A 56,079-nucleotide genomic window follows, 5' to 3' on the forward strand; every position below is an offset into this window, starting at 1 on the left:
AAAGTTCTTTTAGGAATTGTACGTTGGTGAAGTATTCTTTCTTAAAACGTCGCAATTGAAATAAATGCACCAAAATTGGAATCACCAATAAAAAAAGAAAATATAGAATTTCCGGGTGTTTGAATTGCATTCATCTAAAGTTTGTCAAAAATAGTAATCAATTGTCAATTATCAATTACCATTAAGGAATTATTTCTTCTTTCTCTTCGCAGCTCTGTTCTTCAAAATATTTCTATTCACCGAAGTGCCGGTTTTCTTCTTCGTTTTCGATGGTCCGCCAAGATTGACTTTGGTGTTTTTCTTGGCTTTTTCGTGAAAAGATGCGCCGCCTTCCAGTTTGTTTGTTTTCAAAATCACTTTCATTTTCTTTCTGTCTTTCTCAAACTCAAGCAAGCGTTCCGCAATGACAACTTCTTTTGGTAAAGCCAAAAACTTCAGTTCTTTTTCCATCAGCATTTCGGCCTCAATCATGATTTCTTCTTCTCTCGGACTAATCAAACTAATCGCAATACCCGATTTATCGGCACGACCGGTTCTACCGATACGGTGAATGTATTGTTCTTGAATTTCGGGAAACTCCACGTTGATTACATGGGTGATGTCTGAAATATCCAAACCTCTCGCCATTACGTCGGTAGTAACAATTCCGCGGATTTCTCCGGCTTGGAATGTGGCCATAGTTTGTAAACGGTAGTTCTGTGACTTGTTAGAGTGAATGGTTCCAAATTGCTCCGGGTAAACTTCTTCTAATTTATCGGCTAATAAATCTGCTGTTTTTTTATTATTGACAAAAAGCAATACACGTTCGTATGCGTCGTCTTTTAGTAATTCGATTATCAAATTGACTTTCGTCAAAAAATTAGGTGTTTTGTAACCCAATTGTTCAATTTGTTCCAATGGCGTTCCGCTTGGTGCCAAAGAAACTTCTTCCGGAAAATCAAAATATTCGTCCAACATGCCATCAACCTCATCGGTCATAGTAGCTGAAAACAAGATATTCTGACGTTTGGTTTTAATCATTGTTAAAATAGAAGTCACTTGGGTTCGGAAACCTAAATTCAGGATTTGGTCAAATTCATCAATCACTAGTTTTTGCAAACTATCAAAACGAATAACGTTGTCCAATGCCAAATCCATAATTCTTCCCGGCGTACCAACCAAGACGTCGATTCCTTGATAAACAGCTTTCTTTTGCGTATTGATGTTTACACCACCGTAAACGCCTATAGTTCGCACTGACATGAATTGGGTAAGCTTTTCAACTTCGGCCGCAATTTGAACTACTAATTCACGCGTGGGAACCAATATGACAACTCTTGGCGTATCAGTCGCAACAAATTTCCATTGTTTTAAAATGGGTAAAAGGTAAGCGAATGTTTTTCCGGTACCGGTTTGGGCAATTCCCATCATATCACGACCGGACATAATCACCGAAAAGGATTTTTCTTGAATAGGTGTTGGCGTGGTCAAACCTAATTCATCGACGGCTTTTTGTAGTGATTTTGGAAGATTGAATTGCTCAAAAGTGCTCATGTTATCTGTAATTTGCCGCAAAGGTAAGGAATTCTATTTTGGGAATATTTTACTAGATTGCTTTTTGCTAATTGACAAATAATCAATAGAATTTGGTTTTAATTAATACTGAGTTTCTTACTATTCAATTATTTTACTATATTTATAAATTAAAATTTCATTTAGTTTTCCATTGCCACCTCAAATACGCCTATAGTTTTAACCTGCAAAACTAATCTAGTAACCAACTTAAACCCTAGTTGATGAGTACAATGCAATCTGTATTGATAGTTGAGGACGAAATGATTATAGCGGCAAATATATCCATGCAACTAAATCATCTGGGATACCAAGTAAACGGTATCATCCCAAGAGCCGAAGAAGTATTGCCACACATTAAGCAACAAGTTCCCGATATTCTTTTGATGGATATTAATTTAAAAGGTGAAATGGATGGTATTGAATTGGCCGGTTTAATTCTGAACGAATATAAAATTCCTATAATTTACTTAACGGCAAATTCAGATGAAGCTCATTTTAACCGAGCAAAATCAACGAATCCTTATGCTTTTATTTCCAAGCCCTTTAAGAAAATCGATTTACAACGAGCGATTGAATTAACCATTATTCGGGTTGCAGAAGAGAAAAGTAATAAGTCTAACGAAGAAATTACGAACGAGCCTTTTTTGCTTAGCGATTCTATTTTTGTACGCCATCATGATAAAATGGTGAAAATTAATATCAATGATATCCTTTACATTGAAGCCGAACGCAATTACTGTAAAATACATTGCAAAGACAAAGAACACTTGATTGTTTCTACATTAAAAGATTTAGAAGAAAAATTGACGGTTAATCATCTGATGCGAATTCACCGTTCGTTTATTGTAAATTTATTTCACATCGATGAAATAGCTAATAATCATGTAGTTATTGCCAGAAAAGCCATTCCGCTGAGTGCTGAGTTAAAAAAGCAATTGTTACTTCACATCCAAAAGATTTAAATAATGAAGACCTTTATTTTAGTCTTATTCCTAATCATTTCTCAAGTATTATTTTCTCAATCAAAACAGCAATTATCTTCAAAAGAAGCTTTGCGCTTGAGTGATAAATACAAAGAAAAGGCAAGTTGGTTCACCGATATGCCTCAATATAATCCTGACAGTACTGCTTTTTATGTGGCTAAAGCCATTAAAGTTTTAAATCCAAACGAGCCAACACATCGCAATAAATTGTCACAATTGCAATTTGACAGCAATAAAGATATGATTAGCGGACTTCCAAATGCTGAAAAGGATTCGATATTGAAAGTCCAATGGTCCGATTATGAAGAATTAGATATAGAAGTAACCGAAAACCGAATTTTACAATATGAATATTTGGTTTTTTGGGCGAATGTCAAACTTCAAAAAGGGGATTCAAAAGCTTCTTTAGATTTGTTTGAAAAGGCTTTGGCTTTAATCCATAAAAATGATAAACCAGATGTGAAGGCAAGAATGACTTTGGATAAAGGGTTATATTACGGTTTTTATGGTTTGGAGGCAGAAAAAAAACTGTCACTTAAGTATTTAAAGGAAAGCTTAGTTTTTTATAAAAAGAATTACAAAAAGTATCCTTCAGAATATTATATGATTAACGCCGAATTGCAATATTATTACACCAGTAAAAATATAGATTCTGCGTACTATTATCTTAATGAGGTTAAAGCAATACTAAAGAATTTCAAAAAACCTTTGTGCCATATTTGGTATTATTCCTCATTAGGAAGTTATCTCATAGGAAAAAAGCACAATTATGAGGAAGGAAGGACCAATATTAACAAAACCATTGAATTAATAGAAGCCTACCATTTTGAGGATTACTATGGTTATTGCCTTGAGCGATTAGCTGATATTGATTACTATACTAAAAATTATGATCAAGCGATTGATAACTACACTAAAGCGCGTGATGTTTATCTTAAAAACAATGACCATTATAGTGCTATTAATGCCTTAAATAATATAGCCGATACTTATGAAGCCAAAGGAGATTTAGCCAATGCCTTAAAGTTTAAAAAACAATATTATACAGAATCATTAGCTTCTCAAAAGGAATTGAACGACCGAAGTTTACGCGAAAGTGAATTAAAAGTAAATGTCATAAACCAAGAAAAAGAGCTGACACAAAAAAGTAACCTTCAAATTTTCTTTATAGTGGCTTTAGGTTTGTGTTCAATTTTATTACTATTAATCTATCGAAATGTTCGACTCAAACAAAAAAGCAATTTAAAATTAGCGGCTGTTAATCATGAACTCGAAGATAAAAACAACTTGTTGGACAAGCGCAATGCTGAAAATGAACTTTTACTCAAAGAAATCCACCATCGGGTGAAGAACAATCTTGAAGTCGTTTCCAGTTTATTGGCACTACAATCCGCACAAATTGATGATCAAAATACCAAAGATACCATGGCAGAAAGCCAGAATCGTGTGAATTCAATAGGTATCGTTCATCAAAAATTGTATCAAGGAACCAATCTTGGCGCGGTAGAAATGAAAGATTATTTCTTAAATCTCAGCGAAAGCATACTCGAAAGTTTTGGAGCCGAAAAACGCATTGATTTAAAATTGGCGATGGATAATCTCGATTTAGACATTGACACCGCAGTTCCGTTAGGTTTAATAGTGAACGAATTGTTGACAAACACCATCAAATACGCTTTTCCAAAAGGCGAAAACGGAACCATTACTATCAAGCTTCACAAACAAGACAACAATATTCTCCGATTGGAAGTTGCCGACAATGGCGTTGGAAAATCGGGTATCACCCACGGAACAGGCTTTGGCGGTCAATTGATATCATTGTTAACACATCAATTAAATGGTACCATGACAGAAGAAAATCTAAAAGGCACAACCGTTATTTTTGATTTCAAATTGAAAAAAGCCGGTTAATCATTTCCCTAGATAAATAAAACCTATACTTCGGACAGTTTTTTAACGGTTTCGTCCTAAATCTCATTTTTTTATATTTGATTATCAGTTATTTAGAGGTAGAATTAATAGTTAATTCTGTCAAACCAATAAAAACTAATAATCATGAAAAACAATTTTAACTCCGTGATGAAGATTCTTCTTCTCACGATGCTTATCCCTTTCTTAGGTATAAGCCAAAACAAAAATGTGATTTCCACCACTCGTTTATTTCCAAAAGTTGACAAACAACTGGAATTTGAAAAAGCATTAGCCACTCATGCTCAAAAGTACCACACCGGAGATGTAAAATGGCGTGTATTTGAAATTGCATCCGGACCCGATGCCGGAGGATTTCATATAGTGGAAGGACCAAAAACTTGGGAATCAGAAGACGTTAGAGGTGATATCAATGTGGCACACAACAATGATTGGCATAAAGGCGTAACCATCTATTTAACTGATAAATATTCTAGTGGTTATTCTGTTTACATCGATTCGTTAAGTACAGTTGCAATTGGCGATTACTCTGATAAAGTACAAGTTTCACATGTTTATCCTAAAATAGGTTGTTCTTATAAAGTAGCTACAATGATAAAACAATTAAAAGCTGCTTGGGAAGCACAAGGTGTAACGGTTGCGGTATATGAAACAAATGCTTCCGGAACTGCACAATTTGCAATTGCAAGACGATACAAACAAGGTCTAAAAGAAAAAGAAGTGGGTTTTAGAAAATCATTTGTGGATGCTTTCGAAAAAATACATGGTAAAGGTTCGTGGGGAATTTACAATGATAATGTTAAAGAATATATCGATGAACAATGGAGCGAATTAATTTTTTACCGAGCTGATTTGAGTTCGAAATAACAATACTAATTAGTGTGTTACCCAAAACCTACAGGATTTCAAGCGTCTTGTAGGTTTTATTTAAAACCAAACATTATGAAAAAATTTATATTACTAGGACTTGCGATAGTATTCTTCGCATCGTGCAACGAAAAACAACGTTACACCCAACAATCATCGGAAATCGATACTTATAAAAAAGTAATGGATGATTATAGAAAAAAGGATTGGACAAATACAGCAAGTTTTTATGCCGATACTGCAAAAATTGCCAACAATGTGGTTAAAGAAAAGGCATTAACGGTTGCACAAGCCCTAGAACAAAACAAAGAAGATGCCAAATTATTCGATTGGAAAGTAGAAGATATGGATGCTGAAATGGTAGTTACCGATAAAGGCGAAACTTGGGTAAATTACTGGGGAACATGGAGAGGAACGATGAAGTCAACGGGTAAAGTTTATGTTATTCCTTTTCATTCTACTGCTCAGTTTATTGAGGGTAAAATTGTGAAAGAGGATGGCTACTGGAATACTTCAGAAATAGTGGCGGATATGCTTAAACAACCTGAAACTACAATGCCAACTGAAACAGTGTCTGAAAAATAATTATTAATTCAACAACCTACAAGGCTCAAAAATCTTGTAGGTTTTTTTAATAGAATTAAAGATGAAAAAAGTAGGCATCATTGGTGGTTCGGGTTTTATCGGAAGCTATATCACCAAAACATTTTTAGAAAATGATTACCAAGTAAAAGTATCTGCTACCGATATCACTCGCGAAGACAAATACCAACATTTGATGAACTTGAAAAATGCTGAGAATTTATACATCAGCGAATTAGAGATTACTGATAAAGAACAATTGGAAGACTTTGTTTCAGATTGTGATTATGTCATTCACGGTGGAACACCATTTATATTAGACTTTCAAGATGCAGAAAGGGAATTATTTGAACCAACGATTAATGGTACTATAAACTTTTTAGAAGTGATTAATAAAACTCCGGGAATTGAGAAAGTAGTTTTAATTGCTTCCGTAGCCGGATGGAATACTAATTTTCCAATGCCGGCAAACGGAAGGGATTTTTACGACACCTTTGACGAAACACATGCAAGATTTACCAGCAAAGACAGCCATCCTTATGCGCAAGCTAAATTCATTGCCAATCAAGTGGTAGAGCAATTTATTAAAAATAATCCTAGACTTTCTTACGAAATCAGTACTGTTTCACCGGTAATGGTAATGGGAAAAGCACTTTCAAACAGAGAAGATTCAACTTCGGGAGGATTACAATTTCTAATCAAAAACAAAATAGCGCCCGATGATTTCATCCAATTTTTATATGATAACGATGTGCCATTTGCTATTGTAGATGTTGCCGATGTTGCTCAGGCTACTTTTAAAGTTACTACGACTAAAGGCTTACATGGCAAAGATTATTTGTTAAGCAGCGAAACTTTTAAAGTGTCAGATGTTCATTTAATGCTTAACCATCAAGAACCGAAAGAAAAAGCCCAAATAGTTTATAAAAGTGATTTGGCTAAAAACGATTTACGAATGCAATTCAGAACCGTGAAAGAAACTTTGAATAATTACAACAATTAAAAACTTATCAAATTGAAAACTACATTTTTAGCGTTTATATTATTTGCGTCTTTCGGAAAAGTATACGCACAAGAGACAACAAACTTTTCCTTTAACCATTTAGCATTATCAGTCAAAAATCTCGATGAGTCAGCTGCTTTCTATATCGAAGTTTTAGGCTTGCAAGAAATCACCAACAAGACCAAAATCGAAGGCATTCGCTGGTTTTCTCTTAGCGAAGGAAAAGAATTGCATTTGATTTCTATTCTAAAAGAACCGGTTACGATTAATAAAGCAGTTCATTTTGCGCTTTCTACTACAAATTTTGATAACTTTATCAAAAGGTTAGAGGAGAAGCAGATAACTTATTCTGATTGGCCTGGTGTTACCAATAAAGTAACCCTGAGAGCTGATGGAATAAAGCAAGTATACTTTCAAGACCCAAGCGGTTATTGGATTGAAGTTAATAGCGTTCAAAAATGATAGAAACAATTGTAAAACCCAGAATACAATCCATCGACCTTTTGAAAGGTATGGTAATGGTGATTATGGCACTAGACCACGTTAGAGATTACTTTCATTATTCCGCTTTCTTTTTTGATGCTACCGATCCGGAGCAAACTACATGGCCAATCTTCTTTACTCGATTTATAACCCATTTTTGCGCACCGGCGTTTAGTTTCCTAGCCGGAACTTCTGCGTTTATGATTGGCAAAAGAAAATCACTGTCTGAATTGTCAAGTTTCTTGTTCAAACGCGGACTGTGGTTGGTTTTCGTTGAGATAATCATTGTTAATTTAGGATGGAAATTTGATTTAAACTTCACCCATATCAGTTTGGCAACTATTTGGCAATTAGGTGTTAGTATGATTGTTTTGGCAGTATTAATTCATCTTCCCAAAAAAGTGATTCTGGCGTTTAGTTTGGTTGTTATTTTTGGACACAATTTGTTAGACAATATCCATTTTGACGGTAGCTATTTTTGGGCTATGATTCACCAACCGCAAAAAATTGAATTTGCAGAAGGACATTTGGTTGTTTTTGCCTATTCATTATTGCCTTGGATTGCTGTAATGTCATTGGGTTATTGCTTTGGTTCACTTTACGACAGTTCTTTTGAGGCTCAAAAAAGAACCCGAATCTTAAATAGTTTAGGAATAGGCTGTATGGCACTTTTCTTTATTTTGATAGCATTCAATACTTATGGTGATCCGATAAAATGGACCAATTATGGCGATACTTCCAAAACACTAATGTCAATTTTTAATGTTAGCAAATATCCTCCATCTTTAATGTATTTACTGGTAACATTGGGTTGCAGCCTTCTCTTTTTGGCGAATACCGAAAAACTAAAAGGCAAAGTCGTTAATTTCTTTTGCTTGTTTGGACGAGTTCCCTTTTTCTATTATATCCTTCATATTTACCTGATACATTTATTGGCAGTTTTCACAGCAGAATTCACTGGATTTGGTTGGCAAATTATGGTTTCAATGCCCACATTTGTCACAAGAGTTGAAGCTTTGAAAGGATACGGGTTTAATTTGATTACGGTCTATCTCGTTTGGATTCTAGTGATTATTTTACTTTATCCTTTGTGTAAAAAATTCGATGCTTATAAACAAAACCACAAAGAAAAATGGTGGCTGAGTTATTTGTAAAACAACCTTAATAATTGAGTATTATGAAAAAACTACTAAACTTCGTATTGCTAATTTCTTGTAATTTCCTTTTCGCCCAAACGTACATTACCAACGTAACAGTTGCCGATGTAGAAAAGCAAAAATTAATTCCCAATCAAACGGTAGTTGTAACCAAGGATTTAATTTCAAATATCCAATCGAGCACTAAAATTAAAATCCCTGCAAATGCCACAATAATTGATGGTAAAGGCAAATTTCTATTCCCGGGATTGGTGGATGCGCACATTCATTTCTTTCAAAATGGTGGCTTGTATACACGTCCGGATGCCATTGATTTTAGAAGTAAAATGCCTTATAATAAAGAAATCGCCTTGGCACACAACACCATGGAAGACAAACTACGCAGGTATTTGCAAAATGGAATTACCACAGTAATCGATGTTGGTGCTACTTATAGTTTTTTAAAGCAAAGAAAAGATTTTGCTATTAAAGATTTTGCACCAACTGTTTATATGACAGGACCATTGGCTACAACATATGAACCATCAGTCTATCTGAATTTAAAAGAAGACGAACCTTTTAACTTGGTCAAAACCGTTGATGATGGTATTAAAATGGTACAAAACCAATTACCGTTAAATCCTGATTTTATTAAAATTTGGTACATCACTTCCCGAGACAAAGATGGCATAGAAGCTAGTGCGAGAAAGAACTTGCCCATTATCAAAGCAATAATTGAGGAAGCCCACAAAAACAAACTAAAAGTTGCGGTTCACGCTACAGAAAGAATTACTGCGCAATTGGCTGTGGAGGTTGGCTGCGATTTTTTAGTGCACAGTGTTGATGATGAATTGTTGAAAGACGATTTTGTCCAATTGCTCAAAAAGAACAAAACCATTCTTTGCCCAACATTAATTGTTCACGATGGCTACGTCAATACTTTTGGCCAAAACTTGCAATTTACCAACCATGATTTATTAAAATCTGATCCATATCAATTGGGTTCTTTACTCGATTTAAGGCATTTGCCCGATACTTTACTTATCAACAATTACAAAAGAAGTATGAATTCTAAAGACTTTGCTGCCGATGTTGTGAAGGACAATTTAACTTGTATGCAAAACCTAAAAAAGCTATCCGATGCCGGTGTTTTAATTGCCACCGGAACTGATGCCGGAAACATTGGTACTTTACACGCTTCCTCTTATTTAGCCGAATTAAAAGCCATGCAAAAAAGCGGCATGAGCATATGGCAAATCATTCAGGCATCAACAATTAATGGTGCCAAAGTGTTGGATAAAGAAAATGAATTTGGAACCATTAGTATTGGAAAAAAGGCCAATTTGATTTTGCTGGATAACAATCCGATTGAAGACTTGGATAATATTGCTAAAATTAATCGGGTTATCAATCGCGGCGTAGTTTTTAATCCGTCGGATTTAATTCCGGAAACACCTGAGGCTTTAGCACAGCGCCAATTAAATGCTTACAATCTCAGAGATTTGGAGGCTTTTTTGGAACCTTACGCTGAGGATGTTGAAATCTATAATTATCCTAACGAACTGCAATCTAAAGGAAAAGAAATGATGCGCCAAGGTTATGCGGGAATGTTTAAATCAGTGACCAATTTACATTGCGAATTAAAAGAGCGAATAGTGCAAGGCAATATAGTAATTGATAAAGAACGAGTTCAATTTGGAGATAAATTCGTCGAAGCCGTGGCAATTTACCATATAGAAAACGGTAAAATTAAGAAGGTCTATTTTATCAATTAATTATAAATAATCACCAAGCAACTAATGACAAATCAAAAAACGAATCATTTAAAAAAAGCCCTTGGCGTTGGTTTTGGGATTGCCATTTTAGTCGGAAGTTCAATCGGCGTCGGTATTCTCAGAACACCGGGAACCATTGCCGGAGTGCTCGATAATTATTGGCTTATCATTGCCTGTTGGCTTGTTGGTGGCGTGTATGTTTTAATTGGTGTAGGAACCTATGCCGAATTGGCGACTATGCTTCCCAAAGCCGGTGGTTCTTATAATTATATCAAAAGAGCTTTCGGAAATTATGCCGGCTTCTTAACCGGTTGGTATGATTTTATCAATAATGCTTTAGCACCAGCGCTATTTTGTATTGTGATTAGTGAATTCATAGTGGTTTTATTTCCAAGTTTGAAAAGTCAGATCACCATTATTGCTCTCGGACTTTTGGTTGCTTTTACCTTACTTCATTCCAGTGGAATAAAAAGCGGAAGCATTATGCAACAAATAACAAGCATCATCAAAGTCTTATTTTTTGTTGGCTTTATAGTAGCTTGCTTTAGGTATTCGGGTGTAAAATTCGACCCCACTGAAAGCCATTCTTCTATTCTTGAAATGAGTGTGATTATTGGTTTTTTCAAATCGCTTCAAATGGTTTTGGGGACATATGAAGGTTGGAGTTCAGGTTGCTTTTTTGCAGAAGAAGATGAAAATCCTAGTAAAAATATTCCTAAATCATTGTATAGCGGAGCTATAGTGGTTATAGTGATTTATGTCATTATGAATATGGCTTTTTTGTATGTTTTACCGGTTTCTGCATTAGCCAATTCAACATTTGTGGCTTCAGATGTAGCCAACGTTGTTTTTGGACAAAACGGTAGTGTTATCGTAACCGTTATCGCTGTATTCTCCATCTTGGGAATTCTTAACGCTTACATGATGATTCCGGCAAGAATTTTATTTGGATTGAGTCGGGATGGATTTTTTATCCAAAAGGGAACAACGGTTAATAAAGGCGGAACACCAATCGTAACGCTCCTGATTTCTTCCTCAATCGCTTTTGTAATGATTTGTATCGGTTCGTTTGAAATCCTATTTTCTTTGGGTGCTTTCATGGCAGTTATTGTGTGGGGATTTGCTTATGCAGCCTTAATCAAACTCCGAATTTCAGAACCTGATTTGCCTAGACCTCATAAATCTTGGGGCTATCCGTTGACTTCAATAATCATGGTATTATTTTCTATAGCTTTATTTTTTGGATTTGCCTATAGTGACCGTAAAAGTTTCTTAATCATCACGATTATTACCTTACTTTCTTATCCCATTTTTTTATTACTAAATCGTACCCATAAAAATTAACAATTATGACAAAAGCTACAGTAACCAACGTCCCAATTCAAAATCACGAACGCGAAATCTTTATGGACGCTCTGCGAGGTTTTGCTGTTCTTGGAATATTCATTGCCAACTTGAATTTTCTTAGTCATTACCAGGGTTCAGATAACGCTATCGGACCTTGGCTACTGAAAGGTTCAGACGATACTATGAGTTTTTTGCATCATATGTTTATTGAAGGCAAATTCTATTCTATTTTTAGTTTATTGTTTGGTTGGGGCATTGCATTGCAAATCAAACGCGGCTTAGCTAAAGAGGTTGATGTTTTACCAATTATCAAAAGAAGACTTCGGATAATGTTGCTGCTTGGCGCAATGCACTTACTCATTTGGATAGGCGATATTGTCTTTTTTTATGCGTTGTTAGGTTTTATATTATTACCGCTTCGAAAGTTTTCTGACAGAACATTATTAACCACTGGTATTATACTCATCCTTTCGCCTATATTGTTGTATTGGTTAAAAATGACCTTTCCGGTGCTGAATTTTCCAGCACAATTATTATATCAAACCGGAGATGATTTGAGGGATAAGTTAACCAATATCAATAGCAAAGCTACTTACATCGATTTTATGCAAAACGGAAGTTGGTTTGACCATCTTAAAAGAAATATTAGTGGTATTTTCTATCGTTACGGCTACTTGTTCTTTGTGAGCAGAATTCCAAAAGTACTGGGGATGTTTCTAATTGGTTATGTCATTGGTCGTTCTGATTTTTATAAGAATTTGGCCCAAAACAAAAAAATAATCTACTGGATTATCGGACTTGGTTTGCTAATCGGTTTACCGGCTAATTATCAATTGGCACAATACATGTCGGCACCCGGAGACGCTTATTTCGATTTAAAAATCAATGGTTGGTATGAAACTATTGTTTATGCACTTGGTGTTGTTCCTTTGGCTTTGGCTTATGTAGGCATTTTGATGTTGGGTTTTCAAACGACCATTGGTCACAAAATATTACTTATAATTTCGCCTGTCGGCAAAATGGCCTTTAGCAATTACTTAATGCATTCGCTGATAGGGAATTTCGTTTTCCTCGGTGCCGGATTGGGTTATATGGGACAAGTTGGGCCGGTTTATTACACGCTTTTTGCTATCTTAGTATTTATTTTCCAAATTATTTTAAGTACTATTTGGTTGAAAAATTTCCAATACGGACCGATAGAATGGCTTTGGCGCTCGTTGACTTACAAGAAAAAGCAAGTATTCAGAATAAATTCAAATCAGTAATATGGGATTACGAGTTATCATTATTAGCGTTTTATTGGCACAACAAATTTCAGCACAATCCATACTGCCGCCCATTCAAGAATGGCATGGGAAAAGCGAATCCTTAATTGCAAAAGCCAATAATCCTTGGATAACACCAACAGAAAAAGCCGATTTTATAACCACACCAACTTATGATGAAACCATGAATTGGTTTAAAAAACTAGCCGATGCATCACCATTGCTAAATATGGTTTCTATTGGAAAAAGCGTCGAAGACAGAGACATTTATCTGATTATTGCTTCTTCTGAAAAAGAGGTTACTGCTACTGCATTAAAGCAATCCGATAAGCCATTGTTATTCGTTCAGGCAGGAATTCATTCGGGAGAAATTGATGGCAAAGATGCCGGAATGATGTTACTGCGCGATATTGCTTTTGGTAACAAAAAGGAACTCTTAACCCAAGTGAATTTTTTATTCATTCCGATTTTGAACGTTGACGGACATGAAAGAAGTTCGTCTTTTAACCGACCGAACCAACGCGGACCGCAAAATATGGGTTGGAGAACCAATGCCCAAAATTTGAATCTAAACCGTGATTACGCCAAGGTTGACACCAATGAAATACGTGCGGTAATTAATGTGATGAATGAATACAATCCGTTGCTTTATATGGATATTCATGTTACCGATGGCGCCGATTATCAATATGACATCACTTTTGGCGGATTGGGACGACAAGGTTATTCTAAAGGTATTTCTAATTGGTTAGCCACCAAATATAAAACTCATGCGGATAAAGATTTAGCCGACAGTGGACACATACCCGGACAATTATTATTTGCAGTCAATGACCGTGATTTTTCGCAAGGCAATATGTTGCTAGTGGGTGAACCACGATTCTCTGATGCTTATGGAGATTTGAGACACATGGCCTCTATTCTTGTCGAAAACCATTCTTTAAAACCATTTAAGCAAAGGGTTTTAGGAACGTATGTGTTGTTAGAAAGCACTTTGAAATTATTGGCCATCGAAGGAAAATCACTCCAAGAAATCACTTTATCGGACAAAGCCAAAAGAGAAGCAACGCTTCCCACAAGATGGAAAGTACCTGAAATGAAATCGGCTGCCACTTTTGAACACCAATCAAATGTTAAAGTCAAAGAGGATTCGGGAACAGTTCCGGATAGTTTAAAACTTTTAGGAATAGAATCAAGAATAGTCAAATCATCAGTGACCAATGCGGATTATGTTGAATGGACCGGCAAACCGATAACCATGACTATTCCCAATTATAAAGGTACAGAAGGCGTAGATTTTGTTTCTCGTCCGAAAGGCTATTTTTTGCCGCCAACTTGTACCGAAGTAATTGAGCGATTGAAACGCCACGGCATACAAATGGAAACCTTAAAACAATCTCGTGAAGTAACCGTAGAAATGTACCGAATTCAGGACGCAAAATTCCAAAATGATGGTGGCAACACTGTACCCTTTGAAGGACATATGCAAGTCAAAGGAAGACCAATTCCTGAAACCAGAAAACAAGTTTTTGCGGCAGGTTCGATTTATATTTCCACGGACCAACCTTTGGGTGATTTGGCAATAATGTTATTGGAACCAAAATCGCCCGATTCGTATTTGAGTTGGGGCTTTTTTCATCAAATTTTCCAACGTACAGAATACATCGAAGCATATGTTTTGGAACCAACCATGAAAAAAATGCTAGAGGAGTCACCCGAATTGCAAAAGGAGTTTGCCGAAAAGAAAAAAAACGATACCAATTTTGCGAACAATCCCAACGCCATTATGACATGGTTTTACAGCAAAACAAAATATTACGACGACCGTTATTTATTGTATCCGGTTGGGAGGGAAATATAAGTTCAGAAGATAAAAATGAAAATATAATCAGAGTTCTTTTGCTCATTATTCCATTGGTAACTAAAATCAAAATTAAACCGCTCATATAATTATAAAATTGTATTATGAAAAAAATTATTCTCATCAGCTTCTTATTTTGCTTCAAAGAAGCCACTGCGCAAAAAAGCAATTACAGCGAACTCATAGCCAAAAAAGCGGCTCAAATTGAGCAAAAAGTTATTGATTGGCGACACGATATTCACCAAAATCCCGAACTCGGAAACCGTGAAACCAGAACTGCAGCCTTAATTGCCAAACATTTACAATCATTAGGTATTGAAGTGAAAACGGAAGTTGCCGTAACCGGCGTTGTTGGCATTTTAAAAGGTGACAAACCCGGACCGGTGATAGCATTAAGAGCCGATATGGATGGCTTACCCGTAATAGAAAACAACAATTTACCATTTGCTTCAAAAGTAAAAACCACTTACAACGGAAAAGAAACCGGCGTAATGCACGCTTGCGGACATGACGGACACGTAGCCATACTGATGGGTGTAGCCGAAATCCTTTCCGGAATGAAAAAAGAGTTGCGCGGAACGGTGAAATTCATCTTCCAACCTGCAGAAGAAGGCGCACCGGTAGGGGAAGAAGGCGGAGCTGAACTCATGGTAAAAGAAGGTGTTTTGCAAAATCCAAATGTCGATGTCATTTTCGGATTGCACTTGAGCGCCGGAACTGAAGTCGGCAAAATCAATTATCATCCCGGAGGAACTATGGCTTCTTCTGCTGATGTGAAAATTACCGTAAAAGGCAAACCTTCGCATGGTGCTTATCCTTGGCAATCTGTTGACCCTATTGTCGTTTCGGCCCAAATCATTAATAGTTTGCAGACGATTGTGAGTAGGAATGTACAGTTAACCCACAATCCTGCAGTAGTCACTATTGGTTCAATTCATGGTGGTAATCGGCATAATATAATTTCGGAAGAAGTTGAAATGCTGGGAACCATCAGAACATTCAGTAAATCTGATGAAGAATTAGTATTTGAACGCATCAGACAAATTGTTACCAAAACGGCCGAAGCCGCAGGAGCAACCGCTGAAGTGAAATTACCTTATTCGTCTTATAATCCGGTGACTTTTAATGATGTTGCGCTGACAGAAGCCATGTTGCCATCCTTACAAAAAACAGCCGGAAAAGAAAACGTAAATTTAGTGCCTGCAGTAACCGGTGCTGAAGACTTTTCATTCTATCAAGAAAAAGTACCCGGTTTGTACTTCTTCGTGGGCGGTATGAAAAAAGGTCAAGATCCTGATACTGTCGGACCACATCATACACCGCAATTCCTTATAGAAGACAGCGCTTTTCTCACCGGAATGAATGCTTTGTGCAACCTGGTTTTTGATTATATAGCATTGAATAAAAAATAAGTAATAGTTAATCGCTAATGACTTTCAAACTTAAATGCAACTATGAAAAACAAAGTCAATCTAAAATCCACAGATAATAGCAGTTTGTAGCCAATTTTAAATTATAGTTTTTAATATAAATATCTAAAACATAAATAAGATGCTCGAAAAATTATCAAATCTCCCGACTCCATTTCAAGTGGTTAGTGATCCTGTATCACTCATTGTTATTGCCATCTTTCTTTGTTTGTTAATTGCAGAGGAACTATTTCCCGGTAGGTCTTTACCGCATGTCAAGTATTGGAAAGTTAAAGGTATTACGGTGTTTGTGATTTACTTTTTCCTTTCTTCTTATCTTCCGTTGATTTGGAATGATTATTTCGCAAAATACAAAATGATTGACTTGTCTTTTTTGGGGGATTTCAGCGGTGCTTTATTGGCCTTACTCATTTATGAACTTGGGATATACGTTTGGCATCGTTCCATGCACAAAAGCAATCTGTTATGGCGGGTATTCCATCAAATGCATCACAGTGCAGAAAGGGTTGATACTTATGGCACTTTCTTCTTTAGTCCCATGGATATGATAGGTTTTACTTTCCTTACAAGTCTGGCGATGGTATGGATTGGTTTTACGGCGCAAGCCACGATTTATGCCATTTATGGTGCGACATTCTTAGCGGTAATCCAACATACCAATATCAAAACGCCTCAATGGATGGGTTATATTTTCCAGCGTCCGGAATCGCATTCCGTTCACCACGAAAAAGGAGTTCATGCCTATAATTATTCCGATCTTCCTTTATTTGATATCCTATTTGGCACATTCCGTAACCCAAAAGACTTTGCTAATGAAACCGGATTTTATCCTGGTGCCTCTGCTAAAATTGGTAAAATGATGCTTTTTAAAGATATCAATAAAGAATAATAATCACTTTGGTTATTCAGCATTAAAACCCTTCAAAAACACCCAAGCCAAACAACGCAAAATCATATTTCACGGGATCGGTTTTGTCTAGTTTTCGTAGTGCTGTGTCTAATTCTAATAAAGCTTTACCGTCATTTTGTTTTCGGGTGAGCAATCCCAGTTTTCGGGCAACATTCCCGGAATGAACATCCAATGGACAAGATAATGATGAGGTTGGAATATTTTTCCAAAGGCCAAAATCAACACCGTTATTATCTTTTCGAACCATCCAACGCAAATACATGTTGATGCGTTTTGCTGCCGAACCTTGAATAGGGTCAGAAATGTGTTTGGTCGTTCGTGGCAAATGGGCTACTTCAAAGAAATGGTTTTTAAAAGCCGAAATCGCGGGTTGCATAGATAATTCTTGTTGGTTATTGGTAAAGAAGGTTTCCAATCCAGCATGATTTTGATAGAGATTTTGCAATGCCAGAATAAAAGTCTTGAAATCTGTACTGTTGAAAGTACGGTGCACAAAAGATTCCAAATTGTCTAAATGATATTCGTTATGGTTCATCACAAAATCATAAGGAGAATTGCCCATCAAATCCATCATGCGTTTGGCATTGTTGATGATCATCTTGCGGTTACCCCAAGCAATAGTTGCTGTAAGAAAACCTGAAATTTCAATGTCTTCTTTCAATGAAAACTGGTGCGGAATCTGAATAGGGTCGCTTTCGATAAAATTAGGATTGTTGTACAACGCGACTTTTTCATCCAGAAATTCTTTGAGTTCAGCTTTAGTCATTGGCTTTCGTTTTTTTGGTATAAAAACCTTCGCTTAAAGTTTTCCCTCGCAATTGGGGAATGACCTGAAAATAGGTTTCAAAATATTCCAATTGTTCTTTATTTACACAAGGCAAAGTTCCATTTCCGGTTATCCAAAATAATTCAGTATTGATAGGCGAGTAGTAATTGAGATTTCTTTTTGAAACTTTATTAAAATCGAGTTCTTCTTTAGTATTTGGTTTTGGATGAATGACATTTTCCAATTGAAATGTACTGTTTTCAGCTAATAATTTGTTCTGTGTCAAAGCACTGAAAGACATTGGCACAAAAACCAAAACAGCAACTAACAGCAGACTCAAACTAAGTAAACCCGAGATAAGTTTCTTTTTAGTGACTAAAATCGAGAGGAAAATAAGCCCGAAGAAAATCGTGAAATAGACATAAAAACGATATTGTGGCGAACTCATAGCGAGTAATATCAATAAGGCAATAAAAACAAAATAAACATCTCGAATCTTTTGTTTTGGATAATATTTTGAAATTAGGAAAGGTGAAATTAGCAACAAGGATACAGTTGTCAATCCAATAATACTGTCAATCCCGTTGTGCAAAAAATATTGATTGAGGAAGTCTAAAAACGAAGCATTTTCAAAAGACCCAAAACCCATATAAAACGAATGCATCATTTCTCCTCCAAAGAAATAATTTATGATTTCTAATGGCACTAAATAATCAGCTCCTGAATAGGGTAAAACGGTCAACGGATAAAATGGATAACCGGTCAGTATTATGTTTTTTATGGCAAAAAGAAACAATACCAATCCACCCAAAAGCCGAATTGGAATGAGTTGGCTTCTTAATAAAGCAATATGTTTTATAAAAAGAAAAAGCGGAAAAATCAATAGCACTACAGTCGTGATTTTGATGTAAACCGCAAAGAGCACCAAAACTGTTAAGAGGTTAAACTTTTCTAAAGCATCCTCTTTTTGAGAATCCAAATAAATTGAAAACACTATAAATCCGATAAGATAAACCGGCAAATCAGGTGATGGAGCGCTTATAAATTGGAACAGAAAAACGTAAGCCAAAGGCAATAAACCAAAAACCAAATCCAAACGTTTCCCCTGTATAAAATAGGAGTGAAGCTTTTGAAACGCCCAAAAGTTAAAAAGCAAAAATACATACCCATTCAAATCATTAAAGCCATCGTAGAGGAATGAAAACGAGTAAACACTTTGTGTGATGTGCCAACCGCTGGTTTGTCCGAGAAACAAGTGTAAATTCGCCAAACCGGGTACAAATCCGTATTCGTTCAACCATTTCATAGTTTGAATATAATAAGTTTCATTGTCAACTATAAAAGGCAAAGTTGCGCTTTGGGCCAAAATTAAAACACTACTGAAACTTAAAAGCACTTTTACCAATACTGAAAAATCTGAAAGCTGTGTTCTTGTGCTTTTGAAAATCCCTTTTAAATAGGCTTTAAAATAAAACCCAAGAACCATTGAAGTTATCAGTAGAAAAATGTGAAACCCCATATTTATCGGGCCAAATATTGCCCAAGCACTGGCCAAAAGTGTAACGCAGAACAAACCAAAAATCCCTGTAATTACAATAGGGAAAGATTTGATTCGAAAAAGTTTTGAAAAACCTATTCCAAAAGTGATGGAAGTGAAGAAAATATACAGCCAACTAAGTAGAATAAGCACCATGATATCAAACTATTAAGCCGTCTTTCATGACTAATTTTCTATCGGCCATATTGGCTAACTCTTCGTTGTGGGTAACAATGACAAAGGTTTGTCCAAATTCTTCTCTTAGTTTAAAAAATAATTGGTGCAAATTTTCAGCCGAAGCGGTGTCCAAATTCCCGGAAGGTTCATCGGCGAAAATTACCGCAGGTTTGTTTATCAAAGCACGGGCAACTGCTACACGTTGTTGCTCACCGCCCGAAAGTTCGTTGGGTTTGTGATGACTTCTTTCTGACAAGCCTAAATAATCCAGTAAACGTTTGGCTTCGACTTCAGTTTCCTTCTTTTCTTTGCCTGCGATATAAGCCGGAATACAAACGTTTTCCAAAGCGGTGAATTCCGGTAACAATTGGTGGAATTGAAAGATAAAACCCAAATGCAAATTTCTAAATTTAGATAAAGCTTTGTCATTCATTATCAAGATTTTTTCACCATTTATCTCAAGTGAAGTGTCATTTAATTTTGACGCATTGTCAAGCGTTCCGAGTATTTGCAACAATGTAGTTTTTCCGGCACCGGACGCACCAACAATCGAAACAATTTCTCCTTTCTTTATATGCAAATAAACACCTTTTAAAACGTGTAAACTATCGTAGTATTTGTGAATGTTTTTGGCAATAATCATCAATCGAATTTTTCACAAAGTAACAAAGTATTTTCTTTTAATGGTTGATATCAATTTTTTTTATGCGTGAATAAATTATAAAGTTATGTTAACTTATTTATTTTGTTTAATTATTACCTACATTTGTTAAACAAAAAAAATAATTAATTCTTATGAACACACCCATTGAAAAAGAATTATTTGAACTGATAGGTGACAATCATCAAATGACTTCTGCAGAAACACCGTTGCGTCCCGACGCATTTATCAAAACAGATAAGCAAAAGATGGACAACATCGAAAAACATTTTCATAGTATTATGGAGGAAATGGGTTTGGATATGACCGATGACAGTTTGAAAGGAACGCCACATCGAGTAGCGAAAATGTTTATCCAAGAGATATTTTCGGGATTAAATCCTGCCAACAAACCAAAAATTTCGGTTTTTGATAATTCTTATCATTACGATAAAATGTTGGTAGAAGCCGACATTAGTTTTAATTCCACTTGTGAACACCATTTTTTACCCATCATAGGAAAGGCACACATTGGTTACGTTTCCAGCGGAAAAGTAATTGGTTTATCCAAATTGAACCGTATAGTCGATTATTATGCTCGCAGACCACAAGTGCAAGAGCGTTTGATTATGCAGATTTTTAACGAATTGAAAACTGTCCTAGAAACGGATGATGTGATTGTAGTTATGGAAGCCAAGCATTTGTGTGTTTCCAGTCGTGGTATTCAAGATGAGAGCAGTTACACTTCAACCATTCAATATGGTGGAATATTTAAGGACAAAGAAAACAGAAACGATTTCTTTAACCTCATTAATAAAGAAAAGTAGAATGTAAATTGAGTATTTTGGTAAAAAGTCCTGAGTGTTAATTTACTCGGGGCTTTTTTTATTGGGAATCAAAAAACCCAATCCCATACTTTTGAGCATCTTCTTTTCAAAAGCCCAAAAGAAAGTAAACTGCCCGAAAATAAATCCGAAACTAACCAATAAAACCTGGTAAATAGGGAAGATGAGGATGATGTATAAAGGATAATAAATCCAATTCGAAACATCGCCTTTTACAATACCGAACAATTCTAAAACCGGTTTGGAAAGATAAGCCGAAGTAGAACCAGTAACCGCAAAAACGACCAAAATAACAAAGACTTGCCAATTTGATTTGATGTTCCAACGCTCTTTAAAACTTGCCATAGGATGATTTTCTACAAAGATAAGAGATTATTGTCTTGGAACAAATCCGGCCAACTGTTGGTTATAACGGTTTTGAAAGTAAATGAAATAATTGTAAATCAAATAGTTGACTTCATATCCGTAGCGAATATTAGGTTCGTAATTGATTTGCATTTCATATAAATTCGGACTGTACTGCATTGGCAACATCGCTCTGCGATTCCATTCTGCTACATACATTCGATTTTTTATTTCAAAATAACTTTCGGCATAATAACCTCTCGGTCTGGCTCTTCCGGCAAGCCATGAACTAAAACCGGGATCAATAATAATCACTTCATATTCCAAACTGTCATTGGCAATTTTTACCGTATCCGAAACTTTGGCAATACTATTATTATCCGCATCAGCTATCGTCTTAGAACTGTTACAGCCTATAATAACCAATAGTAGAAACCCAATTGACACTAAAGTTTTCATCGCTCCAATTTTTCATAAAATTACACAAAACGACTCAAACATTATACTGTCAATATGTTAAAATAAAAAAGCCACACTTTGCAGTATGGCACAAATTGTATTTCTAAAGGTTTAAACTTTCTCGGCTTTCAGCAAACTAATAATTTGCTCCGCTAATTCGGTTCCGATTCTATCTTGTGCTTCTAAAGTCGCTGCGCCAATATGAGGCGTCAACGAAATTTTAGTATGCATTAAGATTTGGATTTCCGGAGTCGGTTCGTTTTCAAAAACGTCTAAACCGGCAAATAATACTTTATCATTATCCAAAGCTGCTATCAAAGCCACTTCATCAATCACACCGCCACGAGCGCAGTTTACAATCCCAACGCCATCTTTCATCAATTCAAATTCTCCTTTGCCAATCACATAACCGTCTTGCGCCGGAACGTGAAGTGTAATAAAATCAGAATGTTTAATCACATCTTCCAAAGGCTCGGTTTCAAATTCCACATTGATAAACTGACCATTATAAAAATCGACTTTTACTTCGGCTTTGTCCACAAATTTATCGGCAGCAATCACTTTCATCCCAAGACCTAAAGCCATTTTGGCGACAGCCTGACCAATTCGGCCAAAACCAATAATCCCCAAAGTTTTACCACGCAATTCGATACCGTTAGCATAAGCTTTTTTCAAACCGTCAAAGTTGGTATCTCCTTCCAAAGGCATATTTCTGTTGGCATCATGTAAAAATCTAACGCCTGTAAATAAGTGCGCAAAAACCAATTCGGCCACGCTCTCCGAAGAAGAAGCCGGCGTATTAATCACATGAATTCCTTTACTGCGAGCATAATCCACATCAATATTGTCCATTCCAACGCCACCGCGACCAATGATTTTCAATCCCGGACAAGCGTCAATAATGTCTTTTCTAACTTTAGTCGCACTGCGAACCAAAACCACCGAAATGTTATGGGCATTCACATAATTGGCAACTTGCTCTTGTGCTACTTTGGTTGTAATCACTTCAAAACCACCTTTTTCTAAAGCTAGAATTCCGCTTTTTGAAATTCCGTCGTTGGCTAATACTTTCATTCTTTGTTTTAAGTTATATGTTGTAAGTTGTATGTTTTTTTAGGAGCTTAATCCGGCTTTCCGCGCTACACGGTAGCTCGCTCCAATCCGGGCAATTATTCTGCTAACTGCGACTGCGACTGAACACTGAAAACTACCTCAAGTTCCTTCATCACATCGACTAAAACTTGTACGCTTTCCAAAGGCAACGCATTGTACATTGAAGCTCTATAGCCACCAACAGAGCGATGACCGGGTAATCCCGAAATTCCGGCTGCTTTCCACATTTTGTCAAACGTTTCCTGATGCTCCGGATTGACCAATAGGAAAGTGGCATTCATAAAACTTCGGTCAGCAGGATTAGCTGTTCCAATGAACAACGGATTTCTGTCGATTTCGCTGTAAAGCAAATTGGCTTTGACTTCGTTGATTTTTTCAATGGCAGCGATGCCGCCTTGGTTTTTTAACCATTGTAAAGTCAACAAACAAGTGTAAACCGCAAAAACTGAGGGTGTATTGTACATGCTTTCGGCCTTAATGTGTTTTTCATAATCCAAAATACTCGGAATTGTTCTGCCTGATTTCCCAAGGATTTCTTCTTTCACCACAACTAGTGTTGCTCCGGCAGCACCCATATTTTTCTGAGCTCCGGCATAAATTAAGTCGAATTGAGAGAAGTCTAAACTGCGCGAAAATATATCCGAACTCATATCACAAACCACAGGAATATCGGTTTTTGGAAAGGATTTTATTTGTGTTCCAAAAATAGTATTGTTACTAGTGCAGTGGAAATAACTCGCATCAGCAGGAATCGTATAGTCAGTTGGAATATGATTGTAATTTTGTTCTTTAGAAGAAGCTACCACAACGGTTTCACCAAACAATTTGGCTTCTTTAATCGCGTTGTTTGCCCAAGTTCCGGTATCTAAATAAGCGGCTTTGCCATCAACTTTCATTAAGTTGTAAGGAACCATTAGGAACTCTAAACTCGCGCCACCTTGTAAAAATAAAGCTTGGTAACCTTTGCCTTCCAAACCCAGAAGTTCCAAAACCAAAGCTCTTACTTCGTCCATAACCGCCACGAAATCTTTGCTTCGGTGTGACATTTCCAATATGGACAAGCCCGAGTTGTTGAAATTTAAAACTGCTTGAGCAGATTTTTCAAAAACTTCTTGCGGAAGTATACATGGTCCGGCGCTGTAATTGTGTTTTTTCATGGTGGTTTTCAAAAAAAATTAAAGTGCAAATTTCGGAAATAGGCCTAAAATAAGCCGTTAGAATTCTGCAATAATAAGCCGATGTTATTAACGAAAACGTTTTAGTTTATAACATTTATTGGGAATCTTTCAATCAGATTTTCAATAAAAAATCCAAAGTATCAACATTATCCGCATAATCCCAAAGTTCAGGCTGTTGGGTTTTACCAAAAGGTATACTGTTTTCAATAACACTTTTAGAGACAATGCATTGAATTTGCTCCGCATCGGTTTCCAATTGTTTTTTAATATCTGCTATATTTTCATAGTATTCATAAAACACCGAAGAAATAGGCGAGGCGTAGCTGATATCTTCTTTCAAAGTTAAAAACTCGTTATCCAATAACTTAAAGTTACTCATTAAGAAAACAGCTTTGTTGTAGTCGTAATTGTTAGAATATTTTTCGTAGAAAATTACGTCTTTGTATTCATAAATCGCTTGAAAGAACGGTTGGAAATCGTAACCTTTCGGGACAAATAATTTGGAAACATTTCGGCAACCTAATCCGAAGTAGCGAAAAATATCTTTACCCAATTTCATTAAATCATCCTGACTTTCATTCCCGGTCAAAACCGCTACAGAGTTTCTGTTTTTGCGAATGATGCTCGGTTTGTCTTTAAAATAGAATTCGAAATAACGAGCGGTATTGTTGCTTCCGGTGGCAATTACGGAATCAAATTTCTCCAGCTTGCCATCAGTAAAGGTGATATAGTTTTCAATTTCGGGATTGACAGCAATTAAATATTTAGCCAAAAACTTGATCAGATGTTGGTCATTCGAAGAAGTCTTTATCAAAACTTTATGCCCTGAAATTAATACGGAAAGAAAATCGTGAAAACCTACCAACGGAATATTTCCGGCGAGAATTAAACCGACGGTTTTAGGCTGTACTTTTGAGAAATCGTAATTTGATACCCATTGGTTCAAATTCTCTTCTTGCAAAGCTTTAGCCCAAGATTGCACCGAATGATAAACTTGCTCCGGTGTAAACCAACCGTTGTGTGATTGCGACAAATGAATCAAATCGACAAAGCTTTCGAAGAACAAGTCATTGTGATGAACCGTCTCATTTTTACTGTTTTGTTCCAAAGAGAATTGGCTTAAAAACTTTCCTAATTCAACAAAACATTTTTTTTTCTCGATTTGTAACATCAGTAGCTTGTTTATGAATGGTTTTGATTGTAATTTTGCGCAAAATTAATTAAAAATTAGCTATGGCAATCATAATAACAGACGAATGTATCAACTGTGGTGCATGTGAACCCGAATGTCCAAATACTGCTATTTACGAAGGTGCTGACGATTGGCGTTATAAAGACGGAACCAAGTTAAGAGGAAAAGTAATTTTACCTGATGGAACCGAAGTCGATTCAGACGCTGCCCAAACACCAATATCAGATGATATTTATTATATAGTACCCGGAAAATGTACGGAATGTAAAGGTTTTCACGAAGAGCCACAATGTGCTGCGGTTTGTCCTGTAGACTGTTGTATTCCCGATGATAATCACGTAGAAAGCGAAGAAACGTTACTCAACAGACAATCGTTTTTACATAACGAATAATCATTTTAAACCTCAAGCAATTGAGGTTTTTTTATGCTTAAAAACAAAAACCCGAACACAAGTGCTCGGGCTTTTTCAACAAAACATGAAATATATTAAGGCTTCACAACAATAAATTTTTCAAGGACTACTGTGTCTGTTTTTTCGTCATAAGTCTCTAAGACAAGATTTCCTTCTGCATCAAAATAACCAACAGAGAGTTTGTCCTTGTTTTTATAAATATAATTATTATTGGAAGTTCTTCTTAAAACGGCGCGTTCCTGATTGTCCGGAAAGGCCATTGTATAACCGCTTTTGTCAATAGCTACTTGGTATTTTTGACCGTTGTAAGTATAATAAGCTGATCGGTCTACATCTACAAACTGGGTCACTCCATCTACAGCTACCTGAGTTTTTTTGGTCACATCGACTTCTTGGTCAGATTTCATCGGAATATTTAAAGTGTTGGCTTTTGCTTCTTCTAATTTAATTTTTTGTACTTCTTTAGTTTCCTCAGTTTTTACAATTTTTTTCTCACCTTTAGAATCCTTGATGGTCTTAGTGGTGGTTTTAACTTCAGATTTTACATTCGTATTTTGAGCCTGACTGCCAATGGTAAACAGCAAAGTAAAGATGCTTAAGAGTAGAACTTTCATAACGAATAAGTTTAATGGTTAATACATTACAAATCTATTCCTAAATCGAGACGCTTATGTTATACTATTTTTACTAATTGTTATAAGATGCACATAAAAAAAAAGTCCCGAGTGAAAACTCAGGACTTTTAGTTAATTATAATTTAGATTAGAATTTGAAATTCATACGAGCGTAGTAGTAAGCACCACCAAAGCCCATTTGTACGGCATCCCAATAACCACCGGCTTCAACCCAGTCATCTTGTTGGTCAGGATAAATATTGAATAAGTTGTTGCTTCCAATACTTAATTTGCTGTTTTTAGAAAGATTGAAACCTAAAGTCAAATCGGTTACGATTTTAGCACTGTAAGTATCAGTAGCTGCTTTAATTTGGTTAGCAAAAGAACCATAGTCGGCTACGTCTTCATACATTTGGTAGTCTAATAATTTTACTTCGCTAAAACGAGTAAAAGCCAATCCTGCATCAAACCATTTGCGGGAATAGTTCAAGTTTAAGCTGAATTTGTTGTCCGGTGCAGAAGCCAAAAGGAAGGCTTTTTCTCTCTCGCCGAAGAAAGTTTGCTCATCTAAAGTGCCATTATTCACTTTGTCTACTTTCATGTCATTGATGTTACCCAATAAGGTCGCACCAAAAGAATTGTCGCCAAATTTCTTTTTCCATGAAATAACCACATCCAAACCGGTAGTTTTAGTGTCAACACCGTTTACGAAAAATTGGGCTGAATCAACACCAATGTTTAAAGCTGAGGCGTCAAAGTAACCGGTCAACACGATTCTGTCTGATACATTCACCATATAACCGTCGATGGTGGCTGTGAAATCACCGTAAGAAGCCGTGAAACCGAACGATCCGTTAACGGCTTTTTCTTCATTCAATTTACCAATACCAAAAGCTTGTGTTACCGGACTATTATTAGGAGATAACAAAATTTCTGAGGCACCACTCGAAGAGAAGTTGGTAAAACGAAGATTGTAATATATCTGTGCCAAAGAAGGCGCTCTGAATCCTGAACTAATCGAACCTCTTAAATTGATGTTAGCACCGGTTTTTAATCGGGCGGCCAATTTTCCGTTTAACGTACTTCCGAAATCACTGTAATTTTCAAAACGCAAAGCCGAACTCACCATGAAATTATTGTTTACATCCAATTCACCATCGGCATAAAGCGAAACATTCGAACGACTACGGTTTACTACGTTGTCCGGACTGTAACCAGGAAAACCTTGTGAACCACCAGGTCTTGGATCACCTGTATTTGGGTCGTTAGGAATTGTTTGATTCAACGGATCAGTAATCGGTTGGCCATTTACATCATAAGTAGCATACGAACCTTCTTCTCCGGCAAAAATCGTAAATTGTTCTGTTCTGTATTCACCACCAAAAGCCAAGTTGAATCCGTTTAGAATACCATCATAGTTTTTAGACAAATCCAAATTGATGGTATTTTGACTCAAAGTATGACCACCGGCATCAAATTCTGTAGGCGAAGCTTCTTCCAATGAAGCATTCAACGTGCCTTTAATGTAGTAATGGAATAAGTTTTTACCATAAGTATTGCTAATGTCTAAGTTCCAACCACCGGCAGTTTGCGTTCTAAATCCGGCAGAAACTGAATTGTCGATAATTAAAGAGGTAATTCTTGGTGTAAATCCGTTCGGGTAAATATCGGTTACAATTCTAGGAGAAGGATTGTTTCTGGTAAACGCATAAGCGTCAGTATCTCTGAAATTTCTTCCACCAAAAACATAAAACTTGGTTTTGTCTGAAACAGGAATAGCAGCATTCACAAAGAAATTAAAGCTTTCAATCGAAGCTTCTCCAAAACCTCTTCTGAAATCAAATCCCGGACGCAATGTCTTTTCTTTGTTCAGATACTCAGCGGTAAAGTTAGCAAAACCGCCTTTGTCGCCAATTTTAGTTCCGTAATTAGTAGTCAACTTAATGGAATTTCCATCAAAGCTTTTACCATCGGCAGTTTTGTTGCCATCGGCATTCGTGTCAAGGAAATTATCACCGGTATTCGCAGTTCCGGCCGGAAAATTACCATCGGCATTGGTACTGTACATACCATAGGTAACGGTTCCGGTCAGTTCATCAACGTTGTCATTCAAAACAATATTGATTACTCCGGCAATGGCATCTGAACCGTATTGGGCAGCAGCACCATCACGAAGGATTTCAATTCGCTTAATGGCAGCCGCCGGAATTGCATTCAAATCGGTACCGGTATTACCACGACCTCGAGTTCCGAATAAGTTAATTAATGATGATTGGTGCCTTCTTTTGCCGTTGATTAAAACCAAAGTTTGATCCGGTCCCATACCTCTCAATGTTGCAGGGTCAACGTGGTCAGCACCATCAGAACCCGATTGTTTGTTGGCGTTAAACGAAGGCGCCGCATATTGCAGTAATTCATTGATTTCAATCTTACCGCTTTGGGTAGTAACGCTTTTTACATCAATAATGTCAATGGGAACAGCTGAGTTTACTACAGTTCGTTTTGAATTTCTTGAACCTACAATCTTGATTTCTTGTAGTTCGTTGGTTTTCATTGAGTCGTTTTTAGTTGCATTCGGATTGTCTTGCGCTGCAATGTATCCAAACTGCAATGAAAATAACAAAAGTGTAATTTTTTTCATAAAGTTGGTTGGTTAGTTGTTAATGAAACGCAATATAATATTTTTTCAGTGCTATTTTAACACTAAGGATAAAACTATTTCAACAAATTAACTAACATTATGTTATGTTTATAATTTAGAATGAAATTTTACTAAATTTGCTTAAACCCAATCTGTAGATGAAGAAACTTTACCTGTTTTTTTTATTGGTTTTAAGTATGAATCTTAATGCGCAATCTGTTGAGAAGTCATTGATTTTGAGAGATTCAGAGACCAATCTTCCCATTGAAGACGCTACCGTATTTATACAAAAAACCAAACAAACGTTATTGAGTAATACTGAAGGGATGGTTTCTTTTGTGTTAACCGGAATTTCCAATATTCAAATAACCCATTCTTCCTACAGCTCAAAAACACTTAGATCGTCCACTTTAAAAACGGCTGAGAATGTTATTTTTTTAAAAAGCAGTATAACCGATTTAGATGAAATTATTGTCACCAAACAACATCCTCAAAAAATCCTAAAGACTTTAGTGGAAAATTCCAGAAAAAAGCTCACTGTGCCCGCACGGTTAAAAGTTTACTCCAGAGAATTTTTTAAGCTCAATGGCAACTATTCTTATTACAATGACGGATTGATGAATTTTCAGCTTTTTGGTAAGGACAAGAATTTTAAGAATACCATTTTAGTAGAACAGAATAGGTCCTTCGGTTTATTGACAGAAGAAATAAAATCGGATGTTTTAGGGTACAATCTCAATGATATAATGCATAATTATTATAGCTTCAAATATTTAGAATACATTTTGAACTCAAAAGCAAAAAAGCAATTTGATTTTTTAATAAAAGCCTATTCTAATAATAAGGATTATAATGTAATGTTGATTACACCGTTGGAAAATAGCAAGGGATTGTTAGACGATTTTAAAATTGTATATGATTGGAAGCAAAAAATCATCATTGAGGTTAGCTCTTTTGTTTCTCATTCCACCATTTCAAACCTCAAAGAAAACACCGCGATTGGAACCAAAAATATTTACAAATCAATATTTAAAACCATTTACCGGTTTGATAACGACAACTATTATTTATTCAGTTCCAAAGAGGAAATTGGTTTTGAACGAGTGGATAAAAATAAAACCACCGATATTGAAGTCCGAAATTACTTTGTAACCACCAATTTCAGCAACCAAAACTACAGTTATAAAGACAGCGAAGTTTTTAAAGACAAAACACTTTACAACAAGAAAAACACCATACTTTCAGACTATTGGAACGTCTCCGGATTAACTGCTACCGAGGAAGAGCAAGTTATCATTGACCAATTAGCAGAACGCACAAACTAACTTTTTTTGCCTTTTAAACCGCTTTGTTACTTGGTTTTATTACGCTATATTTGCACACTTTTTATAACAATAACAAAGAAATGAAACGCTTTAGCGTTACATATTACCGATAGAAATAGTAAAGAAATATGAAAGCAGGAATTGTAGGATTACCAAACGTTGGAAAATCAACCTTATTTAATTGTTTATCGAATGCCAAAGCTCAAAGTGCGAACTTTCCGTTTTGTACTATCGAACCTAATATCGGAGTGGTAAACGTTCCTGATCCAAGAATCAACAAATTAGAAGAGTTGGTAAAACCGGAGCGTGTCCAAATGGCAACGGTGGATATCGTTGATATCGCCGGATTGGTAAAAGGAGCAAGCAAAGGCGAAGGTTTAGGGAATCAATTTTTGGCCAACATCAGAGAATGTAATGCTATTATACACGTTTTGCGTTGTTTTGATAATGACAATATTGTGCACGTTGATGGGAATGTAAATCCAATACGTGACAAAGAAACTATAGATATCGAATTGCAGTTAAAAGACTTAGAAACCGTTGAAAAACGTTTGGAAAAAGTCAACCGCGCTGCCAAAACCGGAAATAAAGAAGCCCAAGTGGAGAAAGCATTCTTAGACAGAATCCGTGAAGCTTTATTGCAAGCGAAATCAGCGAGAACTGTTCTTCCTCAAAATGCCGACGAAGAAGCATTAATGGAAGATTTCCAATTAATCACCACCAAACCGGTTTTGTATGTTTGTAATGTAGATGAAGAGGCAGCCGCAACCGGAAATGCTTATGTTGAGCAAGTTCGCGAATTGGTAAAAGACGAAAACGCAGAGGTTATTGTTTTAGCCGTTGGAACCGAAGCCGATATCACCGAATTGGAAACCTACGAAGAGCGTCAAATGTTCTTAGAAGATTTAGGGTTGACCGAACCGGGTTCGGCCGTTTTAATTCGTGCCGCTTATAAATTATTAAAGCAACAAACTTACTTCACAGCCGGAGTTAAAGAAGTTCGCGCTTGGACCATCAACATCGGAGATACGGCTCCAAAAGCTGCCGGAGTAATCCATACCGATTTTGAAAAAGGATTCATTCGTGCCGAAGTAATTTCGTATGAAGATTATGTGCATTACGGCTCAGAAGCCAAAGCCAAAGAAGCCGGAAAATTCAAAGTTGAAGGTAAAGAATATATCGTAAAAGATGGCGATGTGATGCATTTCCGTTTCAACGTTTAATCCGACTTTATGAAAAAAATAGTATTCACTTTTTTGTTAGTGACATTTTTTGTTGGTAACAGTTTTGCCCAAGGCAAGTTAAAAGTTGGTTTTAATGGTGGTTTGACTTATTCAAGTTTTAGAGGTAATCCCCAAATAGAAACCTTAGATGCCGGAGTAGATTTTTTGGTTGGTCTTTCATTTGAATATCAATTAAAAGAGAGATTGTCATTAGTGGCCAATATTAATTACGATAGAAAAACAGCGACTGATAACCCTTATATAGAAATCTTTGATAGCCCTGATGATCCGAGTTTTTATGGTCGGGTAAAAATTAAATTCAAAAACCAATTTATAACGCTACCCATTCTTTTGAAATACCAATTTGGGCCTGATAATAGTTTGTATATCAACGGCGGACCATTCATGAGTTATATGATTAAATCAGAACTTTGGAATGATTATGACGAAAGAAATACTGATCAAACCGATAATTATAAAAGTCTTGATTTTGGTTTAGTATTTGGATTTGGGAAAACATTCAAATTGAAGAACAATAACAAAATAAGCGTTGAAATAAGAGATAATTTAGGATTATCCAATATAAGCGATGTACCTGTTGTTGGCAATGGTTATATTAAAACTAATTCACTCAACTTGATTTGCAATTATTCATTTAATTTCTAAAAAGAACAACTCTAATAAAAAACTGCTAAAGAAATTTAGCGGTTTTTTTGTCTCTCAAATCTACCGACTTCACACTGTGTTCTACCATCTTTTTTTGTCAATATCCTATTGATAACTTCTGATTTTTGTTCTTTTATTTCCATTCGATTTCCACTATATTAGCACAAAATCGTTAGTTTTTAAAATGTCAGAACAAAATCAATATACCGAAGACAATATCCGTTCGCTCGACTGGAAAGAACACATCCGAATGCGTCCCGGAATGTATATCGGGAAACTCGGTGACGGTTCTTCACCCGACGATGGTATTTACATATTGCTCAAGGAAACCATAGATAACTGTATCGATGAGTTCGTTATGGGCGCCGGAAAAGTCATTGAAGTGACTATCAAAGACAAACTGGTAACCGTCCGCGATTACGGTCGTGGTATTCCGCTTGGGAAAGTCGTTGACGTGGTTTCCAAAATGAATACCGGTGGAAAATACGACTCCAAAGCGTTTAAGAAATCTGTTGGTTTGAATGGAGTCGGTACCAAAGCTGTTAATGCTTTATCGAATTATTTCCGTGTGGAATCGGTTCGGGATAACCAGCAAAAAGCAGCCGAATTCTCAGCCGGAAATTTAACCATCGAAGAAGACTTGGTAGAATCGACTAAACGACGAGGAACCAAAGTGTCTTTCGTTGCCGATGAAACCATTTTTAAAAATTACAAATACCGAAATGAGTACGTCATCAAGATGCTCAAAAACTATTGTTACTTAAATCGTGGTCTAACGATTTATTATAACGGTGAAAAATACATTTCCGAATACGGTCTAAAAGATTTACTGGAAGAAACCATTTCGGAAGAAGACATGCAATATCCGGTAATTCATTTGGAAGGCGATGATATTGAAATTGCTTTAACGCACAGTAAATCGCAATACTCAGAAGAATACCATTCGTTTGTCAATGGACAAAACACTACTCAAGGTGGAACGCATTTAGGTGCTTTCCGTGAAGCGATTGTCAAAACCATTAAAGAGTTTTACAACAAACCTTTCGAAGCGTCAGATATTCGTAAATCGATTGTTTCTGCCATTGCGGTTAAAGTAGAAGAACCGGTTTTTGAATCACAGACCAAAACCAAATTAGGTTCGACAGATATTGGTCCGAAAGGTCCATCGGTGCGTACTTTCGTAAACGATTTTATCAAAACCAAACTCGATAACTATCTACACAAAAATCCGGAAGTAGCCGATTTGTTATTGCGCAAAATTCTTCAAGCGGAAAGAGAACGTAAAGAGCTATCCGGAATTCGTAAGTTGGCTAAAGACAGAGCCAAAAAAGCGAGTTTACACAATAAAAAACTACGCGATTGCCGAGTGCATTTAACCGATGCTAAAAATCCACGAAGTTTAGAAAGCACGCTTTTCATTACTGAGGGAGATTCGGCTTCGGGTTCAATTACCAAATCGCGTGATGTAAATACACAAGCCGTATTCAGTTTGCGTGGTAAGCCTTTGAATTCGTATGGCATGACCAAAAAGATTGTTTACGAAAACGAAGAATTCAACTTACTCCAAGCGGCTTTAGACATCGAGGAAGACATGGGCGATTTGCGTTACAACAATATCGTAATCGCCACCGATGCCGATGTTGACGGCATGCACATTCGTTTGTTGCTAATCACATTCTTTTTACAATTTTTCCCTGAGTTGATCAAGGATGGCCATTTGTACATTTTGCAAACACCATTGTTCCGTGTGCGAAATAAGAAGGAAACCATCTATTGTTACAGCGAAGAAGAAAGAGTAAACGCGATAGAAAAACTTAAACCCAAACCGGAAATCACCCGATTCAAAGGATTAGGAGAAATTTCACCCGATGAGTTCAAACATTTTATCGGACAAGACATTCGATTGGATCCGGTCATGTTAGACAAAGCCACATCGATTGAAACCTTACTCGAATTTTATATGGGTAAAAACACACCGGACAGACAGATTTTCATTATCAATAACTTGAAAGTGGAGTTAGACGTTGTTGAAAAATAATAAATTAAAAAAGTAGCTGAGTAGCTATGTAACTAAGCCACTGAGTATTTTTTTGCTCAAACTTAGGAACTCAGTAACTCAGGATCTCAGTAACTTTTATATGAAAGACGAAGAAGAAGACGATATCATCCCAAACGAAGACGACAACAACGACGAGTTGAACGAATCTTCAAGCGATGACGCAATGGAAGAAGGCTTTGAAGACATCAAATCTTCGGGCGGCAACCATTTCTACGAAAACGACGAAAACCCGGAAGACACCATTACCAAAGTTACAGGAATGTACAAAGATTGGTTTTTGGACTATGCTTCCTATGTAATCTTGGAGCGTGCCGTTCCGGCAATTGAAGACGGATTCAAACCGGTGCAACGCCGTATCATGCATTCCATGAAAGAGTTGGATGATGGTCGTTACAACAAAGTGGCGAACATCGTCGGACACACCATGCAGTATCATCCACACGGAGATGCAAGTATTGGTGATGCAATGGTGCAAATCGGGCAAAAGGATTTGATTATCGACATGCAAGGAAACTGGGGAAATATCCTAACCGGTGACAGCGCTGCGGCTTCGCGTTATATTGAAGCGCGTATTTCTAAGTTTGGCCACGACGTTTTGTATTCCCCAAAAATCACCCAATGGGGAATGTCGTATGACGGTAGACGTGCCGAACCAATTAACCTTCCGGTAAAGTTTCCTTTATTGTTAGCCCAAGGTGCTGAGGGTATTGCCGTAGGTTTATCGACTAAAGTTTTACCACACAATTTTAACGAACTGATAGATTGTTCGATAAAAGTTTTAAAGAACAAACCTTTTACTTTATTTCCTGATTTCCCAACTGCTGGTATTGCAGATGTGTCGAATTACAACGACGGTTTGCGTGGCGGACGTGTGCGAGTGCGTGCCAAAATTGGTCAACTCGACAAACAAACGTTGGTCATTACCCAAATTCCGTTTTCAACCAATACTTCAACTCTGATTGACAGTATTCTGAAAGCCAATGAAAAAGGAAAAATAAAAGTCAAAAAAATTGAAGACAATACCGCTGCCGAAGTAGAGATTTTAATCCATCTTCCGCCAGGCGTTTCTCCTGATAAAACGATTGATGCGCTTTATGCGTTTACGGCTTGTGAAACTTCGGTTGCGCCGTTAGGCTGTGTGATTGAGAACCACAAACCTCTGTTCATTGGTGTTTCAGATATGTTGAAAATTTCGACACATAGAACGGTTGATTTGCTTAAACGCGAATTGGAAATTCAGTTAGACGAACTCGAAAACAAATGGCATTTCTCGACTTTGGAGAAAATCTTCATTAGAGAAGAAATGTACATCGATTTCAAATTGTACTCCGACAGAGAATCGCTTTACGTTTACATGTATGACCGATTTAAGCCTTTCTTGAAATCGTTTGTGCGAGAAATCAATGATGACGATTTGCAAAAGCTAACGCAAATTCCAATGATTCGTATCACGCGTTTCGACTCGGATAAAGCTGATGATGCGATTGCGAAGTTGGAAGCCGAAATGGAAGAAGTAAAACACCATTTAGGCCATATCATTGATTATACGATTGATTTCTTCCAAAAACTAAAAGACAAATACGGCAAAGGTCGCGAACGCCAAACCGAGTTGAGAAGTTTCGACACGATTGAAGCTACGAAAGTGGTTTTGAGAAATACCAAACTTTATGTAAATAGAGAAGAAGGTTTCTTTGGAACAGGTTTGAAGAAAGACGAATACGTAGCCGATTGTTCCGATATTGATGACGTAATTGTCTTCTTACGCGACGGAAAAATGATGATTGCTAAAGTCGATGACAAGAAGTTCGTGGGCAAAGACATTATCCACATTGCGGTTTTTGATAAAAATGACAAGCGCACGATTTACAATATGATGTACCGCGATGGTAAAAACGGATCCACGTTTATCAAGCGTTTTAATGTTTCCGGAGTTACTCGTGATAAGTTTTATGATTTGACCCAAGAAAAACCTGGAAGTCAAGTCTTGTATTTTTCAGCGAATCCGAATGGAGAAGCAGAAACGGTGACGATTTTGTTGCGCCAAATTGGTAGCGTGAAAAAACTAAAATGGGATGTAGATTTCTCCGATATTGCCATCAAAGGAAGAGCATCTCGCGGAAATACCGTAACCAAATATCCGATTAAGAAGATTGAACTTAAAGAAAAAGGCATTTCGACTTTACGTCCGCGTAAAGTGTGGTTTGACGATACGGTTCAAAGATTGAATGTGGATGGTAGAGGTGAGTTGTTGGGTGAATTTAGGCCAAATGACCGATTGTTGATCATCAACCAATCCGGGAAATTGAAAACGATTGTGCCTGAGTTGACGACGCATTTTGATGAAGACATGATTGTTTTAGAGAAATGGCATCCTAAGAAACCGATTTCAACCATTTATTATGATGGTGAAAAAGAACGTTACTTTGTTAAACGCTTTTTGGTCGAAAACGAAAATAAGGAAGAAACCTTTATTACGGAACATGAAAAATCTCAATTAGAAATCGTTTCCACCGATTGGCGACCAATGGCAGAAATTGTATTTGCCAAAGTCAAAGGTGTGCAAAAAGACACGATTACGGTTGATTTGGAACAATTTATTTCAGTCAAAGGAATTAAGGCGATTGGAAACCAATTGACCACAGACAAACTTAAACAAGTCAATTTGCTAGAACCATTACCATTTGAAGAACCGGAAGAAGTGCAACCGGAAGATGTAGAAGTAACCGGAGAAGACAATGTTAGTGATGACATTCAAACGGAAACAGATGATGACGGACAGATTACTTTGTCTTTAGAATAACTAAACCTGCCAGGTTTTCAATACTAATTCTATCTAGCCCAGATTGTAATGAAAATAAAAAAGTCCCGATTATTTCGGGACTTTTTTATTGTAATGAAAAGCGGGAAATGCCATGACCGATAAAGCCCAAGCCATTCGCTCCTAATTTTTATATCAGTGTTTCTTTTTGCGCATTTTCATATTGATGAATTCCACCGCCAACGAGAACGCAATGGCGAAATACAAATACCCTTTTGGCACCACGCCAACGTGTTGTCCGGCCAAAGAAGCATTAGACAAGTGCATACTTTCGGTGATTAACATAAACCCGATTAGGATTAAAAAAGCTAAACCTAACACTTGAATTGATGGATTAGCATTTACAAAATTTCCAACCGGAACCGCGAATAAAAGCATAACACCCACAGAAATCACAACAGCGGTTACCATAATGTATAAAGCGCCTTCAACACCATTGGTCATTCCAACCGCAGTTAAAATACTGTCTACAGAAAAGATTAAATCGATTAATAAAATTTGAACAATTACACTACTAAATGATTTAGCAGCCGACGTTTTTAAATCTTTTTCCTCTTCGCCTTTGTGGTCTACTTTTTCGTGGATTTCTTTGGTACTCTTATAGATAAGAAAAATACCACCAAGCAAAAGAATAATGGCTTGACCGGTGAAACTAGCACTAAACCAACCCCAATCAATGCTAAACCATGGCGCTTTCATAGCGATTAGTATCGTAATTCCAAATAACAAACCAATACGCATAAACATGGCTAGGAATAAACCAATTTGAGTGGCTTTTTTGCGTTTTTCGGCGGGTAATTTTCCGGTTACAATTGAAATGAAAATGATGTTGTCAATTCCTAGAACAATCTCTAAGAATGTTAAAGTTAAAAGCGCTATCCAAGCATCGGGATTTAAAAATACTTCCATGTGTGTAAATTAAGTTTGTATCGGTTAAACGGGATTATTTTAGTTTTGTTACAGTGCCGCGTTGTTTTTTGGCATCGCCCACAAAAGAATAGTCAAAAGTATAACTATTCTCGTCAGTAGCCAAAATTGTCATGCTGATTGCTTTGCGCTCGTTCATCGTTTTGGGATGCAGTTTTTGCAACACCAATTCGCAGTCATTCACCCAACGAACAGAAGCCGTATCGGTTTTGCCGTTGAAAGTCTCTATTTGAAGCGTTTCGGTTCGCGTAAAAGTAGAGGTAACTTTTTTTCCATTGATTTCTTGCGAAAATTCAAAAGTCCCGGTTTTGAAATCGGTACAATTACGTTCTTTATCTGAACAGGAAAAAAGGGTTAAAGCGAGTAGGAGTAGTGATGTTTTTTTCATTTTCTGAGTTTCTGAGTTTCTGAGTGCCTGAGTTACTAAGTTTTTGAGATTTTACTCAGCCACTTAGTTACTTAGCTACTTAGCTACTTTTTTAAATTATTTGATTCATCAACTGTAAAGTTCTTGATGCTATCAAAATAGTTGTTATTTATCGTTTTGAAACAACGCGTCAGTTAGTGTTTTGATTCCTTTAAACATAAAATAAACTGCCAAACCACTGAGAAAAATGCCAATAGCTAAAACCAACCAATGCCAAATATTTTGTTTGTTGATAAAGGCGTTGTAAATAACACTTGGACCAATAAACATTAGTGGTAAAGCGTAAAGCATGAATTTAATTCCTTTGTCGAGTAGCGTTTTGTTGACTGACATAGTTTAGAATTTTAATTGGAAACCAAAACCATTTTGATTGGCAATAGCATTCAGTTTCATAGTATTATCGGCAGTACCTAATTTCAATTCTTTGTGTTCCGAATTGTAGATATTGATTGCTTCTTCATATCGTTTTTTTCTACCCGAAAGTACTGGGATAGAAATGGCAATTGAACCTAAACCTGCGTAAGTCATAACCGATGGGTATTCTTTATCCGAAAACAAACCTATGGCTAAGTCACCAACTGTTAATCCGATACCAAAACCCAATAAAAATCCACCTAAAGCTTCTTTTGATTTGGCTTGTTTGTATAATATAATTGCTTTGACATTGGTAGCCAATAAGTTTTTGGTTTCTTGATTGCCGATTCGGTTACCGCCGTAATAGAATCTTCCTTTCTCTAAACTCATTTGTTGTGAATAGGAAAGTATTGAAACGAACAATAGGGCTAAGGTGATGTACTTTTTCATTTATATATTTTTAAAATAATCTACTGCTTTTCTAACGCTGCCGTGTTTTTCTAACAAAGCCGAAGCTTCTTCATAACTCACCGGAATTTCACCCATAATCATCCGAACACCGCGGTCAACCAATTTTACATTACTCAATTGCATATCGACCATTTTGTTGCCTTTTACTCGACCCAATTGAATCATCGCAGCAGTAGAAATCATATTCAAAACCAATTTCTGTGCGGTTCCGGCTTTCATGCGTGAACTTCCTGTTACGAATTCGGGACCAACAACAACTACAACCGGAAATTGTGCAGTCAACGCTAACGGACTTCCTTCGTTACAAGTAATGCAACCAGTAATGATATTGTTCTCATGGCATTTTTCCAAACCACCAATTACATAAGGTGTAGTTCCAGAAGCGGCGATGCCAATTACTACATCATTTTGGGAGATGTTTTCAGCCACTAAATCTTTCCAGGCTCGGTCTTTGTCGTCTTCGGCAAATTCGACAGCTTTGCGAATGGCTTTGTCTCCACCGGCAATAATTCCGTTCACTAAGTCGAAAGGGACACCAAACGTTGGCGGACATTCTGAAGCATCTACAATACCCAATCGTCCTGAAGTTCCGGCGCCGATGTAGAACAATCTGCCGCCGAGTTTCATTTTGGCCACAATTTGAGTCACCAAACTTTCAATTTGCGGCAAAGCTTTTTCCACAGCCAATGGCACGGTTTTGTCTTCGTTATTGATATTGGCTAACAAGTCGTGAACCGACATTTGTTCGAGACTTTCGTAACGCGAGGATTGTTCGGTAGTTTTGGTGAAGCTCATTTTTGAGTGACTAAGGTTCTGAGTGGCTAAGTTACTGAGTTTTCTTTAGATTTTTAAACAAAACAAGCCAATAAAATCCCCAAAATAATCATCGAAATCTTAGCGATATTAAATTTATGTCCTTCGCTGCTTTCAAAGATAATGGTTGAAGAAATATGGAATAAAATCCCAATGACAACGGCGGTGATTTCGGTGTAATATTGTGTGATTGATGGAGCAGAATCGGAAACAAATGTTCCTAATGGTGTCATCAAAGCAAACGAAATCATAAAGACAAACAAAGCTGTTTTATTCAATTCCGCATTGAGAAAAAAAGTCGTTAAGATAATAGCGATTGGCAAGTGGTGAATCGCAATTCCGTAAGCCAAATCATGGTGATGCCCAACCGGAAATCCTTCTAAAAAGGCATGAATGCACAAACTGATAAATAGTAACCAAGGCATTTGCCTGATTTTGTCATGACCATGAACATGACCATGTTCGGCACCTTTGGAGAAAAACTCTAAAATGATTTGGAACAAAATTCCGACCATGATGAAAACACCAATATTTAATGTTCCCGGACGATGATGCGCTTCGTATACTTCCGGCAACAAATCCATCACAGTAATTGACAACAAAAACGAACCGCTAAAGGCCAATAACAGTTTTAGATTGTTCTTCTTTTTAGGTTTAATAATCAATGCAATTGCATAGCCTAAAAGAACTGATAATAAAGGAAGTATGTAATTCATTTATTTAAAAATCATAATTAATCTTTCACTGGTATTCTTGTGGAATTTCTTTAATTTATAATCCCCAAAAGTATCCAATAAATAAATGCCCGCTTCGTCCATCATGCGTTGAAAATCCTCTAACGTATAGGCTTTTACTTTTTCTTCAAAATGAAATTGCTGACCATCGGCTTCAAAATCAATTTCTTTGATGATAAAATGATTCGCATCATATCGTTTGATGTGGAATGTGATGCCATCCACTTCTTTGGTTTCTTCCGGAATTAAGTTTTCCAAAACCGTGTAAACATTCATAAAATCAATCACGGCAAAACCATATTCTGATAAGCTTTCTTTTATGGCTACTAAGGTTTTCAAATTGTCTTCTTCGTTTTCAAAGTAGCCAAAACTGGTGAATAAGTTGAATATGGCATCAAACTTATCTTCAAAAGGTTCGCGTTTGTCATGAACCACAAAGTGCAAGGTTTCATTCGCATTTTTATTGGCTTCTGCAATACTGTTTTCGGATAAATCGGCACCAATGACGTCGTAACCCAATTGGTTTAAATAAATGGAATGACGGCCTTTGCCACAAGCTAAATCGAGTACTTTGGCTTTTTCGGGTAAGTTTAAATAATGGGTAAGATTGTCCATGAAGATTTGAGCTTCACGGTAATTTCGGTCTTTGTATAAAATATGGTAATACGGTGTGTCAAACCAGGAAGCGTACCAATTTTCGGATTTACAATTTGTAGTATCTGACATTTATTCTTTTCAAATGAATTCTTTCACCCGCAAAATTAGTGTATTTTTGCCGAACTTATGGCAGTATTACTTATTGATATTGTCATTGAAATTGATATTAAAAATGGAGAATTTTAAAATGGTAGCCAAAACCTTTTTTGGTTTTGAAGAAATATTGGTCAAAGAATTACAACAATTAGGCGCACAAGACGTTGAAATTGGCACACGTGCCGTAAGTTTTAAAGGCGATAAAGGGTTTATGTATAAAGCCAATTTGTCGTTGCGAACCGCGTTAAAAATTCTAAAACCGATTTACTATTTCCGTGCTACTAATGATCAGAATTTATACAAAGGCATTCAAGGAATTGATTGGAGTAAGTATATGAACGCCAATCAGACTTTTGTGATTGATACTACGATTCACTCGGATAATTTCAAACATTCCCAATTTGTTTCCCAAAAAGCGAAAGACGCCATTGTGGATCAATTTCGCGATAAAACCGGTCAAAGACCAAGTGTTGACAAAGACTTTCCTGATTTAAGAATCAATATTCACATCGATCGTGACCAATGTTCGGTAGCGCTGGATACTTCGGGTGCTTCATTGCACCACAGAGGTTACAGAACGGCAACGAATATCGCTCCGATAAACGAAGTTTTAGCGGCAGGAATGTTGTTATTGTCAGGTTGGGACGGAAGTTCAGATTTCTTAGATCCCATGTGTGGTTCCGGAACGATTTTGGCGGAAGCTGCCATGATTGCTTGTAATATTCCTGCGAACATTAACCGAAAAGAATTTGCTTTCGAAAAATGGAACGATTGGGACAACGATTTGTTTGACCAAATTATCGATGCGTTGATGAAGCGAACCAAAGAATTTCACCACAATATCATTGGTTATGACAAAGCGCCAAGTGCGGTTCAGAAAGCCAAAGACAATATTCTCAATGCTAATTTAGACGAATACATCACCATTAGTCAGGCGAATTTCTTTGACACCAAAAAAGAATCGGCCGGACCATTGCATATGGTTTTCAATCCGCCATACGGTGAACGTTTGGATATTGAATTGGAGCGTTTTTACCGCGAATTAGGCGATACTTTGAAGAACAATTATCCGAATACCAATGCTTGGTTTATTACAGGTAATTTAGAAGCTTTGAAATTTGTTGGGCTAAGACCATCTCGAAAAATCAAACTCTTCAACGGAAGTTTGGAAGCACGTTTGGTGAAATACGAAATGTATGAAGGCAGCAAGCGAACTAAGTTCCAAATTTCGGAAGAAGAATAATTAACCGTTTCTCTTAGCAATTTCTTCTTTAATCTTTTTCAAATTGGCGTAGTTTACAATAACCATGGGTAAAAACGCCAATGGAATCACAGTAAATACATTGAAACCTTGCTCGATGGTTAGATAAGTACCAATAGCAAATTGCAAAATTATAATACCCAACAATAACCCTGTAGCTAATTTTGTGGTTTTGGCTCTTTTTTCGAGTTGCTCAATAGTTAATGATGAAAGTTCCGGTTCTTTTCTCATGATTTTAGTTTTTTGGCCTCGGTTTCTAACGATTTAATGATGGTTTTTACTTTAGCGGCTTCAATGCGTTTGGCTTTGATGACTTTATTCTTGTCCAATATATAAATCACCGGAGTAGAGTATACATCATATTTTTCAATGGCATTATTGTAATGCGCTCCATCATAAACATTCATAAACGGCAAATTGTTATCGGCGATGTATTTTAAGTATTTGTCGCCTTCGTGTTGCATATAAACACTGTAAACTTTTACACTTTCCTTTTCCTCAATCAATTCGTTATAAGCTTTTACCAATACCGGAATTTCTTTTTGACAGTGACCGCAATCTACATCCCAAAAAACCAATATGGTGTAATCGGCTTTGACTTCACTGAGCTTGACCCACATTTTGTTGATTTCATTGACATTTTTGTAAAAGACTTTGGTCATTTCATCACTGTTTTTGGCGTCTTCAAATCCCATCGACTTCATTTTATAAAAATCTTCCGCTCGAATCATGGCCAAATCAATGGCTGTGGCACCGACCAGTAAGGGTTTTAACTTGTCGGCACGCTTGATTATTCTTTGTACAACATCGGGATCATCATAAATTCCGTTCGCTTTTCCGGTCTTAAAATACTTATCGGAAAGATGAACAAAAACCTTATCAAACCCCATTATTTTTGAGGATTCGTAGGTGTAAGTAAAATGTGCCAATACCAATTTGAAGAGCAAACTTTCAGGCTTTATTTTTAAAAGAAAACGGTCAATTTCTACGCTGACAGAATCGGGATGTGTCACCACCACTTTATCGAAATAGGTTTTCAATTTGCTGAATAAAAATGGATTGCGCATGATGGCATCTTCTGTTAAATCGACGTTTCTCCAGAAATTGTTTTTATAATAATTGTAAACAGCAGTACTATCCGGTCTGCCATTGGAAGCATTAGGAACATTTTTAAGCGTTTTCTCTGTTTTTAGATTTAACACTTTTGCGATATAACTTCCTTGGTGTTTGACAATAAAACTTTCTTCGTAGTTGGCAATACTTTGCTCTAATTCCAGTTGTTTTTTGTTGAGGGCAAGTGTGTCATTTTTAGTCGCTAAAACGTGTTGTTGCTTGTATTCGAAAAAGGCTTTGTTTTGTTCGCCTAAAAATTTAAGATAATTAAAAAACTCGTTTTGTCTGTCGGAATTAAGCGCAGTTAAATCTTTGTTGATATTAAATCCGGCTTCACTTTTTAACTGAAGTTTTTGAGTGTCATCATCTATAAAAAAATCGAAAAGGATTGATTTTTGTTGGCTGACCAAAGAATAAATTCCGGTATCCAATTTATTTTTTCCACTAAAAACTATGCGTCCGTTTTTAATAGTGGTGCAAGTATCTTTGATTAAAGTTTTGTCAAATCGATAAAAAGTAAGGTATGCTAAAGTATCATTGCAATTTTTTAAATCGATGGTGATTTCATAGCCGGTTTGGGCTGTAGCATAAAAGGAAGAGCAATAAAGAATAAAGGCAAGCAGTAATTTCTTCATAGACAAACGCTTTGGGTTTTATTTGATAGTCAAAAATAATCTATTTTTCAAATAAAAAGCGGTTCGATTTTTAAAGTTTCCTTAAAAAACAAAAACACCCTGATTTGGGTGTTCTTTATAGTTTATTTTTAATTGTACTTTAAATGACTAAAACTCGTCAAAAAGTACAATGCCTTTTCTTTCGAGATTTTTTTTGATTATAAATTCAGACAGGTTGTATTGTGAAGACAAATCGGCAATGGTTATGCCTGAAAAGAACAGTTCTACTAAAGTGTCTAAAATAACCGGATTTATTTCCTCATTGTAATTTGGCTCATAGCCGTTTTGGCTAACCAAATTTTGTTTTGATTTATACAGTGCATCAATGACAATATCGATGTCATTACTTGGGAATTCAAAGATGTTGATTTCGCGATTGTTTTGAGATACTTGTTTAAGCACTACCATTTTGGTGGTTTTCTTCTCGTTTTTTAAATCAATAGTGTAGTTATAAACATTGCTCATAGTTAAGGTAGTTTTAAATTTATGTAAATTTGGGTACTGTAAAAATAGCAATTCTCTTCGGAAATAAATGTTAATTAACACAAACATCCCCACTAATATGGGAATGTAGCTTGTTTTATGAATGAAAAGTCAGATTAAATATTGTTATTCTTACTTTTTATTATGGGTTTCTATATGATGCAACAACTGCGATTTTAAAGTTTCTAGGTATTGTTTGAGTTCGGTAGTGTGTACTTTTTTGGAAGCCGTTTCGCTCAAAGACAATGGCGTTTCATTCAAATATTTGTATAGTTCGGGATAGTTAGTTTCAATTTCAGTGGTTATCCGGATGATATCCTGCATGAGTTGATTTAGGGTTTTCATAGCTTCATTGATATAGTGTTAAGTTACTATAAAAATACAAATTTTACGGATTTGGGAATTTGATTATTTGAGTATCTTTGGCACACAAAACAAACATCATGACTAACAAAACAAAAGCTTTGCTTTGGAACTTCCTAGGTTTTGCTCCAATTTTTATAATCGTTTACTTTTTACTGCAACGTTATTCAGGCTTGACCGGACTTTGGCTTCCTTTTACCTCATTTATTGTTGGTACTATTGTAGCACCAAAATTCCAAGCAGTCAAAACCCGTGACGGAGAGAAAATCTTTATGAAATGGTTGTTTATGAAAGGTATTAAGCAGTTTTAATTACTTCTTTTTCTTTGCTTTTGCATTTTCATCTGCTTTTTCTTTAGCCTTTACCGTTGATTTGTATAAAGGGATAAAATAGGAAACTGTATAGTTAAATCCAACTCCGAAATCTCCGTTATAAGTTCGGTTGAATCCAGGAATATATAGGTTTTCAAAGTTACTTGGTTGCTTTTGTGTTACCAATCGATTCAATCTGAAACTAAATCCAACAAAAAAATTATTGAAGACTTCGGCTTTCATTCCGGCCACGACTTCTATCCATTGTGCGGATAAACCACTGAATTTTTGATTGGGATATGCGATTGGTGATTCTCCAAAGTAACCGTTGTTTGAATCATACAGTTGATAGCTGTTCAATGTTTGGTTAAAACTGCTCACGCCATAACGCAAACCGATGGAAATAATATTTTCCATATCGAGCCAATTTTGATAGCTATTGTAATCAAAACCCACTTTAAGATATGTGCCTTTGGTGGTGAAATTCAATTGCTCATCATCAACGGTTTTGTCTTCGTTCCCGATTTCTGCCGCTAGATAATGTTTGCGTGTTAAGCGATAATCGCCTACAAGCTCCAAACCACGATAGTCTTTTTCGTAAAACGAACGGGTAAGTTTGAATAAATCAACCCCAAGGCGCAAACCGTAACGCTCCATTTTAGGAGGAATACTGTCTTTTTTGGCCGTGGTTTTTTCTTGCGCATTGCTTGTCAACGAAAGCAATACCAAGGCTATACTAAAAGTAAATTTTGATATGTACTTCATTTTCGGTTGCAATGTTATTGGTTTGTATGCTGATGTTTCTTATCCATAATTGATCGGGTGTAGCGGCATCAGTATGGGTAAGTCCGTTAGGCGAATTCAATTCATAAATGGTTTTATAACCACAAGCTCTGGAAACATAAACATTTTGACGAATGTAATCAAACTGTAAAAAGTCTTCATTGTCCGTTCCTGTTGTGCTGGTACTGTTTAAAATCAAACTGTATTTGGTCATGTCTTCGGTATTTTTAAGCGGCAGATAAATTTTGCTTACGCCATTAAAAGTACCTAAGTTTAAGTCACCAATGGCTCCTTCGCCTTTTACTTTCAAGCTGGTTACGTTTTTAGTATTCACCGGATTGGCATCATCGTAAAATTCTAAGACCAATTGCGGCGTGGTTTCATCTACGCAAATATCATCTTTCTCACAACCGGAGATGGAAAGGGTAAGTAATAAAAGGACAATTATTTTTTTCATATTTTTATTGTCTAACTAACATTTTTTTGAAACTGCTGGCATAACCATCGATATTTTGCATGACTATGGTATCCTTACTGACTTTTATTATCTCCGAATGTAAATAGTTATATGTGCTACCTATAACATTATAACCATTATCGGTTTTTTGCCATTGATCAGCACCTAAAAGCATACATAAATAGCCATCAGAAGTTTTTGAAGGTCCACCTATAAGAAATTTTTTGTCACTTCTAAATATATATATTGTATTCAAGTCGCATTCTATAAGCCCGTCCGAGGTGAAGGTATTGTCAATTAATATCTTTTCGACTTTCCATTCTCCAATAATGTAATCAGTGTCATCATTCTCACAACCTGAGAAGGAAAGGGTTAGTAGTAACAGGAAAAGTATTTTTTTCATAGCAGCAAATCGTAATTCGTAATTACTAATTCGTAATTCATTTATCTTCTCTCCAAAAGTACAACATTTTCCACGTGATGGGTTTGCGGAAACATATCCACCGGACGAACGCGTGTTACTTTGTATTTTTCATCCATTAAAGCTAAGTCTCTGGCTTGTGTTGCCGAGTTGCAACTTACATACACCACTTTTTCAGGGGCGATTTTCAGGATTTGTTCTACTACGTCTTTGTGCATGCCATCTCTTGGCGGATCAGTTATGATAACATCCGGTTGTCCGTGTTGAGCGATGAAGTCATCGTTGAAGACGTTTTTCATATCGCCTACATAGAATTCACAATTCGTGATATTATTGCGTTTGGCGTTTTCTTTGGCATCAAAAATAGCTTCGGGAACGGCTTCTACGCCAATTACTTTTTTCGCTTGTTTGGAAACAAATTGGGCAATAGTTCCGGTTCCGGTGTATAAATCGTAAACCACTTCAATGCCGGTTAATCCAGCAAATTCTCGGGTGATTTTGTATAATTCGTAAGCTTGATCGGAATTGGTTTGGTAAAACGATTTGGCATTAATACTAAAGTGTAGGCCTTCCATTTCTTCCAAAATATAATCTCTCCCTTTAAACAATTTAATGTCTTGGTCATACAAAGTGTCGTTGGCTTTGCCGTTAATCACATATTGTAGCGACGTAATTTGCGGAAACGTTGCGTGAATGTGATTCAGTAACAATTCGCGTTGTGCTTTGTCTTCTTTGTAGAATTGTATCAACACCATAATTTCTCCGGTAGAAGCGGTGCGAATCATTAACGTACGCAACAAACCGGCATGATTTCTCGCGTTGAAGAATTCCAAATCATTTTCGGTAGCAAAACGTTTGATTTCGTTTCGAATCGCATTTGATGGATCTTCTTGTAAATGACATTTTTCAATGTCTAATATTTTGTCCCACATGCGTGGAATATGGAAGCCCAAAGCATTTTTATTGTCAAACTCAACTCCGGATTGAATCTCAGCATCGGTCATCCAACGCGTATCGGAAAACCCGAATTCCATTTTGTTTCGGTAAAAGAATTGTTTTTTCGAACCTAATATTGGTTCAAAATCAGGCAACTCAATTTTACCAATGCGTTTTAGGTTATTGAACACTTCTTGGTTTTTGTAAAACAACTGTTTGTCATAATTCATATTCTGCCATTTGCAACCGCCACAAGCACCAAAATGATGGCATACCGGTTCAACTCTGTCGCTGGAATATTCATGAAATTTAATGGCTTTGCCTTCAAAATAGGCTTTTCGCTTTTTTAATGTTTGCACATCTACCACATCGCCGGGAACGACATTGGGTATAAAAATGATTTGACCTTCAGGTGCTTTAGCTACGGATACGCCTTTGGCACCGGCATCTAAAACGGTTATGTTTTCAAATATGACTTTGTTGGTTTGTTTTCTTCCCATAGCGCAAAAATAAACTATTGGAGAAAACTTAAATGGGATTTAAGAAAAAAATATAAATTAGTAGAAAATTAAAAGTATGCACACTCATTTAGCCCTTCTCCGAGGCATCAATGTCTCCGGTCACAAAATGATTAATATGGTCGCTCTGAAAAAAGCGCTTGAAGGCATTGGCTTTACCAATGTAGTCACGTATATCCAATCGGGAAATGTGTTTGTGGATTCCGAAGAGGAAAGTCCGGGAAAGGTTGGTTTCCTAATTAAGCAGGAAATTTTCAAAGAATTTGGACATGATGTTCCGGTGATTGTCATTGGTAAAGAAGATTTGCAAGCGTGTCTGGACCGAAATTTATTTCTTAACGATGAAGGCGTTGATTTAAAGAAACTCTACGTTTCCTTTATTTCTTCCGAATTGCCTGAAAACATGATTACCCAACTCAACTTAAACTTTATCAAACCCGACGAAATCCAACTCGACGGCAAAAGAATTTACCTTAAATATGACATTTCTCCTGCCAAAACCCGATTAGACAACAAATGGATTGAGAAGAGCATGAACGTGGTTTCTACCACACGCAATTGGAACACGGTTAATAAATTGTTGGAAATGTTTGAAGAGCGCGAATAGTCGTAAATTAGCCTAAATAAAGAAACTATGAGCACTAAAGCCACTTTTAAAAGCACAATTTCCGGTACGGAATATCCTAATGATGAAAGGGTTTGGGTAAAATCGATTCGGGCTTCGATATTCGATTTGATTAAAAAAGATTATCCTGATTTTGATTCTAGTGGTTGTATTGCCAATAGTGAACTCAATGTGTACAGAGAAAAATATATCGCCCAGTTTCTGCAATCGGAAGTAGGTGAATTGACCGATTTGCATAAAAACGTAATCAAGTCGTTAACTGCCGATAAATCCTTTGTTTCTAAAGTTGAAGATGAAACGGACAACCGTACTTTTGGGCAAATGATAGCTGATAAAGTAGCCGATTTTGGTGGGAGCTGGACATTTATAATTTCGTTCTTTGTGTTTATTTTGATATGGATTGGTTCCAATGTATACCTTTTACTAAACAAAGGTTTTGATCCGTATCCGTTTATTTTATTGAACCTGATTTTGTCATGCTTAGCCGCTTTACAAGCACCGGTAATTATGATGAGTCAAAACCGCCAAGAAGAAAAAGACCGCGAACGCGCCAAGAAAGATTATATGATCAACCTAAAATCGGAACTCGAAATCAGAATGCTTGACGAAAAAGTTGACCACCTAATCATGCACCAACAACAAGAATTAATAGAAATACAGAAAGTACAGATTGAGATGATGAATGATATATTGGAAAGAATTAAAAAATAGTTATGAGTTATGAGTTATGAGTTAGTTGGTGAAAATCTAAGTAGTCTAACTTTCTAAAAATCTAACAATCTTTTTATACTTTTACCGAACATATGGATGATTTCTCTCCAAAAGAAGGAATAACGTTTTAATAATTAATCTGCGTAGTGAGAGCAGATTAAAATTCGAATTACAATGTCAGTTTTAGAAAAATTAACTTCAGCAGATGCCATTGCGTTAGAAAACAAGTATGGAGCCCACAATTATCACCCGTTGCCGGTAGTGCTGAATAGAGGAGAAGGAGTTTATGTTTGGGATGTAGAAGGTAAAAAGTATTATGATTTTCTTTCGGCTTATTCTGCCGTAAACCAAGGCCATTGTCACCCGAAAATTATCGGTGCCATGATGGAGCAAGCCCAAACCTTAACACTAACTTCCCGTGCCTTTTACAACGATAAATTAGGCGTTTACGAAGAGTTTATCACCAAATACTTTGGTTTTGATAAAGTGTTACCCATGAATACCGGTGCGGAAGCAGTGGAAACCGCCTTGAAAATCTGTAGAAAATGGGCTTACGAGAAAAAAGGCATTCCAGAAAATGAGGCCAAAATCATTGTTTGCGACGGTAACTTCCACGGTAGAACTACTACGATTATTTCGTTTTCCAATGATGAAAATGCCCGCAAAAACTTCGGTCCTTACACGGCCGGATTTATAAAAATAGCTTATGACGATTTAGACGCTTTGGAAAAAGCGATTACGTCTTCTAAAAACATAGCCGGTTTCTTGGTAGAGCCTATTCAAGGTGAAGCTGGCGTTTATGTACCAAGTGAAGATTATTTGGCGAAAGCCAAAGCTTTGTGTGAAGCCAATAATGTATTGTTTATAGCCGACGAAGTGCAAACCGGTATTGCCAGAACAGGATCATTATTAGCCGTTTGCGGAAATTGTACTTGTGAGAATCATTGTGAAAAGCAATCTTCTTATGTCACGCCTGATATTTTGATTTTGGGTAAAGCTGTTTCCGGTGGCGTTTATCCGGTATCTGCAGTTTTGGCGAATGATGCCATTATGAATGTGATTAAACCCGGACAACACGGTTCTACTTTTGGAGGTAATCCAATTGCGGCAGCTGTAGCAATGGCTGCATTAGAGGTTGTAAGTGAAGAACATTTGGCACAAAACGCTCAAAGATTGGGTAAAATTTTCCGTGCTGAATTGGCTAGATACATCGAAACCAGTAACATTGCAACTTTAGTGCGTGGAAAAGGTTTATTGAATGCAGTTGTAATCAATGATACGGAAGACAGCGATACGGCTTGGAATATCTGTATGAAATTGGCAGAAAACGGTTTGTTAGCCAAACCAACACACGGCAATATTATCCGCTTTGCACCGCCATTGGTCATGAACGAAGAGCAGTTGTTAGATTGTATTTCTATCATTACCAATACTTTAAAGCAATTTGAAAAGTAATTTAATAATCAATTTATAAACCAACCAAAAACCTTTTTATTATGGAAGAAAACCAAAATTTCGGATTACAATTGCAAACTGCTGCTCAGGATTATTTAAGAGAAAGCGCCAAATGGTCGATGTTCTTAGCTATTTTGGGCTTTATCGGAATTGGATTTATGGCACTTATGGCTATTTTAATGACATCAGCTATGTCAATGATGCCTGAAGTTCCCGGACCATTCGGCGCCATCAAAGGATTTATTTCAATTATGTATTTGGTTTTTGCTATTTTGTATTTGTTCCCAATTTATTATTTGTATAAATATGCTGATAATACCAAAAAAGCACTTAATTCACAAAACTCCGAATTATTGACGAATGCTTTCAGCAACTTAAAATCACACCACAAATTTTTAGGTATTTCGGCCATTGTTGTCATTTCCTTATACATTTTAGCGGCTGTGGTTATGGTAATCGGATTTAGTGCCATGAGATAATAAACTTTCGTTTAAAGTATATGTAAAAGCATCTTCCATTGAAGGTCCTTTTTTTATGGCATTTGCCAATAAAGTTTACTATTTTTGAAGTCTAAGTATATCCCATGAAAAAACTTGTTTTTCCTTTTATGATTGTGGCCATTATAGTGGGTTTTTACGAGCAAACTAAGGCCAAACCCAATGTCTTTATTTTGGCCATAGCCGTAGCTATTTTTATGTATGGTGTAATGCAATTGAGTGCCAAAGTACCAAGTAAACATTCAGAAACCGAAGACGAAGAAGATGTTAAGTAAAGGCGATAAGGTTTCGGTACTCGATGATGCCATTGATGGTGTTGTTGTTGATGTTAAAGGCAATGAAGTTACGATTGAAACCACCGATGGTTTTAATTTAACGTTCAAAACTCAGGAACTAATCAAGATTGGCAATACCGGAGAAATGAATTTTAGCTTTAATAAAAATCAGGTTATTGCTGAGAAAGAAATTCCGAAACCTAATTATACTAACACGGAAAAGAAATCTAAAAAAGAACTTCCGGTGCCCGAGTTTGATTTGCACATCGAAAAGTTGGTCAAAAACCACAAATCTATGAGCAACTTTGATATCCTGACCAAACAAACAGATACGGCCAAATACCATATTGAATTCGCCATCAGAAACCGAATTCCTAAAATCGTCTTTATTCACGGCGTGGGCGAGGGAATTTTAAAATCAGAGCTCGACTTTTTGTTGGGCCGATATGACAACGTTTCCTTTCAGGATGCCAATTATCAAAAATACGGTTCCGGTGCTACAGAAGTTTATTTCAAACAGAGTGTAAAATAAAAAAAGTCCCGATTCTCGTATCGGGACTTTTCTTTTAAAACTAACCAATTATATTTAATCCAAACTTAACTTAAAATTTAATTACGCTACGCTGCTTTCTGAACTGCTAACTTTTTTCAAAATTGATCTGATAATAACACTGTTAGTGTTGATACCTGAATTGATTAAAGCTTTTTTACTGAAGCTTACATTTGATTTACTTCCTGCAGTTTTGTTAGTTCCCATAAACCATACTGCGAAATTCATAGAAGCAACAGCAGTTTGAGAAGTGATAACGATAGAATCATTTTTAGAAACAGAAACCTCAGTTGTAGCAGCTACAGTAGTAACTTCTGCTTTAGCCTGACCAAAAACACCATTGCTTGATAATACTAATAATACAAATAAAACAAATAATCTAACGTTGGTTACATTTTTTTGAGCTACTGTGTTATTTGTTGTTTTCATAAGGCGTGTTTTAATTTGTTTCTTATTTCTTTGTCAAAACTACTCCAAGACTATTCGCCACTGAAATTTTTTCGATAACTAACCCCAAAAGTCGTTTAATCGACAAAATCAATGAATTCAAGGGTTTTCAGCGTTTTTATCGTGCAGTTAATCTATAAAATGTTAAAAAAACGTGTATTTCACCGATGAAAAACCAAAAATTTCTATGAACTGCACACTCCAAATCACAAACCTTTGTGCAAATGCCAAAAAATGGCAAAATCTTCCTAAATTAGCTTCGGATTAAATTAATTACCCTCAAAATGAAAGTCGAACAAAAAGGCCACACTACTACTATTAAAGATACAGTCGGACAAACGGCTGATTTTTTAATGAAAGTCACACACGAACACAATAGTTATAAGAATAGTAATCTGATATTGGATTTAACCCATGATAAGAATTTATCATTGGAAGATGTTAAGTCGTTTGCCGAACTAATCAAATTGCACAAAAAGCAAAAGAAATCAATTGTTCTTGTGGCTGATAGTGTCAACTTTAATGCCGTACCCAAAAGCATTTTATTGGTACCAACTCTTTTAGAAGCACACGATATTATAGAAATGGAAGAAATTGAGCGCGACTTAGGATTTTAAAACCCATGAAGTTAACCATATTGGGTTGCTATGCAGCCACGCCACGAACTATTACTAATCCAACCGCACAAATATTGGAAATTCGCAACCGCATGTTTCTCATAGACTGTGGCGAAGGCACTCAGGTTCAGCTGCGCAAAAACAAACTCAAGTTTTCCAAAATCAACCACATCTTTATTTCGCATTTGCACGGTGACCATTTTTATGGATTGGTCGGTTTGATTTCTACCTTTATGTTATTGAACCGTCAAACCGATTTACATGTATACGGACCCAAAGGCATCAAAGAAATTATCTTATTGCAATTGCGTTATTCTAATTCGTTTACCGGTTACAATCTCTATTTCCATGAATTGGAGTCGAAAGAAAGCGAAGTCATTTTTGAAGACGAGAAAGTTATCGTCAAAACCATTCCGCTAAAACACCGCGTTTACACCAATGGTTTTCTGTTTCAGGAAAAACCTAAAGAACGAAAGCTCAATGTAGAAGCTGTAGAGAAGTATAAAATCGATACTGCTTATTACAGAAAAATAAAATATGGCGGCGATATCACTTTCGATAATGGTAAAGTAATTCCCAATGCCGAATTGTCTTTCGACCCCGAACCCACAAAAAGCTACGCCTTTTGCAGCGATACGATGTATGACGAAACCCTAGTTCCGCTGATTCAAGACGTTGATGTTTTGTACCACGAAACCACTTTTCTGGAAAGTGAAGTGGATAAAGCAGAGAAAACCATGCACAGTACCGCCAAAGAAGCCGCAAGAATCGCCAAGTTGGCGAATGTCAAACAATTGCTTCTCGGGCATTACAGCACACGTTACAGTAGTATCGAGTTATTCAAGCAAGAAGCGGAAACGATATTTCCCAATGTATTGTTAGGCGATGACGGCAAAGTATTCGATTTCGATTAAGGTTAGGAGCGAAGGGTTCGGGATTTATCGGCTATCGTAATTCCTGCTATCCATTACAATCTCTTCGAGGATTTCCACTGCCATCAGGGCTAAAAAGTCATCCATTTTATATCCTGAAAACTTAGTAACTTAGCAACTTCAAACTATTTATGCCATGGAAGACTTAAGCCACTACAGAAAATCCTATGAAAAGAGCGAACTTTTGGAAAACAACATTCCCGAAGATCCCATCAATCTTTTCCACAAATGGTTCTACGAAACGGAAGAATTCGGTGGAGTAGAAGAGGTCAATGCCATGACAGTAGCCACTATCGGACTTGACGGATTTCCAAAGAGTAGAGTAGTGCTGCTCAAAAAATTCAACGAAGAAGGCTTTATTTTCTACACCAATTACAATTCCGAAAAAGGAAAAGCCATTCTAAATAATCCTAACATTTGTTTGTCCTTCTTTTGGCACAGTCAAGAACGTCAAGTGATTATTAAAGGAATCGCCGAGAAAACTTCCGATATCATTTCCGATAATTATTTTGATTCAAGACCGGAAGGAAGTAAGTTGGGCGCCATTGTTTCTTCACAAAGCGAAACCATTCCTTCCCGTGAATATTTAGATCAAAAACTTAAAGAACTAGAAAAAGCATATGAAGGTAAACCCATCCCAAGACCGGATTTTTGGGGCGGATTTTTAGTTCGGCCGGTAGAAGTAGAGTTTTGGCAAGGCAGACCAAACCGCTTACACGACAGAATCAGATACAAGTTAAAAGAGGATTATGTTTGGCAAATCGACAGACTTTCTCCTTAAATAATATAAATAATGTTGAAAATTATGTAAACCACTCTTCGGAGTGGTTTTTTAGTTTTGTCAACATCGATAAAAAGTATCGACGAAATACACTTAAATAGGAAAATATCTTATAATAATTATAAAATTATGCATTTCATCGATTTTATTTGTGTTTTAATCGATGATTGTGCTAATATTGTCTAACCAAATCAAACAATACGTTCTTAAATTAAATTCTATAAAGTGTTTGCCCCACATCTACTTTATTAAAA

The 56,079-nt window shown here is 36.5% G+C and carries 59 protein-coding genes; 31 read left to right on the forward strand and 28 right to left on the reverse strand.

The window, feature by feature from the left end:
* Both ACK4HO_RS08670 and ACK4HO_RS08675 read right to left on the reverse strand, forming a co-directional pair.
* Window positions 1-130, reverse strand: a 130-nt coding sequence (locus ACK4HO_RS08670; RefSeq protein WP_409665029.1) for a BatA domain-containing protein, incomplete at its 3' end; no start/stop codon positions are given.
* Window positions 131-189: 59 nt separating this feature from the next.
* Window positions 190-1,533, reverse strand: coding sequence for a DEAD/DEAH box helicase (locus ACK4HO_RS08675; protein ID WP_409664925.1), 1,344 nt, complete (start codon window positions 1,531-1,533; stop codon window positions 190-192).
* 242 nt (window positions 1,534-1,775) lie between these two features.
* Between ACK4HO_RS08675 and ACK4HO_RS08680 the strand changes: the two genes are divergently transcribed.
* The 13 genes from ACK4HO_RS08680 (at window position 1,776) to ACK4HO_RS08740 (ending at window position 17,104) form a co-directional block, all read left to right on the forward strand.
* Entirely contained in the window at window positions 1,776-2,516 is a 741-nt protein-coding gene (locus ACK4HO_RS08680) for a LytR/AlgR family response regulator transcription factor (protein ID WP_409664927.1), read from the forward strand.
* Between the two features lie 3 nt (window positions 2,517-2,519).
* Window positions 2,520-4,448: a histidine kinase dimerization/phosphoacceptor domain -containing protein gene (locus tag ACK4HO_RS08685; protein ID WP_409664929.1), complete on the forward strand. Its 1,929-nt coding sequence runs from the start codon at window positions 2,520-2,522 to the stop codon at window positions 4,446-4,448.
* A 144-nt stretch (window positions 4,449-4,592) separates the two neighbouring features.
* The gene (locus tag ACK4HO_RS08690) at window positions 4,593-5,333 is read left to right on the forward strand and encodes a hypothetical protein (protein ID WP_409664931.1); all 741 of its coding nucleotides are present in this window, start codon (window positions 4,593-4,595) and stop codon (window positions 5,331-5,333) included.
* 75 nt (window positions 5,334-5,408) lie between these two features.
* A complete protein-coding gene (locus tag ACK4HO_RS08695) occupies window positions 5,409-5,918 on the forward strand; it encodes a nuclear transport factor 2 family protein (RefSeq protein ID WP_409664932.1) in 510 nt (169 codons plus the stop codon).
* Between the two features lie 61 nt (window positions 5,919-5,979).
* Entirely contained in the window at window positions 5,980-6,918 is a 939-nt protein-coding gene (locus ACK4HO_RS08700; RefSeq protein ID WP_409664934.1) for an NAD-dependent epimerase/dehydratase family protein, read from the forward strand.
* A gap of 12 nt (window positions 6,919-6,930) precedes the next feature.
* On the forward strand, window positions 6,931-7,380 hold the full coding sequence (locus ACK4HO_RS08705) for a VOC family protein (RefSeq protein WP_409664936.1): 450 nt from the start codon (window positions 6,931-6,933) through the stop codon (window positions 7,378-7,380).
* Complete coding sequence (locus ACK4HO_RS08710; RefSeq protein ID WP_409664938.1) at window positions 7,377-8,555, forward strand: DUF1624 domain-containing protein; 1,179 nt, start codon at window positions 7,377-7,379, stop codon at window positions 8,553-8,555. Before ACK4HO_RS08705 ends, ACK4HO_RS08710 begins: the two co-directional genes overlap by 4 nt.
* A 23-nt stretch (window positions 8,556-8,578) precedes the next feature.
* Window positions 8,579-10,312, forward strand: coding sequence for an amidohydrolase family protein (locus ACK4HO_RS08715; protein WP_409664940.1), 1,734 nt, complete (start codon window positions 8,579-8,581; stop codon window positions 10,310-10,312).
* A gap of 24 nt (window positions 10,313-10,336) precedes the next feature.
* Window positions 10,337-11,656, forward strand: a complete 1,320-nt coding sequence (locus ACK4HO_RS08720) for an APC family permease (RefSeq protein WP_409664941.1) — start codon at window positions 10,337-10,339, stop codon at window positions 11,654-11,656.
* A 5-nt stretch (window positions 11,657-11,661) separates the two neighbouring features.
* On the forward strand, window positions 11,662-12,924 hold the full coding sequence (locus tag ACK4HO_RS08725) for a DUF418 domain-containing protein (RefSeq protein ID WP_409664943.1): 1,263 nt from the start codon (window positions 11,662-11,664) through the stop codon (window positions 12,922-12,924).
* A 1-nt stretch (window position 12,925) separates the two neighbouring features.
* Entirely contained in the window at window positions 12,926-14,785 is a 1,860-nt protein-coding gene (locus tag ACK4HO_RS08730) for a M14 family metallopeptidase (RefSeq protein WP_409664945.1), read from the forward strand.
* A 104-nt stretch (window positions 14,786-14,889) separates the two neighbouring features.
* Window positions 14,890-16,197, forward strand: coding sequence for an amidohydrolase (locus tag ACK4HO_RS08735; RefSeq protein ID WP_409664947.1), 1,308 nt, complete (start codon window positions 14,890-14,892; stop codon window positions 16,195-16,197).
* Window positions 16,198-16,336: 139 nt separating this feature from the next.
* Window positions 16,337-17,104, forward strand: a complete 768-nt coding sequence (locus ACK4HO_RS08740; RefSeq protein ID WP_409664949.1) for a sterol desaturase family protein — start codon at window positions 16,337-16,339, stop codon at window positions 17,102-17,104.
* Window positions 17,105-17,126: 22 nt separating this feature from the next.
* On the opposite strand, the gene ACK4HO_RS08745 is transcribed toward ACK4HO_RS08740, so the two are convergent.
* Genes ACK4HO_RS08745 through ACK4HO_RS08755 form a run of 3 tightly spaced genes read right to left on the reverse strand, consistent with a single transcriptional unit; the run spans window position 17,127 to window position 20,248 of the window.
* Complete coding sequence (locus ACK4HO_RS08745) at window positions 17,127-17,891, reverse strand: TIGR02757 family protein (protein WP_409664951.1); 765 nt, start codon at window positions 17,889-17,891, stop codon at window positions 17,127-17,129.
* Window positions 17,884-19,584 carry an LIC_10190 family membrane protein gene (locus ACK4HO_RS08750; RefSeq protein WP_409664952.1) on the reverse strand — a complete coding sequence of 567 codons (1,701 nt, stop codon included), beginning with the start codon at window positions 19,582-19,584 and terminating at the stop codon, window positions 17,884-17,886. The genes ACK4HO_RS08745 and ACK4HO_RS08750 overlap by 8 nt, the downstream gene beginning before the upstream one ends.
* A 4-nt stretch (window positions 19,585-19,588) precedes the next feature.
* The gene (locus ACK4HO_RS08755) at window positions 19,589-20,248 is read right to left on the reverse strand and encodes an ABC transporter ATP-binding protein (protein WP_409664954.1); all 660 of its coding nucleotides are present in this window, start codon (window positions 20,246-20,248) and stop codon (window positions 19,589-19,591) included.
* A gap of 152 nt (window positions 20,249-20,400) precedes the next feature.
* On the opposite strand from ACK4HO_RS08755, the gene folE reads away from it, so the two are divergent.
* Window positions 20,401-21,072 (forward strand): GTP cyclohydrolase I FolE, encoded by a 672-nt coding sequence (gene folE / locus ACK4HO_RS08760; protein ID WP_409664956.1) that lies wholly within the window; start codon window positions 20,401-20,403, stop codon window positions 21,070-21,072.
* Between the two features lie 42 nt (window positions 21,073-21,114).
* Here folE and ACK4HO_RS08765 read toward each other — a convergent pair whose 3' ends face one another.
* The 5 genes from ACK4HO_RS08765 to ACK4HO_RS08785 form a co-directional block, all read right to left on the reverse strand.
* Window positions 21,115-21,435: a DUF6787 family protein gene (locus ACK4HO_RS08765; RefSeq protein WP_409664958.1), complete on the reverse strand. Its 321-nt coding sequence runs from the start codon at window positions 21,433-21,435 to the stop codon at window positions 21,115-21,117.
* A gap of 27 nt (window positions 21,436-21,462) precedes the next feature.
* Entirely contained in the window at window positions 21,463-21,894 is a 432-nt protein-coding gene (locus ACK4HO_RS08770) for a DUF6146 family protein (protein ID WP_409664960.1), read from the reverse strand.
* A 111-nt stretch (window positions 21,895-22,005) separates the two neighbouring features.
* Window positions 22,006-22,968, reverse strand: a complete 963-nt coding sequence (locus ACK4HO_RS08775) for a D-2-hydroxyacid dehydrogenase (RefSeq protein WP_409664962.1) — start codon at window positions 22,966-22,968, stop codon at window positions 22,006-22,008.
* 95 nt (window positions 22,969-23,063) lie between these two features.
* Entirely contained in the window at window positions 23,064-24,164 is a 1,101-nt protein-coding gene (gene serC, locus ACK4HO_RS08780) for a 3-phosphoserine/phosphohydroxythreonine transaminase (protein WP_409664964.1), read from the reverse strand.
* A gap of 133 nt (window positions 24,165-24,297) precedes the next feature.
* The gene (locus ACK4HO_RS08785) at window positions 24,298-25,356 is read right to left on the reverse strand and encodes an acyl-CoA reductase (RefSeq protein WP_409664966.1); all 1,059 of its coding nucleotides are present in this window, start codon (window positions 25,354-25,356) and stop codon (window positions 24,298-24,300) included.
* A gap of 62 nt (window positions 25,357-25,418) precedes the next feature.
* On the opposite strand from ACK4HO_RS08785, the gene ACK4HO_RS08790 reads away from it, so the two are divergent.
* On the forward strand, window positions 25,419-25,769 hold the full coding sequence (locus ACK4HO_RS08790) for a 4Fe-4S dicluster domain-containing protein (protein WP_409664968.1): 351 nt from the start codon (window positions 25,419-25,421) through the stop codon (window positions 25,767-25,769).
* A gap of 95 nt (window positions 25,770-25,864) precedes the next feature.
* Here the strand turns inward: ACK4HO_RS08790 and ACK4HO_RS08795 are convergent, their stop codons facing one another.
* Together ACK4HO_RS08795 and ACK4HO_RS08800 are read right to left on the reverse strand one after the other, a co-directional pair.
* Window positions 25,865-26,404, reverse strand: coding sequence for a hypothetical protein (locus ACK4HO_RS08795; RefSeq protein ID WP_409664970.1), 540 nt, complete (start codon window positions 26,402-26,404; stop codon window positions 25,865-25,867).
* 148 nt (window positions 26,405-26,552) lie between these two features.
* On the reverse strand, window positions 26,553-29,045 hold the full coding sequence (locus ACK4HO_RS08800) for a TonB-dependent receptor plug domain-containing protein (protein WP_409664972.1): 2,493 nt from the start codon (window positions 29,043-29,045) through the stop codon (window positions 26,553-26,555).
* 158 nt (window positions 29,046-29,203) lie between these two features.
* Between ACK4HO_RS08800 and ACK4HO_RS08805 the strand changes: the two genes are divergently transcribed.
* The 5 genes from ACK4HO_RS08805 to ACK4HO_RS08825 all read left to right on the forward strand — a co-directional run bounded on the left by ACK4HO_RS08805 (window position 29,204) and on the right by ACK4HO_RS08825 (window position 37,118).
* Window positions 29,204-30,370, forward strand: a complete 1,167-nt coding sequence (locus ACK4HO_RS08805) for a hypothetical protein (RefSeq protein ID WP_409664974.1) — start codon at window positions 29,204-29,206, stop codon at window positions 30,368-30,370.
* Between the two features lie 128 nt (window positions 30,371-30,498).
* Window positions 30,499-31,593: a redox-regulated ATPase YchF gene (gene ychF, locus ACK4HO_RS08810; RefSeq protein ID WP_409664975.1), complete on the forward strand. Its 1,095-nt coding sequence runs from the start codon at window positions 30,499-30,501 to the stop codon at window positions 31,591-31,593.
* A 9-nt stretch (window positions 31,594-31,602) separates the two neighbouring features.
* A complete protein-coding gene (locus ACK4HO_RS08815; protein ID WP_409664977.1) occupies window positions 31,603-32,259 on the forward strand; it encodes a porin family protein in 657 nt (218 codons plus the stop codon).
* Between the two features lie 184 nt (window positions 32,260-32,443).
* A complete protein-coding gene (locus ACK4HO_RS08820; RefSeq protein ID WP_409664978.1) occupies window positions 32,444-34,297 on the forward strand; it encodes a DNA topoisomerase IV subunit B in 1,854 nt (617 codons plus the stop codon).
* Between the two features lie 100 nt (window positions 34,298-34,397).
* Window positions 34,398-37,118, forward strand: a complete 2,721-nt coding sequence (locus ACK4HO_RS08825) for a DNA gyrase/topoisomerase IV subunit A (RefSeq protein WP_409664979.1) — start codon at window positions 34,398-34,400, stop codon at window positions 37,116-37,118.
* A 153-nt stretch (window positions 37,119-37,271) separates the two neighbouring features.
* Here ACK4HO_RS08825 and ACK4HO_RS08830 read toward each other — a convergent pair whose 3' ends face one another.
* The 7 genes from ACK4HO_RS08830 to ACK4HO_RS08860 form a co-directional block, all read right to left on the reverse strand.
* Window positions 37,272-38,045 carry a TerC family protein gene (locus ACK4HO_RS08830; RefSeq protein ID WP_409664981.1) on the reverse strand — a complete coding sequence of 258 codons (774 nt, stop codon included), beginning with the start codon at window positions 38,043-38,045 and terminating at the stop codon, window positions 37,272-37,274.
* 34 nt (window positions 38,046-38,079) lie between these two features.
* Window positions 38,080-38,451 carry a DNA topoisomerase IV gene (locus ACK4HO_RS08835; protein ID WP_409664982.1) on the reverse strand — a complete coding sequence of 124 codons (372 nt, stop codon included), beginning with the start codon at window positions 38,449-38,451 and terminating at the stop codon, window positions 38,080-38,082.
* A gap of 144 nt (window positions 38,452-38,595) precedes the next feature.
* On the reverse strand, window positions 38,596-38,823 hold the full coding sequence (locus ACK4HO_RS08840) for a DUF6095 family protein (RefSeq protein WP_409664984.1): 228 nt from the start codon (window positions 38,821-38,823) through the stop codon (window positions 38,596-38,598).
* Window positions 38,824-38,826: 3 nt separating this feature from the next.
* Window positions 38,827-39,294 (reverse strand): hypothetical protein, encoded by a 468-nt coding sequence (locus ACK4HO_RS08845; protein WP_409664985.1) that lies wholly within the window; start codon window positions 39,292-39,294, stop codon window positions 38,827-38,829.
* A complete protein-coding gene (murQ, locus tag ACK4HO_RS08850) occupies window positions 39,295-40,110 on the reverse strand; it encodes an N-acetylmuramic acid 6-phosphate etherase (protein WP_409664987.1) in 816 nt (271 codons plus the stop codon).
* A 53-nt stretch (window positions 40,111-40,163) separates the two neighbouring features.
* Window positions 40,164-40,844, reverse strand: coding sequence for a ZIP family metal transporter (locus ACK4HO_RS08855; protein ID WP_409664989.1), 681 nt, complete (start codon window positions 40,842-40,844; stop codon window positions 40,164-40,166).
* The gene (locus ACK4HO_RS08860; RefSeq protein WP_409664990.1) at window positions 40,845-41,588 is read right to left on the reverse strand and encodes a class I SAM-dependent methyltransferase; all 744 of its coding nucleotides are present in this window, start codon (window positions 41,586-41,588) and stop codon (window positions 40,845-40,847) included.
* A gap of 103 nt (window positions 41,589-41,691) precedes the next feature.
* Here ACK4HO_RS08860 and ACK4HO_RS08865 point away from each other — a divergent pair, with 103 nt between their 5' ends.
* Window positions 41,692-42,858, forward strand: coding sequence for a class I SAM-dependent RNA methyltransferase (locus ACK4HO_RS08865; protein ID WP_409664992.1), 1,167 nt, complete (start codon window positions 41,692-41,694; stop codon window positions 42,856-42,858).
* Here ACK4HO_RS08865 and ACK4HO_RS08870 read toward each other — a convergent pair whose 3' ends face one another.
* From ACK4HO_RS08870 to ACK4HO_RS08885, 4 genes are all read right to left on the reverse strand, one after another.
* Window positions 42,859-43,107: a hypothetical protein gene (locus tag ACK4HO_RS08870; protein WP_409664993.1), complete on the reverse strand. Its 249-nt coding sequence runs from the start codon at window positions 43,105-43,107 to the stop codon at window positions 42,859-42,861.
* On the reverse strand, window positions 43,104-44,624 hold the full coding sequence (locus ACK4HO_RS08875) for a redoxin domain-containing protein (protein ID WP_409664995.1): 1,521 nt from the start codon (window positions 44,622-44,624) through the stop codon (window positions 43,104-43,106). Before ACK4HO_RS08875 ends, ACK4HO_RS08870 begins: the two co-directional genes overlap by 4 nt.
* Window positions 44,625-44,771: 147 nt before the next feature.
* Window positions 44,772-45,128: a hypothetical protein gene (locus ACK4HO_RS08880; protein WP_409664997.1), complete on the reverse strand. Its 357-nt coding sequence runs from the start codon at window positions 45,126-45,128 to the stop codon at window positions 44,772-44,774.
* Between the two features lie 150 nt (window positions 45,129-45,278).
* Window positions 45,279-45,491 (reverse strand): hypothetical protein, encoded by a 213-nt coding sequence (locus ACK4HO_RS08885; RefSeq protein WP_409664998.1) that lies wholly within the window; start codon window positions 45,489-45,491, stop codon window positions 45,279-45,281.
* A gap of 98 nt (window positions 45,492-45,589) precedes the next feature.
* Between ACK4HO_RS08885 and ACK4HO_RS08890 the strand changes: the two genes are divergently transcribed.
* The gene (locus ACK4HO_RS08890; protein ID WP_409665000.1) at window positions 45,590-45,820 is read left to right on the forward strand and encodes a hypothetical protein; all 231 of its coding nucleotides are present in this window, start codon (window positions 45,590-45,592) and stop codon (window positions 45,818-45,820) included.
* Here the strand turns inward: ACK4HO_RS08890 and ACK4HO_RS08895 are convergent, their stop codons facing one another.
* Genes ACK4HO_RS08895 through rlmD form a run of 4 tightly spaced genes read right to left on the reverse strand, consistent with a single transcriptional unit; the run spans window position 45,821 to window position 48,917 of the window.
* Window positions 45,821-46,585: a DUF6048 family protein gene (locus tag ACK4HO_RS08895; RefSeq protein ID WP_409665002.1), complete on the reverse strand. Its 765-nt coding sequence runs from the start codon at window positions 46,583-46,585 to the stop codon at window positions 45,821-45,823. It abuts the gene before it with no gap.
* Window positions 46,557-47,060: a DUF6452 family protein gene (locus ACK4HO_RS08900; protein WP_409665004.1), complete on the reverse strand. Its 504-nt coding sequence runs from the start codon at window positions 47,058-47,060 to the stop codon at window positions 46,557-46,559. The genes ACK4HO_RS08895 and ACK4HO_RS08900 overlap by 29 nt, the downstream gene beginning before the upstream one ends.
* Window positions 47,061-47,064: 4 nt before the next feature.
* The gene (locus ACK4HO_RS08905; RefSeq protein ID WP_409665006.1) at window positions 47,065-47,463 is read right to left on the reverse strand and encodes a hypothetical protein; all 399 of its coding nucleotides are present in this window, start codon (window positions 47,461-47,463) and stop codon (window positions 47,065-47,067) included.
* Window positions 47,464-47,504: 41 nt separating this feature from the next.
* Entirely contained in the window at window positions 47,505-48,917 is a 1,413-nt protein-coding gene (gene rlmD / locus ACK4HO_RS08910) for a 23S rRNA (uracil(1939)-C(5))-methyltransferase RlmD (RefSeq protein WP_409665008.1), read from the reverse strand.
* Window positions 48,918-48,993: 76 nt separating this feature from the next.
* Between rlmD and ACK4HO_RS08915 the strand changes: the two genes are divergently transcribed.
* The 6 genes from ACK4HO_RS08915 to ACK4HO_RS08940 all read left to right on the forward strand — a co-directional run bounded on the left by ACK4HO_RS08915 (window position 48,994) and on the right by ACK4HO_RS08940 (window position 53,030).
* A complete protein-coding gene (locus ACK4HO_RS08915) occupies window positions 48,994-49,542 on the forward strand; it encodes a DUF1697 domain-containing protein (protein WP_409665010.1) in 549 nt (182 codons plus the stop codon).
* Between the two features lie 27 nt (window positions 49,543-49,569).
* A complete protein-coding gene (locus tag ACK4HO_RS08920; protein WP_409665012.1) occupies window positions 49,570-50,271 on the forward strand; it encodes a DUF1003 domain-containing protein in 702 nt (233 codons plus the stop codon).
* A gap of 174 nt (window positions 50,272-50,445) precedes the next feature.
* Window positions 50,446-51,726 (forward strand): ornithine--oxo-acid transaminase, encoded by a 1,281-nt coding sequence (rocD, locus tag ACK4HO_RS08925; RefSeq protein ID WP_409665014.1) that lies wholly within the window; start codon window positions 50,446-50,448, stop codon window positions 51,724-51,726.
* A gap of 41 nt (window positions 51,727-51,767) precedes the next feature.
* Entirely contained in the window at window positions 51,768-52,205 is a 438-nt protein-coding gene (locus ACK4HO_RS08930) for a DUF5362 family protein (RefSeq protein ID WP_409665016.1), read from the forward strand.
* Between the two features lie 104 nt (window positions 52,206-52,309).
* A complete protein-coding gene (locus ACK4HO_RS08935; protein ID WP_409665018.1) occupies window positions 52,310-52,498 on the forward strand; it encodes a hypothetical protein in 189 nt (62 codons plus the stop codon).
* On the forward strand, window positions 52,488-53,030 hold the full coding sequence (locus ACK4HO_RS08940) for a Smr/MutS family protein (protein WP_409665020.1): 543 nt from the start codon (window positions 52,488-52,490) through the stop codon (window positions 53,028-53,030). The genes ACK4HO_RS08935 and ACK4HO_RS08940 overlap by 11 nt, the downstream gene beginning before the upstream one ends.
* Before the next feature lie 81 nt (window positions 53,031-53,111).
* On the opposite strand, the gene ACK4HO_RS08945 is transcribed toward ACK4HO_RS08940, so the two are convergent.
* Entirely contained in the window at window positions 53,112-53,477 is a 366-nt protein-coding gene (locus ACK4HO_RS08945) for a hypothetical protein (protein WP_409665021.1), read from the reverse strand.
* A 302-nt stretch (window positions 53,478-53,779) separates the two neighbouring features.
* Here ACK4HO_RS08945 and ACK4HO_RS08950 point away from each other — a divergent pair, with 302 nt between their 5' ends.
* The 3 genes from ACK4HO_RS08950 to pdxH all read left to right on the forward strand — a co-directional run bounded on the left by ACK4HO_RS08950 (window position 53,780) and on the right by pdxH (window position 55,825).
* On the forward strand, window positions 53,780-54,112 hold the full coding sequence (locus ACK4HO_RS08950) for a ribonuclease Z (RefSeq protein WP_409665023.1): 333 nt from the start codon (window positions 53,780-53,782) through the stop codon (window positions 54,110-54,112).
* 5 nt (window positions 54,113-54,117) lie between these two features.
* The gene (locus ACK4HO_RS08955) at window positions 54,118-55,026 is read left to right on the forward strand and encodes a ribonuclease Z (protein WP_409665025.1); all 909 of its coding nucleotides are present in this window, start codon (window positions 54,118-54,120) and stop codon (window positions 55,024-55,026) included.
* Window positions 55,027-55,180: 154 nt separating this feature from the next.
* Complete coding sequence (gene pdxH / locus ACK4HO_RS08960; RefSeq protein ID WP_409665027.1) at window positions 55,181-55,825, forward strand: pyridoxamine 5'-phosphate oxidase; 645 nt, start codon at window positions 55,181-55,183, stop codon at window positions 55,823-55,825.
* The last annotated feature ends 254 nt before the right edge of the window (window positions 55,826-56,079 follow it).

Source organism: Flavobacterium sp. (assembly GCF_046296355.1).
Classification (GTDB): domain Bacteria; phylum Bacteroidota; class Bacteroidia; order Flavobacteriales; family Flavobacteriaceae; genus Flavobacterium.

Coding starts and splice junctions, on each gene's coding strand:
- ACK4HO_RS08675 (WP_409664925.1), bottom strand. CDS start 1,533: ATGAGCACTTTTGAGCAATTCAATCTTCCAAAATCACTACAAAAAGCC.
- ACK4HO_RS08680 (WP_409664927.1), top strand. CDS start 1,776: ATGAGTACAATGCAATCTGTATTGATAGTTGAGGACGAAATGATTATA.
- ACK4HO_RS08685 (WP_409664929.1), top strand. CDS start 2,520: ATGAAGACCTTTATTTTAGTCTTATTCCTAATCATTTCTCAAGTATTA.
- ACK4HO_RS08690 (WP_409664931.1), top strand. CDS start 4,593: ATGAAAAACAATTTTAACTCCGTGATGAAGATTCTTCTTCTCACGATG.
- ACK4HO_RS08695 (WP_409664932.1), top strand. CDS start 5,409: ATGAAAAAATTTATATTACTAGGACTTGCGATAGTATTCTTCGCATCG.
- ACK4HO_RS08700 (WP_409664934.1), top strand. CDS start 5,980: ATGAAAAAAGTAGGCATCATTGGTGGTTCGGGTTTTATCGGAAGCTAT.
- ACK4HO_RS08710 (WP_409664938.1), top strand. CDS start 7,377: ATGATAGAAACAATTGTAAAACCCAGAATACAATCCATCGACCTTTTG.
- ACK4HO_RS08715 (WP_409664940.1), top strand. CDS start 8,579: ATGAAAAAACTACTAAACTTCGTATTGCTAATTTCTTGTAATTTCCTT.
- ACK4HO_RS08720 (WP_409664941.1), top strand. CDS start 10,337: ATGACAAATCAAAAAACGAATCATTTAAAAAAAGCCCTTGGCGTTGGT.
- ACK4HO_RS08725 (WP_409664943.1), top strand. CDS start 11,662: ATGACAAAAGCTACAGTAACCAACGTCCCAATTCAAAATCACGAACGC.
- ACK4HO_RS08730 (WP_409664945.1), top strand. CDS start 12,926: ATGGGATTACGAGTTATCATTATTAGCGTTTTATTGGCACAACAAATT.
- ACK4HO_RS08735 (WP_409664947.1), top strand. CDS start 14,890: ATGAAAAAAATTATTCTCATCAGCTTCTTATTTTGCTTCAAAGAAGCC.
- ACK4HO_RS08740 (WP_409664949.1), top strand. CDS start 16,337: ATGCTCGAAAAATTATCAAATCTCCCGACTCCATTTCAAGTGGTTAGT.
- ACK4HO_RS08745 (WP_409664951.1), bottom strand. CDS start 17,891: ATGACTAAAGCTGAACTCAAAGAATTTCTGGATGAAAAAGTCGCGTTG.
- ACK4HO_RS08750 (WP_409664952.1), bottom strand. CDS start 19,584: ATGGTGCTTATTCTACTTAGTTGGCTGTATATTTTCTTCACTTCCATC.
- ACK4HO_RS08755 (WP_409664954.1), bottom strand. CDS start 20,248: ATGATTATTGCCAAAAACATTCACAAATACTACGATAGTTTACACGTT.
- folE (WP_409664956.1), top strand. CDS start 20,401: ATGAACACACCCATTGAAAAAGAATTATTTGAACTGATAGGTGACAAT.
- ACK4HO_RS08765 (WP_409664958.1), bottom strand. CDS start 21,435: ATGGCAAGTTTTAAAGAGCGTTGGAACATCAAATCAAATTGGCAAGTC.
- ACK4HO_RS08770 (WP_409664960.1), bottom strand. CDS start 21,894: ATGAAAACTTTAGTGTCAATTGGGTTTCTACTATTGGTTATTATAGGC.
- ACK4HO_RS08775 (WP_409664962.1), bottom strand. CDS start 22,968: ATGAAAGTATTAGCCAACGACGGAATTTCAAAAAGCGGAATTCTAGCT.
- serC (WP_409664964.1), bottom strand. CDS start 24,164: ATGAAAAAACACAATTACAGCGCCGGACCATGTATACTTCCGCAAGAA.
- ACK4HO_RS08785 (WP_409664966.1), bottom strand. CDS start 25,356: ATGTTACAAATCGAGAAAAAAAAATGTTTTGTTGAATTAGGAAAGTTT.
- ACK4HO_RS08790 (WP_409664968.1), top strand. CDS start 25,419: ATGGCAATCATAATAACAGACGAATGTATCAACTGTGGTGCATGTGAA.
- ACK4HO_RS08795 (WP_409664970.1), bottom strand. CDS start 26,404: ATGAAAGTTCTACTCTTAAGCATCTTTACTTTGCTGTTTACCATTGGC.
- ACK4HO_RS08800 (WP_409664972.1), bottom strand. CDS start 29,045: ATGAAAAAAATTACACTTTTGTTATTTTCATTGCAGTTTGGATACATT.
- ACK4HO_RS08805 (WP_409664974.1), top strand. CDS start 29,204: ATGAAGAAACTTTACCTGTTTTTTTTATTGGTTTTAAGTATGAATCTT.
- ychF (WP_409664975.1), top strand. CDS start 30,499: ATGAAAGCAGGAATTGTAGGATTACCAAACGTTGGAAAATCAACCTTA.
- ACK4HO_RS08815 (WP_409664977.1), top strand. CDS start 31,603: ATGAAAAAAATAGTATTCACTTTTTTGTTAGTGACATTTTTTGTTGGT.
- ACK4HO_RS08820 (WP_409664978.1), top strand. CDS start 32,444: ATGTCAGAACAAAATCAATATACCGAAGACAATATCCGTTCGCTCGAC.
- ACK4HO_RS08825 (WP_409664979.1), top strand. CDS start 34,398: ATGAAAGACGAAGAAGAAGACGATATCATCCCAAACGAAGACGACAAC.
- ACK4HO_RS08830 (WP_409664981.1), bottom strand. CDS start 38,045: ATGGAAGTATTTTTAAATCCCGATGCTTGGATAGCGCTTTTAACTTTA.
- ACK4HO_RS08835 (WP_409664982.1), bottom strand. CDS start 38,451: ATGAAAAAAACATCACTACTCCTACTCGCTTTAACCCTTTTTTCCTGT.
- ACK4HO_RS08840 (WP_409664984.1), bottom strand. CDS start 38,823: ATGTCAGTCAACAAAACGCTACTCGACAAAGGAATTAAATTCATGCTT.
- ACK4HO_RS08845 (WP_409664985.1), bottom strand. CDS start 39,294: ATGAAAAAGTACATCACCTTAGCCCTATTGTTCGTTTCAATACTTTCC.
- murQ (WP_409664987.1), bottom strand. CDS start 40,110: ATGAGCTTCACCAAAACTACCGAACAATCCTCGCGTTACGAAAGTCTC.
- ACK4HO_RS08855 (WP_409664989.1), bottom strand. CDS start 40,844: ATGAATTACATACTTCCTTTATTATCAGTTCTTTTAGGCTATGCAATT.
- ACK4HO_RS08860 (WP_409664990.1), bottom strand. CDS start 41,588: ATGTCAGATACTACAAATTGTAAATCCGAAAATTGGTACGCTTCCTGG.
- ACK4HO_RS08865 (WP_409664992.1), top strand. CDS start 41,692: ATGGAGAATTTTAAAATGGTAGCCAAAACCTTTTTTGGTTTTGAAGAA.
- ACK4HO_RS08870 (WP_409664993.1), bottom strand. CDS start 43,107: ATGAGAAAAGAACCGGAACTTTCATCATTAACTATTGAGCAACTCGAA.
- ACK4HO_RS08875 (WP_409664995.1), bottom strand. CDS start 44,624: ATGAAGAAATTACTGCTTGCCTTTATTCTTTATTGCTCTTCCTTTTAT.
- ACK4HO_RS08880 (WP_409664997.1), bottom strand. CDS start 45,128: ATGAGCAATGTTTATAACTACACTATTGATTTAAAAAACGAGAAGAAA.
- ACK4HO_RS08885 (WP_409664998.1), bottom strand. CDS start 45,491: ATGAAAACCCTAAATCAACTCATGCAGGATATCATCCGGATAACCACT.
- ACK4HO_RS08890 (WP_409665000.1), top strand. CDS start 45,590: ATGACTAACAAAACAAAAGCTTTGCTTTGGAACTTCCTAGGTTTTGCT.
- ACK4HO_RS08895 (WP_409665002.1), bottom strand. CDS start 46,585: ATGAAGTACATATCAAAATTTACTTTTAGTATAGCCTTGGTATTGCTT.
- ACK4HO_RS08900 (WP_409665004.1), bottom strand. CDS start 47,060: ATGAAAAAAATAATTGTCCTTTTATTACTTACCCTTTCCATCTCCGGT.
- ACK4HO_RS08905 (WP_409665006.1), bottom strand. CDS start 47,463: ATGAAAAAAATACTTTTCCTGTTACTACTAACCCTTTCCTTCTCAGGT.
- rlmD (WP_409665008.1), bottom strand. CDS start 48,917: ATGGGAAGAAAACAAACCAACAAAGTCATATTTGAAAACATAACCGTT.
- ACK4HO_RS08915 (WP_409665010.1), top strand. CDS start 48,994: ATGCACACTCATTTAGCCCTTCTCCGAGGCATCAATGTCTCCGGTCAC.
- ACK4HO_RS08920 (WP_409665012.1), top strand. CDS start 49,570: ATGAGCACTAAAGCCACTTTTAAAAGCACAATTTCCGGTACGGAATAT.
- rocD (WP_409665014.1), top strand. CDS start 50,446: ATGTCAGTTTTAGAAAAATTAACTTCAGCAGATGCCATTGCGTTAGAA.
- ACK4HO_RS08930 (WP_409665016.1), top strand. CDS start 51,768: ATGGAAGAAAACCAAAATTTCGGATTACAATTGCAAACTGCTGCTCAG.
- ACK4HO_RS08935 (WP_409665018.1), top strand. CDS start 52,310: ATGAAAAAACTTGTTTTTCCTTTTATGATTGTGGCCATTATAGTGGGT.
- ACK4HO_RS08940 (WP_409665020.1), top strand. CDS start 52,488: ATGTTAAGTAAAGGCGATAAGGTTTCGGTACTCGATGATGCCATTGAT.
- ACK4HO_RS08945 (WP_409665021.1), bottom strand. CDS start 53,477: ATGAAAACAACAAATAACACAGTAGCTCAAAAAAATGTAACCAACGTT.
- ACK4HO_RS08950 (WP_409665023.1), top strand. CDS start 53,780: ATGAAAGTCGAACAAAAAGGCCACACTACTACTATTAAAGATACAGTC.
- ACK4HO_RS08955 (WP_409665025.1), top strand. CDS start 54,118: ATGAAGTTAACCATATTGGGTTGCTATGCAGCCACGCCACGAACTATT.
- pdxH (WP_409665027.1), top strand. CDS start 55,181: ATGGAAGACTTAAGCCACTACAGAAAATCCTATGAAAAGAGCGAACTT.